General features: G+C 68.0%; 50 protein-coding genes and 6 pseudogenes (1 of these 56 only partly in view). 25 read left to right on the top strand and 31 right to left on the bottom strand.

The annotated features are described in order from the left end of the window. A protein-coding gene (locus NMK44_RS31140; RefSeq protein ID WP_254749440.1) for an ArsR/SmtB family transcription factor crosses the window boundary here: on the bottom strand, positions 1-960 show its 5' portion. Its footprint begins 12 nt before the window's first position; only the first 960 of its 972 coding nucleotides appear in the window; it begins with the start codon at positions 958-960; the stop codon falls past the left edge of the window. An 87-nt stretch (positions 961-1,047) separates the two neighbouring features. On the opposite strand from NMK44_RS31140, the gene NMK44_RS31135 reads away from it, so the two are divergent. From NMK44_RS31135 to NMK44_RS31115, 5 genes and pseudogenes are all read left to right on the top strand, one after another. Beyond that, the gene (locus tag NMK44_RS31135; protein ID WP_254749553.1) at positions 1,048-2,325 is read left to right on the top strand and encodes an MFS transporter; all 1,278 of its coding nucleotides are present in this window, start codon (positions 1,048-1,050) and stop codon (positions 2,323-2,325) included. A gap of 15 nt (positions 2,326-2,340) precedes the next feature. Further along, on the top strand, positions 2,341-3,171 hold the full coding sequence (locus NMK44_RS31130) for a transposase (protein WP_374215368.1): 831 nt from the start codon (positions 2,341-2,343) through the stop codon (positions 3,169-3,171). Further along, a complete protein-coding gene (locus tag NMK44_RS31125) occupies positions 3,168-3,737 on the top strand; it encodes an HNH endonuclease family protein (protein WP_254749436.1) in 570 nt (189 codons plus the stop codon). Before NMK44_RS31130 ends, NMK44_RS31125 begins: the two co-directional genes overlap by 4 nt. A gap of 54 nt (positions 3,738-3,791) precedes the next feature. Further along, positions 3,792-4,709: pseudogene (locus tag NMK44_RS31120) on the top strand (ISAzo13 family transposase); the annotation flags it as partial. Positions 4,710-4,754: 45 nt separating this feature from the next. Then, positions 4,755-5,629, top strand: a protein-coding gene (locus tag NMK44_RS31115; protein ID WP_374215367.1) for an IS5 family transposase whose coding sequence is annotated in 2 segments (ribosomal slippage) — positions 4,755-5,112 and positions 5,112-5,629 — 876 coding nt in all. Because the reading frame shifts where the segments join, the coding sequence is not laid out codon by codon here. Here the strand turns inward: NMK44_RS31115 and NMK44_RS31110 are convergent. Continuing rightward, positions 5,613-6,275 carry an HAD family hydrolase gene (locus NMK44_RS31110; RefSeq protein WP_254749432.1) on the bottom strand — a complete coding sequence of 221 codons (663 nt, stop codon included), beginning with the start codon at positions 6,273-6,275 and terminating at the stop codon, positions 5,613-5,615. The genes NMK44_RS31115 and NMK44_RS31110 overlap by 17 nt on opposite strands. 114 nt (positions 6,276-6,389) lie before the next feature. Here NMK44_RS31110 and NMK44_RS31105 point away from each other — a divergent pair. Continuing rightward, positions 6,390-6,692, top strand: a pseudogene (locus tag NMK44_RS31105) (helix-turn-helix domain-containing protein); the annotation flags it as partial. 163 nt (positions 6,693-6,855) lie between these two features. Here the strand turns inward: NMK44_RS31105 and NMK44_RS42795 are convergent. Continuing rightward, positions 6,856-7,026, bottom strand: a complete 171-nt coding sequence (locus tag NMK44_RS42795; RefSeq protein ID WP_374215369.1) for an HNH endonuclease — start codon at positions 7,024-7,026, stop codon at positions 6,856-6,858. Between the two features lie 81 nt (positions 7,027-7,107). Between NMK44_RS42795 and NMK44_RS42790 the strand changes: the two are divergent. The 4 genes and pseudogenes from NMK44_RS42790 (at position 7,108) to NMK44_RS31085 (ending at position 10,758) form a co-directional block, all read left to right on the top strand. Beyond that, a pseudogene (locus NMK44_RS42790) lies at positions 7,108-7,935 on the top strand (IS5 family transposase). A 219-nt stretch (positions 7,936-8,154) separates the two neighbouring features. Further along, positions 8,155-8,637, top strand: a pseudogene (locus tag NMK44_RS31095) (transposase family protein); the annotation flags it as partial. Positions 8,638-8,940: 303 nt separating this feature from the next. Continuing rightward, positions 8,941-10,074 (top strand): AraC-like ligand-binding domain-containing protein, encoded by a 1,134-nt coding sequence (locus NMK44_RS31090; protein ID WP_308358633.1) that lies wholly within the window; start codon positions 8,941-8,943, stop codon positions 10,072-10,074. A 180-nt stretch (positions 10,075-10,254) separates the two neighbouring features. Further along, complete coding sequence (locus NMK44_RS31085; protein WP_308358632.1) at positions 10,255-10,758, top strand: RICIN domain-containing protein; 504 nt, start codon at positions 10,255-10,257, stop codon at positions 10,756-10,758. 1,328 nt (positions 10,759-12,086) lie between these two features. Here NMK44_RS31085 and NMK44_RS31080 read toward each other — a convergent pair. Together NMK44_RS31080 and NMK44_RS31075 are read right to left on the bottom strand one after the other, a co-directional pair. Further along, a protein-coding gene (locus NMK44_RS31080; protein WP_254749424.1) for an IS5 family transposase occupies positions 12,087-12,895 on the bottom strand; the annotation gives its coding sequence in 2 pieces (ribosomal slippage) (positions 12,087-12,545 and positions 12,548-12,895; 807 coding nt in all). Between the two features lie 210 nt (positions 12,896-13,105). Then, entirely contained in the window at positions 13,106-13,576 is a 471-nt protein-coding gene (locus NMK44_RS31075; protein ID WP_254749422.1) for an ATP-binding protein, read from the bottom strand. 229 nt (positions 13,577-13,805) lie between these two features. Between NMK44_RS31075 and NMK44_RS31070 the strand changes: the two genes are divergently transcribed. Continuing rightward, on the top strand, positions 13,806-14,042 hold the full coding sequence (locus NMK44_RS31070; protein ID WP_254749550.1) for a DUF397 domain-containing protein: 237 nt from the start codon (positions 13,806-13,808) through the stop codon (positions 14,040-14,042). Positions 14,043-14,130: 88 nt separating this feature from the next. Further along, positions 14,131-15,057, top strand: a complete 927-nt coding sequence (locus NMK44_RS31065) for a helix-turn-helix domain-containing protein (protein WP_254749420.1) — start codon at positions 14,131-14,133, stop codon at positions 15,055-15,057. A 26-nt stretch (positions 15,058-15,083) separates the two neighbouring features. On the opposite strand, the gene NMK44_RS31060 is transcribed toward NMK44_RS31065, so the two are convergent. From NMK44_RS31060 to NMK44_RS31035, 6 genes are all read right to left on the bottom strand, one after another. Then, positions 15,084-15,899, bottom strand: a complete 816-nt coding sequence (locus tag NMK44_RS31060; RefSeq protein ID WP_254749418.1) for an SAM-dependent methyltransferase — start codon at positions 15,897-15,899, stop codon at positions 15,084-15,086. 158 nt (positions 15,900-16,057) lie between these two features. Continuing rightward, positions 16,058-16,504: a hypothetical protein gene (locus NMK44_RS31055; RefSeq protein ID WP_254749416.1), complete on the bottom strand. Its 447-nt coding sequence runs from the start codon at positions 16,502-16,504 to the stop codon at positions 16,058-16,060. Between the two features lie 80 nt (positions 16,505-16,584). Continuing rightward, a complete protein-coding gene (locus tag NMK44_RS31050; protein WP_254749414.1) occupies positions 16,585-17,505 on the bottom strand; it encodes a helix-turn-helix domain-containing protein in 921 nt (306 codons plus the stop codon). A 330-nt stretch (positions 17,506-17,835) separates the two neighbouring features. Next, entirely contained in the window at positions 17,836-18,102 is a 267-nt protein-coding gene (locus NMK44_RS31045) for a hypothetical protein (protein WP_254749412.1), read from the bottom strand. An 860-nt stretch (positions 18,103-18,962) separates the two neighbouring features. Further along, entirely contained in the window at positions 18,963-19,193 is a 231-nt protein-coding gene (locus NMK44_RS31040) for a DUF397 domain-containing protein (RefSeq protein ID WP_254749410.1), read from the bottom strand. After that, entirely contained in the window at positions 19,190-19,762 is a 573-nt protein-coding gene (locus NMK44_RS31035; protein WP_254749408.1) for a DUF5753 domain-containing protein, read from the bottom strand. Before NMK44_RS31035 ends, NMK44_RS31040 begins: the two co-directional genes overlap by 4 nt. Positions 19,763-19,833: 71 nt before the next feature. Between NMK44_RS31035 and fxlM the strand changes: the two genes are divergently transcribed. Next, positions 19,834-21,048 (top strand): methyltransferase, FxLD system, encoded by a 1,215-nt coding sequence (fxlM, locus tag NMK44_RS31030; protein ID WP_254749406.1) that lies wholly within the window; start codon positions 19,834-19,836, stop codon positions 21,046-21,048. Between the two features lie 706 nt (positions 21,049-21,754). On the opposite strand, the gene NMK44_RS31025 is transcribed toward fxlM, so the two are convergent. Beyond that, the gene (locus NMK44_RS31025) at positions 21,755-22,138 is read right to left on the bottom strand and encodes a DUF6415 family natural product biosynthesis protein (RefSeq protein WP_254749404.1); all 384 of its coding nucleotides are present in this window, start codon (positions 22,136-22,138) and stop codon (positions 21,755-21,757) included. Next, positions 22,135-22,584, bottom strand: coding sequence for an ATP-binding protein (locus NMK44_RS31020; RefSeq protein ID WP_254749402.1), 450 nt, complete (start codon positions 22,582-22,584; stop codon positions 22,135-22,137). The genes NMK44_RS31025 and NMK44_RS31020 overlap by 4 nt, the downstream gene beginning before the upstream one ends. A 373-nt stretch (positions 22,585-22,957) precedes the next feature. Here NMK44_RS31020 and NMK44_RS31015 point away from each other — a divergent pair, with 373 nt between their 5' ends. Both NMK44_RS31015 and NMK44_RS31010 read left to right on the top strand, forming a co-directional pair. Beyond that, positions 22,958-23,836, top strand: a complete 879-nt coding sequence (locus NMK44_RS31015) for a helix-turn-helix domain-containing protein (protein ID WP_302888838.1) — start codon at positions 22,958-22,960, stop codon at positions 23,834-23,836. 32 nt (positions 23,837-23,868) lie between these two features. Next, the gene (locus NMK44_RS31010) at positions 23,869-24,045 is read left to right on the top strand and encodes a DUF397 domain-containing protein (RefSeq protein WP_254749398.1); all 177 of its coding nucleotides are present in this window, start codon (positions 23,869-23,871) and stop codon (positions 24,043-24,045) included. Between the two features lie 332 nt (positions 24,046-24,377). Here the strand turns inward: NMK44_RS31010 and NMK44_RS31005 are convergent, their stop codons facing one another. The 11 genes and pseudogenes from NMK44_RS31005 to NMK44_RS30955 form a co-directional block, all read right to left on the bottom strand. After that, the gene (locus NMK44_RS31005) at positions 24,378-24,746 is read right to left on the bottom strand and encodes a glutamate ligase domain-containing protein (RefSeq protein ID WP_254749548.1); all 369 of its coding nucleotides are present in this window, start codon (positions 24,744-24,746) and stop codon (positions 24,378-24,380) included. A gap of 132 nt (positions 24,747-24,878) precedes the next feature. After that, a pseudogene (locus tag NMK44_RS31000) lies at positions 24,879-25,322 on the bottom strand (Mur ligase family protein); the annotation flags it as partial. A gap of 20 nt (positions 25,323-25,342) precedes the next feature. Then, on the bottom strand, positions 25,343-25,717 hold the full coding sequence (locus NMK44_RS30995) for a hypothetical protein (RefSeq protein WP_254749396.1): 375 nt from the start codon (positions 25,715-25,717) through the stop codon (positions 25,343-25,345). A 1,040-nt stretch (positions 25,718-26,757) separates the two neighbouring features. Further along, entirely contained in the window at positions 26,758-27,906 is a 1,149-nt protein-coding gene (locus tag NMK44_RS30990) for a GNAT family N-acetyltransferase (protein ID WP_254749394.1), read from the bottom strand. 38 nt (positions 27,907-27,944) lie between these two features. Next, positions 27,945-28,481 (bottom strand): MaoC family dehydratase, encoded by a 537-nt coding sequence (locus NMK44_RS30985; protein ID WP_254749392.1) that lies wholly within the window; start codon positions 28,479-28,481, stop codon positions 27,945-27,947. Beyond that, positions 28,478-29,338: an HpcH/HpaI aldolase/citrate lyase family protein gene (locus NMK44_RS30980; protein ID WP_254749390.1), complete on the bottom strand. Its 861-nt coding sequence runs from the start codon at positions 29,336-29,338 to the stop codon at positions 28,478-28,480. The genes NMK44_RS30985 and NMK44_RS30980 overlap by 4 nt, the downstream gene beginning before the upstream one ends. Then, positions 29,335-30,351: a 4-hydroxy-2-oxovalerate aldolase gene (gene dmpG / locus NMK44_RS30975; protein WP_254749388.1), complete on the bottom strand. Its 1,017-nt coding sequence runs from the start codon at positions 30,349-30,351 to the stop codon at positions 29,335-29,337. Before dmpG ends, NMK44_RS30980 begins: the two co-directional genes overlap by 4 nt. Then, a complete protein-coding gene (locus tag NMK44_RS30970; RefSeq protein WP_254749386.1) occupies positions 30,348-31,220 on the bottom strand; it encodes an acetylating acetaldehyde dehydrogenase in 873 nt (290 codons plus the stop codon). The genes dmpG and NMK44_RS30970 overlap by 4 nt, the downstream gene beginning before the upstream one ends. Next, a complete protein-coding gene (locus NMK44_RS30965; protein ID WP_254749384.1) occupies positions 31,214-32,068 on the bottom strand; it encodes a 2-keto-4-pentenoate hydratase in 855 nt (284 codons plus the stop codon). Before NMK44_RS30965 ends, NMK44_RS30970 begins: the two co-directional genes overlap by 7 nt. 3 nt (positions 32,069-32,071) lie before the next feature. After that, positions 32,072-32,836: an NUDIX hydrolase gene (locus NMK44_RS30960; protein ID WP_254749382.1), complete on the bottom strand. Its 765-nt coding sequence runs from the start codon at positions 32,834-32,836 to the stop codon at positions 32,072-32,074. A 576-nt stretch (positions 32,837-33,412) separates the two neighbouring features. Next, positions 33,413-33,688, bottom strand: coding sequence for a hypothetical protein (locus NMK44_RS30955; RefSeq protein WP_254749380.1), 276 nt, complete (start codon positions 33,686-33,688; stop codon positions 33,413-33,415). 602 nt (positions 33,689-34,290) lie between these two features. On the opposite strand from NMK44_RS30955, the gene NMK44_RS30950 reads away from it, so the two are divergent. Next, on the top strand, positions 34,291-35,709 hold the full coding sequence (locus tag NMK44_RS30950; RefSeq protein ID WP_254749378.1) for a helix-turn-helix domain-containing protein: 1,419 nt from the start codon (positions 34,291-34,293) through the stop codon (positions 35,707-35,709). Between the two features lie 14 nt (positions 35,710-35,723). After that, positions 35,724-36,350, top strand: coding sequence for a 2'-5' RNA ligase family protein (locus tag NMK44_RS30945; protein ID WP_254749376.1), 627 nt, complete (start codon positions 35,724-35,726; stop codon positions 36,348-36,350). A 95-nt stretch (positions 36,351-36,445) separates the two neighbouring features. On the opposite strand, the pseudogene NMK44_RS42785 reads toward NMK44_RS30945, so the two are convergent. Both NMK44_RS42785 and NMK44_RS30940 read right to left on the bottom strand, forming a co-directional pair. Then, positions 36,446-36,673: pseudogene (locus NMK44_RS42785) on the bottom strand (DUF6083 domain-containing protein); the annotation flags it as partial. 787 nt (positions 36,674-37,460) lie between these two features. Beyond that, complete coding sequence (locus NMK44_RS30940; protein ID WP_254749374.1) at positions 37,461-37,868, bottom strand: pentapeptide repeat-containing protein; 408 nt, start codon at positions 37,866-37,868, stop codon at positions 37,461-37,463. Between the two features lie 230 nt (positions 37,869-38,098). On the opposite strand from NMK44_RS30940, the gene NMK44_RS30935 reads away from it, so the two are divergent. The 5 genes from NMK44_RS30935 to istB all read left to right on the top strand — a co-directional run bounded on the left by NMK44_RS30935 (position 38,099) and on the right by istB (position 45,783). Then, a complete protein-coding gene (locus NMK44_RS30935; protein ID WP_254749372.1) occupies positions 38,099-39,265 on the top strand; it encodes a methyltransferase domain-containing protein in 1,167 nt (388 codons plus the stop codon). Further along, the gene (locus NMK44_RS30930) at positions 39,265-39,705 is read left to right on the top strand and encodes a hypothetical protein (protein WP_254749370.1); all 441 of its coding nucleotides are present in this window, start codon (positions 39,265-39,267) and stop codon (positions 39,703-39,705) included. Before NMK44_RS30935 ends, NMK44_RS30930 begins: the two co-directional genes overlap by 1 nt. A 684-nt stretch (positions 39,706-40,389) precedes the next feature. After that, positions 40,390-43,188, top strand: coding sequence for a serine/threonine-protein kinase (locus NMK44_RS30925; protein WP_254749368.1), 2,799 nt, complete (start codon positions 40,390-40,392; stop codon positions 43,186-43,188). Between the two features lie 163 nt (positions 43,189-43,351). Then, positions 43,352-44,992: an IS21 family transposase gene (istA, locus tag NMK44_RS30920; RefSeq protein ID WP_254749366.1), complete on the top strand. Its 1,641-nt coding sequence runs from the start codon at positions 43,352-43,354 to the stop codon at positions 44,990-44,992. Continuing rightward, a complete protein-coding gene (gene istB / locus NMK44_RS30915) occupies positions 44,989-45,783 on the top strand; it encodes an IS21-like element helper ATPase IstB (protein WP_254749364.1) in 795 nt (264 codons plus the stop codon). The genes istA and istB overlap by 4 nt, the downstream gene beginning before the upstream one ends. Before the next feature lie 20 nt (positions 45,784-45,803). On the opposite strand, the gene NMK44_RS30910 is transcribed toward istB, so the two are convergent. Beyond that, positions 45,804-46,382, bottom strand: coding sequence for a GNAT family N-acetyltransferase (locus tag NMK44_RS30910; protein ID WP_254749362.1), 579 nt, complete (start codon positions 46,380-46,382; stop codon positions 45,804-45,806). A gap of 275 nt (positions 46,383-46,657) precedes the next feature. Continuing rightward, on the bottom strand, positions 46,658-47,830 hold the full coding sequence (locus NMK44_RS30905) for an RICIN domain-containing protein (protein ID WP_254749360.1): 1,173 nt from the start codon (positions 47,828-47,830) through the stop codon (positions 46,658-46,660). A gap of 58 nt (positions 47,831-47,888) precedes the next feature. Between NMK44_RS30905 and NMK44_RS30900 the strand changes: the two genes are divergently transcribed. Then, a complete protein-coding gene (locus NMK44_RS30900; protein ID WP_254749358.1) occupies positions 47,889-49,598 on the top strand; it encodes an RICIN domain-containing protein in 1,710 nt (569 codons plus the stop codon). Between the two features lie 787 nt (positions 49,599-50,385). After that, positions 50,386-51,783 (top strand): replication-relaxation family protein, encoded by a 1,398-nt coding sequence (locus tag NMK44_RS30895; protein WP_254749356.1) that lies wholly within the window; start codon positions 50,386-50,388, stop codon positions 51,781-51,783. Between the two features lie 52 nt (positions 51,784-51,835). Here NMK44_RS30895 and NMK44_RS30890 read toward each other — a convergent pair whose 3' ends face one another. The 3 genes from NMK44_RS30890 to NMK44_RS30880 all read right to left on the bottom strand — a co-directional run bounded on the left by NMK44_RS30890 (position 51,836) and on the right by NMK44_RS30880 (position 56,100). Then, on the bottom strand, positions 51,836-52,054 hold the full coding sequence (locus tag NMK44_RS30890; RefSeq protein ID WP_254749354.1) for a hypothetical protein: 219 nt from the start codon (positions 52,052-52,054) through the stop codon (positions 51,836-51,838). A 505-nt stretch (positions 52,055-52,559) separates the two neighbouring features. Then, the gene (locus NMK44_RS30885) at positions 52,560-53,555 is read right to left on the bottom strand and encodes an abortive infection family protein (RefSeq protein ID WP_254749352.1); all 996 of its coding nucleotides are present in this window, start codon (positions 53,553-53,555) and stop codon (positions 52,560-52,562) included. 7 nt (positions 53,556-53,562) lie between these two features. Beyond that, positions 53,563-56,100: a DEAD/DEAH box helicase gene (locus tag NMK44_RS30880; RefSeq protein ID WP_254749350.1), complete on the bottom strand. Its 2,538-nt coding sequence runs from the start codon at positions 56,098-56,100 to the stop codon at positions 53,563-53,565. A 284-nt stretch (positions 56,101-56,384) separates the two neighbouring features. Here NMK44_RS30880 and NMK44_RS30875 point away from each other — a divergent pair, with 284 nt between their 5' ends. Next, the gene (locus NMK44_RS30875; RefSeq protein WP_254749348.1) at positions 56,385-56,642 is read left to right on the top strand and encodes a hypothetical protein; all 258 of its coding nucleotides are present in this window, start codon (positions 56,385-56,387) and stop codon (positions 56,640-56,642) included. Positions 56,643-57,195 lie beyond the last annotated feature (553 nt).

The following is a 57,195-nucleotide window of genomic DNA, read 5'->3' as shown; positions in this document are numbered from 1 at the left end:
TACGGGAGATCCCTGGCGCGCGGTGAGCCGCTCCCCGAGCTCACTGCGCGCATACAGCACCGTCCGCCCGGCCCGCGCCCGCGCGACCAGGCCACACGCTGCCAGCACCGACAGATGCTGCGACACGGCGCTGGGCGTGACCCCGAGCGCTCGAGCAAGTGACGCTGTCGTGTCAGGGGTGTCGAGAGCTGCGAGAAGGGTCGCTTTCGGCCGCCCGATCAGCGTGGCGAGCGAGTCCGCGGGCGGTGCTGCCACCGACTCCCACAGCGTGGCCACCCCTCGCGCCGGATAGTCCACGCGCGGCACCTCTCCGATGGGCGCTGTCGCCTTGCGCCCGAACAGCGTCGGGCACAGGGTCAGCCCGCCCCCGGCCGGTACCCGGCTATGGGTTCCCATCGGATGCAGCCGCAGAACCCCCGAATTCCACTGCACGTTGGGGTGCAAGTTGGCGAAGAGGGCGGCCGCGCCACCGTCGGCGAGCAACTGCGCCCGGTAGAGAATGTCGGCCTCCAGCACGGCCCGCATTCTGCGCCAGTGCGGTTCCAATGCAACATGCCAGTAAGCCTCCAGTGCGTGGGCGATCCGGTCCCGCAGGCTGGCCGGATCACCGCACAGCACGGACGGCTTGCACTGGTTGAGGTATGCCGTTTCGATGTCCCGGCATACGACGGCCGGATCCGTGGACCTGACGACCGCCAGCTCTTCGGCCATCTCCGGCACCCGCGACTGGGGGCGGGGTGTGATGAAGTCCGGCAGCCACCGTCGCTCGCTAACCAGTGCGAGCAGCAACTCGCCATCCAGTGCGGGCAGGCGATTCCGCACAAGGCGCATCCACCGCATGTGGAGCGGAAAGTCGCCGGGGTCGCGCAGTGCCCACAGACTGTGACACGTCTCCTGTAATGGCGAGATGGCGAACCGGACGCGTGCCAGGTCGTCCACGCCGAGCTCGATCTCGATCACGCCGCCCCCCAGGTGCCGCACCCCATGGATTTAGGCCCAGTCTAAATCTCTATCACACGCCCAGGCTCGACGGCTTGAGTGAACGCCATGAAATTCCCTTCACGCGGGCCATTGCGGGTTTACGCGACCCTGACCTTCTTTGATTCCCTGGTGCCCGGCATCATGCTCGCGGGTGGTGTCCTCTTCTTCACCAAGGTCGCCCACCTGGGTGCCGTGCAGGTCGGCAGCGGCCTGTCCCTCGCCGCGCTGGTCGGACTGGCCGTTGCCGTCCCTGCCGGTCGGCTCGGAGACCGACTCGGACACCGCCGCCTGCTCATCGGCATCAGCGTCCTGCGCGGCCTCATCCTCGCCGGGTATCAACTCGTGGACTCCTACCCGGTGTTCCTGGCCGTCGCCTGCCTCGCGGGCCTCGCCGAGAGTGCCGTCGCGCCCGTGCGCCAGGCCTACCTCGGCACCATCACCACGCCGGACAACCGGGTCGAGACACTCGCCTTCAACCGCGTTGTACGCAACATCGGCGCCACTCTCAGTACCCCTGCCCTCGGCGTCGCCCTCGCCCTGGACAGTCCCGCGGCGTTCCGCTCCCTGATCGGCGTGGGGGCGGTCAGCGTCCTGATCGTCGCACTCATCGCCATCCGCCTGCCCGACACCGCCACCCCCGCCGAGCCGATTCCCGACGCGCCCGGTCCGAGGAAAAGTAAGCAGATCGGAGTCCTCCGTGACCGCCCCTACCTTGCGCTCTCCCTCCTCAACGGCGTGCTCGTCATGCACATGGAACTCCTCGAAATAGGCATGCCGCTCTGGGCCATGAATCACACTCAGGCTCCCGCATGGACCACGTCCGCACTCCTATTCACCAACGTCCTGATGGCCATCGGCCTCCAGATGCGTGTCGGCCGCACCGTCGCCGACGTGGACTCGGCGGCTCGCGCCATGCGCCGCGGCGGCTACTGCCTCGTGTCCGCCTCTGCCGTCTTCGCCCTCACCGGAACCCTCAACCCTCTGCTGTGCGCGACCGCTCTCTTCGGTGCCGTCGTCCTGCTCACCCTTACCGAACTCCTCCAGTCGGCCGGATCATGGGGCCTGTCCTACGATCTGGCCGACGCCGCACGCCTCGGTGAGTACCAGGGGGCCTGGAGCGTGGGAACCCAACTCATTCGCTCCTGCGGTCCGTTCCTGGTGACGATGGTCCTCTCGACCCTAGAAGCTACCGGCTGGCTGGTGATCGGCCTGATCTACGCCGTGGCAGCGGCCTGCGCCGCGCCCCTGTCCCGCCGGGCGGAAGCCACCCGCCACCTGACCGCACCGCAAGCCGCCACATCCCAGCCGATGCCTACGGAACAGACGGCCCCGCAGAATGCCTGACCACGTCGGCCAAGGGTGCTGGCGCGGCACGGGGCCGGACAGGCAGACCCGGACCGCATCCACCGGATGCTGAATTGGATCGAATGGGACGCCGATGAGGTGCTCGACGACGTAAGCCCGTACGTGGTCGACACCCTCGGCGACCCGGATGCGGTCCTCGTCGTCCACCACACCGGTTTCCTGAAGACGGGAGTGCGCTCGGCCGGAGTGAAAAGGCAGTACTCCGGCACCACCGGGTCGCACGGAGAACTGCCAGGTCGGCGTCTTCCTCGCCTATGCCACCGCATGGCGGACCTTGATCGACCGCCGCGTATGTGCCCACGTCCTGGACGGAACCGGGAACGGTGCCGGAGGGCGGGCATCGACGACACCGTCGGCTTCGAGGCCAAGGTCCCCATCGCCAAGGCGGTGATCCGCCAGGCGATGGCTGACAGGATCCCGTTCCGGTGGCTGACCGCGGATGCCGCCTACGGCTTCAGCAAGGGCTGGCGCTCGGAACTGGAGCGGGCCGATATCTTCCATGTCATGGCCACCGTCCGCCATGACACCTTCGTCACGCGCTGGGAGATCGACCACCCTCGGACCTCTGGCGCTGGTCGACCTCTCGCCCAGCCAAGACTCCAGGCTCCCACGGCTCAATCTCACGAGGGCGATCAAGCGATCGTCAACCCGTTCTCGCAAGCTACTCCAGCGGGCTCCAGTAACTATCGCGCTGTACAGCCTGAAGAGAAGAGGCGACAGCCATGCGGATGCCCATCCGATCCACCGTCCTTGCGATTGCCGCGACCATCGCGTCTCTGGGCGCTACCGTCGCGCCTGCGTCAGCAGTACCCGAAGAGACGGTGACCACCACGCTCCGGGACGCGATCAGCGCACTGCCGGTGGCGGATGAGGACCGCACGGGATACCAGCGGAGCATGTTCAGGCATTGGGTCGACGAGGACACGAACGGCTGCAGCACCCGCCAGGAGGTGCTGCTCGCCGAGGCGATCGAACCGCCCACGGTGAGCGGGCGCTGTGTGATCAGTGGCGGTCTATGGCACTCGTACTACGACAACATGGACGTGGACAACGCCCGCGGGCTGGATATCGATCATGTGGTCCCGCTGGCCGAAGCGTGGGACAGCGGAGCATCCACCTGGTCGCCACAGGAGCGCCAGTCCTATGCCAACGACCTCGGCGACGCCAGGGCTTTGGCCGCGGTGACTGCCCGAGAGAATCGCTCGAAAGCTGACCAAGACCCCAACACGTGGCTTCCCACCGATGAAGGAGCCCACTGCCGGTACCTCGAGGAGTGGACCGTCGTGAAGTCACGCTGGAACCTGACCGTCGATCCGGCCGAAACGGCTGCCCTGGCAGGTCTCGCCAACGGCTGCCAGGACACCCGCATCACCTACACCCGGGCCCGCTAGGGGCGTGCAGATCATTAACCCGTGGCTTTCCGCTCGGTGGTTCGTTGGTCTGGCATGGGCGGGTTGGATGAGCAACGAGTGACACTGGCGGCAAAGTTCGCGGCGATCCTGCCGCATCTGGACGAGCGGCAGCGTCGCCTGCTGATAGGGGCGGAAGCCCGGTCGCTCGGTCGCGGTGGGATCAGGGCGGTTGCTCGTGCCGCTGGTGTCCGTGAGGGCACTGTGTCGCTCGGTGTGCGAGAACTTGATTCCGGTGAGGCCCCGTTGGGACGTGTCCGCCGGGCTGGTGGCGGCCGCAAGCGCCTGGTCGACCGCGAGCCGGCCCTGCGGGATGCACTTTTGGCTCTCGTCGAGCCTGATGTGCGCGGGGATCCCATGTCGCCGCTGCGCTGGACGTGTAAGTCCACCCGCAAACTCGCGGACGAGCTGACCCGTCAGGGATACCGGATCGGCCCGGACACGGTGGGCGACCTGCTGCGCGAGGAGGGCTTCAGCCTGCAGGGCAACGCCAAGATCCTGGAGGGCAAGCAGCATCCCGACCGTGATGCCCAGTTCCGCTATCTCAACGACCAGGCCCGCCATCATCAAGACGCCGGGCAACCGGTGATCAGCGTGGATACCAAGAAGAAGGAGCTGGTCGGCCCCTTCAAGAACCACGGCCGGGAGTGGGAGCCGAAGGGGCAGCCGGTGGCGGTGGACACCCACGACTTTCCCGACCGTGAGCTGGGCAAGGCGGTGCCTTATGGCATCTACGACATCGCTGCGGACACCGGCTGGGTCAACGTGGGCACCGACCACGACACCGCCGCGTTCGCCGTCGAGTCCATCCGCCGCTGGTGGAACGGTGCCGGACACAGCACCTATCCGGCAGCCGACCGACTGTTGATCACCGCCGACGTCGGCGGGTCCAACGGCTATCGCACCCGCACCTGGAAGACCGAGCTGGCCCAGTTGGCCACCGAGACCGGGCTAGGGCGTGTATCGAAAGTGGATCTTGAGGTGAGATGATCTTGCCTCGTGGCACGTGGAGATCTGACAGATGCGCAGTGGGCCCGCCTGGAGCCGTTGCTGCCCCGGGGCAAGATGCCGGGGCGCCCGCCGATATGGACCAGACGGCAGCTGATCGACGGCATACGGTTCCGCACCCGTACCGGCGTCCCCTGGCGGGACGTGCCGGAGCGGTACGGGCCCTGGGCACGGACGTATGACTTGTTCCGCCGCTGGCAGCGGGATGGCACCTGGCAGCGGATCTTCGCCGAATTGCAGGCCCAGGCCGACGCCGAGCGCCTGATCACCTGGGACCTCAACATCGACTCCACCGTCTGCCGGGCCCACCAGCACGCCGCCGGTGCGCGGAAAAAGGGGACCTGCAAAAGGAGCCGCCCGGCGGCGTCGCCATCGAGCCCGACGACCACGGACTCGGCCGCTCGCGCGGCGGCCTGACCACCAAGCTGCACCTGGCGGTCGAGCAGGGCCAGCGGCCGATGTCCCACGTGATCACGGCCGGACAGCGAGGCGACTCCCCGCAGTTCGAGCCTGTCCTGAAAAAGGTCCGCGTCGCCCGCCCGGGTTCGGGCCGTCCGCGGACCCGGCCCGACCGGGTCCGCGCCGACAAGGCGTACGCGTCTCGCAAGAACCGTGCCTATCTGCGCCGACGTGGCATCCGCTGCACCATCCCGGACAAGGCCGACCAGGCCCGCAACCGTAAGAAGCTCGGCTCACGCGGTGGCCGGCCACCCAAGTTCGAGGCTGAGGACTACAAGGCACGACACGCGGTCGAGTGCGGCATCAACCGTCTCAAAAGGCACAGAGCTGTGGCCACGAGATACGACAAGCTCGCGGTCCGCTACGAGATGACTGTCCTCATCGCGGCCATCAACGAGTGGCTGTGACCAGGCGGCTCAAGACCGGAAGCACCCTCCGCAGGTCGTCGTCGTCCACCGTGACGGTCGCCGCCTGGCGCGCTCCAGCCGAGGCATTGAACGCCACACTCAACCCGACGGATGCGAACAGCGGCAGATCGGAGCGGCTGTCCCCAACGGCCCCGCACGAGCAGGGAGCCAGCCCCAGCTCTCGCGCCTGCGCGAGCGCGAAATCCCGCTTGTCGTACTCGTCGAAGTGACGGGCGACCCGGCCCGTGAAGCGGCCGTCGGCAGTCTCCAGCCTAGGTCCGCTGAACCCATGGAAGCCGAAGCGGCAAGCCAGATAGCTGCCGACTGGCGACCATGCGAGGGTCGCCAGCACGGGCACCAAGCCGTTCTGCCAACACCAGGTCACGGTCTCCGTGATGCCCGAGACCAAGGGAAGCCCGTCGAGCCAGCCAGAAACCTGGTCCTCGCGAACCCCAGCCCAGCCCGCGGCATCCAGCTCGGAGACCTGTCGATTGTCCAGGGCACCGGAGGCGTATGCGTCTTCGGCCTTGGCCAACTCGTCCCGATGGCCAAGGAAGCCGGCCAGAAAGACCGACGAACTCGTGCGGGGGACGAGGGTGCCATCGACATCGAAGAACACGGCGCCCACATGATCGGATGAGAACACGGCCCAAGGATGCCACTACCTTGCGAAACGCCAGATCGGGGTGCGTCCGCAGGTACTTTCGATACACGCCCTAGCGATCACCGTCTGCCACTTTCCGCCCGGCACAGCGAAGTGGCCCGTCGCGGTCGCGAGCGCCTGGTGGCCGCCGGCACAGGTGCCAAAGCCAAGCTCACGCCGGCAGACCGGATCCTGGCCACCGTCCTCCACCTGCGCAAACTGGCCACCATGGACCTCTTGGGCCAGCTCTTCGGAGTCACTGCCATGACCATCAGCCGAGCGAGCCAGGAAGTCCGGCCTCTCCTGGAAGCACACGGTCACCACGTCAACGCTTCCACCGCTCGTTTCCGCACACCTGCCGACATCGCGGCCTTCCTCAGTCCAGACCTCACCCAAACCAAGATCAAAGAGACGGGTTAATGATCTGCACGCCCTAACAACGCCTAACACAATGAGCCGAGGGGGATGACCACAGTGCTGTGCATGGACGTGCGAGTCCTCCTGGAGGGCAGCTCGCCATCTCGCACATCCCGCTCGGCGGGGGTCTCGGCGACGCGCTCCAGCTGACCGTGTTGGCGCCTTCTCACTCCTCGACCGGGAAGTAGTCGCCCTTGCGGAGGTTGCAGATCCAGTGCGCAGGCCGCACGTTGTCTACTGTGTGGGTGCCAGCGGCGGTCAACGGGACCCGGTGGTCGGGCGTCGCGCACCACATGTCGGGCCAGTCCCGGTCGCGGTCGACAGGGGTACGGCAGATCTGGCAGATCCATCCGTCACGTATGTAGATGGCTAGAGCCTGTCGTCAATGTGATCTTGGTTGGTGGATCATGGTTGGGTGATACGTCGCCATGAACTGTCTGATGCCGAGTGGGACTTCGTGCGGCTGTTGCTGCCTCGGACCTCGATGGGGCGGCCCCGGCTGGACGACCGGACGATGCTCAACGGGATCGTGTGGAAGTCCTGGGCCGGGGTGGCCTGGCGGGATGTTCCCGAGCGGTACGGCTCCTGGGCGAGCCTGCCACCCGTTTCCGTCGCTGGGCTGCGGACGGCACCCTCGACCGGATGCTGCAGGCCGCGCAGGCCAAAGCGGACGCGGCGGGGGACATCGAGTGGCTGGTGTCGGTCGACTCCAGCATTGTCCGTGTCCACCAGCATGCGGTCGGTGCCCGAAAAGGGGGCACCGCAGCCCGGCGCTCGGGCGCTCCAGGGGCGGGCTGACCAGCAAAATCCATCTGGCCTGTGATGGCCTGGGGCGACCGCTCGCCCTGGTGCTCACGGGCGGCAACACCAACGACTGCACCCAGTTCACCGCCGTGATGGAGGCGATACGGGTACCCCGCCTCGGGTCGGGACGGCCGCGGGTGCGGCCCGCCCACGTCATAGGCGACAAGGGCTACAGCGCGAAGGCTATCCGCACCTGGCTGCGGCGCCGCAACATCCCCCACACCATCCCGGAGCGGGCTGACCAGGTCCGCAACCGTGCCCGGCGCGGCAGCCAGGGCGGCGCCCGCCAGCCTTCGACAAGCAGGTCTACAAGCGTCGCAACGTCGCGGAACGGTGCTTCAACCGCTTGAAGCAGTGGCGAGGCATCGCGACCCGGTACGACAAGACGGCCGAGTCCTACCAAGCAGCCGTCACCCTCGCATCGCTCCTGATGTGGGCGTGACACTTTGACGACAACTCCTAGGCTGGCGGTGTTGGAAGTGCGGATTAGGTGGGCGGCGGCGTACGGGCCGAGTGGTGCGTCGTTGGTGGCCAGGCTGGTGGTCGGGGCGGGGGCGGGCAGCGGCTGGCTCCGGTCCCTTCCCGCTGCTGGAGATGCTCGTGCCCTGCATCGCCGAAACCGCACGGCACTGGGCCAAGCGCCTGGGAGAACCGGTCAGTCCGGTCTGCTGATGCCGCGGATCGGCTGTGGATCGTGGACGGCACGCTGATCCCGGTCCGCGACCGGCAGGTCGGCGCTTCCAGCCGCAACTACCGATTTTCGGCGAACGTGCAGGTCATCACCGATGCCGACACCCGCCTGGTGGTCGCCACCTCCCGCCCCGCCCCGGGTAACCGGGCCGACGCCCACATCTGGAGGGACTCGGGCCTCGCCCGGACGTGCGAGGGCGTCACCGTGCTGGGCGACGGCGCCTACATCAACACCGGCCCGGTCGTGCCGCACCGCAAACAGCCCGGACGGCCCCTGCTGGCCGGAGAGGAAGCGGACAACGCGGAACACCGCAAAGTCCGCGCCCGCGTCGAGCACACCTTCGCACGGATGAAGAACTACAAGATCCTCCGCGACTGCCGGCAACGCGGCAACGGCCTCCACCACGCCGTCCAGGCCACCGCCCACATGCACAACCTCGCCCTCGCCACGTGATCAACAAGAGATGGCCCGGCAGCTCGACCTGTCCACTCACATCCTGCAACACGCTTTAGCTGCAGCGCTCCAGCACATCGCCAACGGCACCCCCTACAGCGAGTACGCCTGGCCTGAGTAGACCGCATTCGCTCGCTCTCCTGGCCGGCCAGGAGGAAGGGTCTCAGGCATGTGCCCATCCTGCCGATACCTCTACCACCGGCGAAGGGGAATCCGTAAGAGTCCGGGCTGAGTTTGACGAGGGTGGAGAGGCGTCCAGTTCAGCACCTGTTCCCAAAGATCGCCGGAAGTGGACGGAGGTGGATGGCGGCAGGCAGTTCAGCCATCTCCGGCGATAGCCCGGCCATTTCGCAGGTCGCGGATTGTGTCGCAGGAGCCAGCTGGCGAGGGTGGGCAGGCAACCGTGCGCTTCCAGATGGGGGTCCGATGGCGTTCACGGAGTTCGACACGGCGGAGCTTCCCAGGGAGCAGCGCTTCGACTGGTGGTGCGAGGTGGTCGGTCGGGGTGTGGCACCCACCCGGATCACCAGTGATGAGGCTTCGGACTTTGCCGGGAGCTTCGGCTCCCTGGGCATGGGACGGCTTCAGCTGACGACGATGGCCTTCCCCGGGTTGCGGTCGAAACGTACTGCGGAGCTCGTCCGCCGCGGGGACCCGGAGACCTACGAGCTCACTCTGGTGCTGAGCGGGGCCATGGAGGTGTCCCAGCTTCACAACGAAGCCCGACTGTCCGCTGGTGACTTTGCCTTCTGGACGTCTTCACGGCCCTATCGCGGTCGGGCTGTGAGTGAACCGGGGGCCGGTGGGCCACGGGCGATTATCCTGCATCTGCCTCGGGCCCTGGTTCCCGTGCCCGAGGCCAGGATGAACCAACTGCTGGCCTGTGCCGTGCCGGGGGGAACCGGGATGGGCCGGATCCTGGCCGACCATCTGACCTCGGTGGCCCGGGAGGCGCCCGGATTGGATGCCCTGGACGGCGAGCGGCTGGGAATGGTGACCCTGGACCTGGCCGTGGGAATGCTCGCTGCCAGGACCGGCACACAGGACCGGCTCCCTCCGGAGTCGCGGCACCAGATACTGCTCGCTCGCATCGACCTCTTCGTCCAGGACCACTTGACCGACCCCCAGCTCTGCCCCGCCGCCATCGCGGCCCGCCACCACATCTCCGTCCGGCTTCTGCACCAGCTCTTCCGCAGCCGGGGCGAGACAGTGTCCGCGGCGATTCGCCGGCGCCGTCTGGAGCGCTGCTACGCGGACCTCGCCGACCCCACCCTGCTGGCTGTCCCCGTGCACGCCATCGGCGCGCGGTGGGGCCTGTCGGGTCCGGACCGGTTCAGCCGTTCGTTCCGCGCCGCCTACGGCATCCCGCCTGGACAGCACCGCCGGATGGCGCTGTACGCGCGCGACAGGAAGAGCGTGTCGCCGGACGTCGGCTGACATCGGCCCCGGTTGCTCCTGGCCCGTGCGCACAGGAACAAGTCTTTCTGCGCTGAATGCCAATGACGGCGCACCGCTCGGCGAACAGACTGGTCAGGTGCCGACACCCGATAGGCCACCGGCCCGCCCGGCTGCGCTGCGGCGGCGCGGTTCCGGTACGCCACCAACTGAGGGAGATTCATGACCTTTCACGTTCGCCAGGGAGCCATGGTGCTGGCCGCCGGAATCGTCCTGCTCGTAGGCGGTGTGACCGCACCATCCGCCAGCGCCTCGGCGACGGCCTCGGCTTCGGGACCGTATAAGTGGGTGAACGCGAACTCTGGTAAGTGCCTGGAGATCTGGTCGTACTCCACCGCCAACGGCGCCGACGCCAACCAGTGGGACTGCTACGGAGGATCCACCCAGCAGTGGTACAGCTCCAACCTGAACGGCTGGGGCACTCTCGTCAATGCGAACTCGGGTAAGTGCCTGGAGATCCGGGGGGACTCCACCGCCAACGGCGCCCGCGCCAACCAGTGGGACTGCAACGGCTCCGCCACCCAGCAGTGGAACTGGACCCCCTCGGGCACTCTCGTCAATGCGAACTCGGGTAAGTGCCTGGAGATCCGGGGGGACTCCACCGCCAACGGCGCCCGCGCCAACCAGTGGGACTGCAACGGCTCCGCCACCCAGCAGTGGAGCTGAGCCAACTGCCCGCAGCACCGCCCCGAGGGGTTGGCACGCCGAGTCGGTGCTCTGGGTGGCCAGGGTAGGGGCGGCGGGAGTAGCGCTGGCCTCATACCAAGGGCGAGCGCCTCCGCCTGCAGGGCGTGGCGCTCCGGGCTGTGCCCGGGGCGCCACCGTGCGGGTCTCGCGTGCACGCCTGACAGGTTGACTGCTGCCCCGTTTGCTTGGCCTCGCGCAAGAAGGCGTTCCTTGCCTATTCTTCGCTGTTTCCAGCCAGGGTTGTATTTCGTCTTCCTGGCGACCTGCGATCGCCCGAGACTAGCCGTGTATCCCGCACGGAACAGGGAGAATGTGTTAATGCGTACACGCAAAACAGCTGTGGCTCTCGCTGCGGCACTGCTAGTCGGCCTGAGCGGCGGAGTCGCCACCGCAACCACACCCGCGACAACGCCGACCGTAGCCATCGAGGGACTGTACATCGACAGCTACTACCACTTCGGTGATAATTCCAGTAGCGGTGCCACGTATCAGGACGCCATGGCGCGCTGCGGCGCGCGTGTAGGATACGGAGCAGCGCTGGGATGGTGGACAAACGCATTCTGCCGGGATGCTGGCCCCTTCACAGTAGCCCTGTATTACTTCCGCTGAGCTGGGACGAAGCGTCGGAAGGCAAGGTGCGAGAACTGGAAGGGTCTCCGACCGTTTTCCCCATCTCTGGCTGGCCGGGTCCGCCTCTCAGCCCCTCTACCTCGGCGCAGACACCACAGATATGGCCATTTCCGGTTGGCGGATCATGTCACCGCCGGCCTTGACCGTGAGCACACCACGCATGCGGTTTCACCGGCCAGGGGATGGTGTGCTCCAACAGGTCGACGGCTCGGTGGACGGTGATCACTGAACCGTGTCTCTCCACCATGTCGCCTGGTTTGGGTGAGAAGCCCTGGACTTCGTAGGGGAAGGGGGATCCGGCCGCCAAGGTACGGAAGGCCTGTGCGGGCCGGTTCGGTTGAGGGTCGGGGGAGAACGCAGGGGGCTGGGTGATCTCACCACGCTCGGTACGCTGGTTCAGGCGCCGGTTGGGCGTCAGATTGCAGCGAGGCGAGCACACGTGCCGGTCGCGATGCTTCCAGTGCGCCCGGGCCGGCACCGGCTCCCCGCACACTCGGCACGGCTCCCCTCCGACCGCGCGTGCGTCGGCCTTGAGCTGCTCATCCCGCCAGTTCCCATAGGCGCTGTCATTGCCCATCTCCCGCCCCCTCTTCGGATCACCATAGGTCCGCGATGGCACCGGTGCCCGTGGTAACCGGGCCGAACCGTGGCTGTACCCGCCCGGTTAAGACGTCGTTTTAGTTGGTGAGTCGGCGGTAGCTGATGAGGGCTGCTGCTATGCCGACGAAAGCGAGGAAGTGCTCGGCCTTGCGTTCATAGCGACGGTGCAGGCGGCGGCATCCGGCGAGCCAGGAAACCGTCCTCTCGACGACCCAACGGTGACGGCCCAGCCGGGTGGAGGACTCGATGCCCTTGCGGGCGATGCGGTGACGGATGCCTCTCTTGCGCAGCCATCGGCGCAGGTGGCCGTAGTCGTATCCCTTGTCGGCGTGGAGCTTGGCCGGGCGTCGGCGGCGCGGTCCGCGGCGGGAGCGGATGGGCGGGATCCCGCGCACGAGGGGTTCCAGGCCGAGGCTGTCGTGCATGTTGGCTCCGGAGATGCCCAGTGACAGCGGCACGCCGTTTCGGTCGGTGATGAGGTGGATTTTCGATCCCGGCTTGCCGCGATCGGTCGGATTCGGTCCCGTCAGCGGCCCCCTTTTGCGGCCCGGACGCTGACGGAGTCGATCGCGCACCGCGACCAGTCCAGTTCTCCCCGGGCGCCGAGTTCATCGAGGATGGCCCGGTGCAGCCGGGCCCACACCCGGTCCCGACTCCATTGGGCGAAGCGCCGGTAGACGGTGGGCCAGGTCGGCCCGAACACCGGCGGCAGCTGCCGCCAGGTGCAGCCCGAGGTGGCCACGAAGATGATCGCCGCCAGGCATTCGCGGTCCCCGGCCCGACGGCGGCCGCCGCCCTGCGGGCGTATGACCTCTGACGGCGGGACCACCCGCCGAAACAGCGTCCACAACTCGTCCGGCCCCAACCGCTCCACCAGGTCCGTCATGCACGGCCCAACGAGCGATCACGCCATCAGAAACGACGTCTAAGGGCACACAACACGCTGGCTGAGCGCCTCCTCGCCGGTCTCGCAGCGGCCGCTGCAGAAGGCCCTGTGGCGCCGAGGCTTGCCCTCCTCGTCAGTGCGCCGACCGGCGTAGAGCCTGTCGGTCTGTCGGTGAATGGCTCCTTCACCGGCCGTCCTGCTGGTGGTGGTTCAGGTGGGGAGGAGTGCCCAGACTGTCTTTCCGGAGTCGCCGTGGAGTGCGTATCCCCAGTCCTGGCTGAGGACATTGATGATGAGTAGTCCGCGGCCTTTGGTGTCGTGGAGCGTTGCTGGGTGTGAGATGGGTCGGTCGTGGCTGGGGTCGTGTACGGCACAGATGATGGCGTCGGGGCGGTTCATCAGACCGAGCCATCCGTCGCCGTCGGGTCTGTCTTTGAGGGCGTGTCGCAGTGCGTTGGTGACGAGTTCGCTGGCGACGGCGGTGGTGTCCTCAGCGCATGAATGACGTCCCCAGAGTTTGAGTGTGCGGTGGGTGAAGCGGCGGACCTTGTACAGGCACTGGGGGTCTCCGGTGAAGCGGCAGGCGGAGAAGTGAGGGACTCCGAGTCCCATGGCCAGCCCCCAGTCGAAGGGAGCGGGTCTGGTCTGCGGGGAGCGGGGGGAGTCGCTGTGGGGGGCCACCGTGTCCTCTCAAGCGGTACTTAGCCAGTTTCCCTGGCCGTAACGTGAACACTCTTTCGGGGGACTTCGGAAAGGGGCTGGTGAGGCTAGTATTCCGAGCACCCCGCCCTCCGTGCAATTGCAGGTGAAATCTCACGCATGCGCGAGCGCTCGCGGATGACGGCATTTCGTCAGCTCTGGCACCGGCCCCGGAGGGCGATATTCGAACAGCATGGCGAAAGAGGTCACGATGGAACGCATCGTCAACGGCGTCCCGGCCAGCTCGATCACCTGCGTGAAGTGGATCAAGAGCCGGAAGAGCAATGCAGAAGGGGCCTGCGTAGAGGTGGCTGAACTTCCGGGCGGGGGTGTGGCCATGCGGAACTCCCGCCACCCGGAAGGGCCTGCGCTCATCTACACGCGCGCTGAGCTCGCCGCGTTTGTGGCCGGTGCAAAGAGCGGAGACTTCGATCATATGACGGCCTGAATCCGGGCCCGGGCAAAAGCGGTTGAGGCGGACAGGCGGGCTCCATCCTGGGATAGTGGTGGACGCCGCCAGCCCATCAGGAGCCCGCATGTCTGCCGACCACCCCGACAGAGGGGCGTTGACCGCCGCGGCGGTCCCCATGCCCCGCCGCGGCGAGAAGCCGGTCGCTGCCGGCAAGGTCCTGGGCGCCTATCTGCGCAGGCTCCGCAAGGAGCGGGGAATGGCCCTCAAGGACGCTGCACCGGTCATCCGGGCATCCGTTTCCAAGATCAGCCGCATGGAGCGCGGTGAGAATCCCCCTCGGGAACGGGATGTGCTCGACCTCCTCAACCACTACGGCGTCAAGGACGTCCAGCAGGTCCAGGCCATCCGTGATCTGCTCCGGCAGGCGACTGCCGCGGCGTGGTACGACGAGTACAGCGACGTGACTCCAGGCTGGCTCAAGCGTCTGATCGGACTCGAGGACTCTGCCACCGAGATCCGCACCTACGAAGTCAACGTCGTGCCAGGCCTGTTGCAGACCCCGAGCTATGCGAGGGCCGTTGTCAGGAGCGGGCGCCCGCACGACAGTGACACCGAGACCGAGCGGCGTGTCGCGCTCCGGATTGCCCGGCAGAAGCTGCTCGATGGCACCAGCAGTCTCCAGCTGGTGGCCCTGCTGGACGAGAGCATCCTCCGCCGGCCGGTGGGCGGCCGGGAGGTGATGGCCGAACAGCTCCAGTACCTGCTGCACGTGGCAGAGCGTAGCCGCGTCACCATCCGCATCGTGCGATTCACCGAAAGCGCCCAAATCGCTCCCACGACCCCGATAACGTATCTGAAATTTGCCCCAGGCGGCCCCACGGAGCTGATCTACCTGGAGAACGCCATCGGCGCGACATACGTCACCAACCACAGTGACGTCGAGCGGTATCGCCTCCTCCTGTCCGAGCTCTGGGGGGTGGCTGAGTCCCGGAAGGACACCATGCGGCTTCTCCGTGAAGCCCAAAAGGGCTACTCAGCTCACCCCTCCTAGCACTGCTGACACGACCCGTACGCAGGTCAGGAGAGCCGGGCCACCCCGCCGTACTCTTCCCACTCGAACGTCCGCTGCCGGGGAGCGACCTCGGAGTCCGGACGCCACGTAGAGACTTCGACGAGGTGCGGCCGGAGAAGCTCCATACCCTCGAAGTACTCCCGCACCTCGCTCTTCTCCCTGACCCTGCCCCACTTGTCGCCAGTGGCCCGCAGCATGAAGTCTGTTGCGGCATGCCGTGTGGCCGCATCATCACTGACGAGCTGGCAGATCACCATGAAGCTGCCGGGAGCCAGACGATCGGCCACTTCGCGCACCACACGCCCGGGCTGCTCTGAGTCGGGGAGGCAGTGCAGGACCGAGACGAACAGCGCGGCCACCGGCTGGTCGAAGTCGATGAAGCCGTCGACATCCGGGTGGCTGAAGATGCCGTCGGTGTCGGTCATCTCCGCCTGGATGAAGGCGGTCTCGTCGTTCTCGTCGAGGAGCGTGCGCCCGTGAGCCAGCACGATCGGATCGTTGTCGATGTAGACGACGCGCGAACTCCGGTCGACGGCCTGGGCAACCTGATGGACGTTGTTCTGTGTGGGGAGCCCAGAACCATGGTCGAGAAACTGCCGTACCCCGTAGTCCCGGGCCAGGACGCGCACCACGCGCTGAAGGAAAAGCCTGTTGTTCCGCGCCAGAGCACCAGTGCTCGGCGCGATCTCTAACAGCTCCTGACACGCCTTGCGATCCGAGGCGAAGTTGTCCGTGCCCCCCAGGTACCAGTCGTACATGCGGGCGACACTCGGTGTACTAACGTCGATAGCGTGAGCAATGGGATTCTCCCCGTGATCCATCCGACCCCCCTCGCCTCCCTCACCCGGGAGGCGCCTCAGCAGCAGGGAGGCCCATGCTAGAGAGGTCAACGGGGCAATGCCCAGGCATCCTGGGAAGGACCCCCGGACGGCTGACGCGAACTAGACGACCGGTGGAGAAATCACCCGCGCAGTATTCCTCACCTCCGCCCCCACAGCGTCCCCGCCTCGGGCGGACGCAGGACCGTGGAAAGCCACCGCGGCAGACTCCGCTCGGCCATCAGCAGATGGGCCGCCATGACCGATGAGCCGATCCCCATGAGGTCCGCACCCGCTGTCAGCGTCATCCCCAGCCGGTAGTGCAGCAACACCGCATCAGCCTGCTCGGCCGGCAGCGCACCGTACAGACCCTCCAGGCCCTCGTCCGCCGCACCCGTCGCCCGATCGGCTTCCGATACGCACCGGCTCAGCAGCCGCCACGAAAACGCCGCCGGGCACGCGCTCCTCAACACCTCAGGCCACCGGCACCCCAGGGAGTCAAACACGTCGCCCACCACAGCAGTTCCTCTGTCGCCGACCCGGACCCGGGCGTAGCGGAGGTAGCTGTCACGGTGCATCTGCCTGAAGGCGCAGTAGCCGAGCAGCACAGTCGCGGAACGTCCACCGCAGGCCACGACAGCCTCCCTCCCCAGACATCGACTCTTGACACTCCCGGCCACCACGCGGTTCACGAGCCTGCGGTCCCAGGGCGAGCGCTGCCCTCTGTGCCGGGCAGCCCGGAGCGAGGCAGCCCGCCCGCAGGAAAGACATCACGAGAGGCGAGAAATGCGTAATGCATGTCCTCCCACAAGGGACGGATGGCCGACGCCTCTCCGCCCAGGCGCACCACCAGGTCCTCGAGCGTAGGCCAGTCCGGGATGAGACCACCGCCGAACACCTCCTGGACCACCTCAGGAGTCAGGGCAGGCCCGCCGCCCTTGCACAGGCGCCGCAACTCGGGACTGCCCGCGGCCAGATACAGTCCACGCAGCGCGGCCTGCAGCTGCGATGCGGCACCGGTCACTGACCGCCGCACCGGGAAAGACACCCCTTGAGCCCGCTCCCACAGGAACCGCAGCTCCCCAGCCTGCCCTCCGAAGATCGTCGCCAGCATGTGCACGGTCGGCCAGGCCGGCAAACGGGCGCCGGCCAGCACACGCGACACCGAAGAGGGAGACAACGCCGCTTCCTGAGCCGCATCCTGAAGGGTCATCGAGCTCTGGCGCTGCAGGTGGGAGAGAGCAGCTGCCAGTTTCTGACGAGCCTGCTCAGCTCTTCCGCCATCACGTCCCGGCGGGGTCTCATCGTCCCCCTTGGCAGCAGCCCACTTCCCGACGGCTGGCTCCGGCGGTGCGGACCACTGCTGATCACGCCGGGCCAGCAGCCGCTTGACCTTGGGGTCACTCCACTTGGCCCGCGCCGTCTCCACACTCACCCCCGCGGCCTGCGCCACCACCCCCCAGCCCGTCCCGCCAGACCGTGCGTCCTGCACCGCCGCCGCCGTGTAACAGCCCACATTTCTCGCCAGCCGGTCGGCGTGTGACAGGAGGTCAGGCAGGGCTTCCTTCTTCCTCTCCGCCTCGGCCAGCCGTGCCGCCAGGACGAGCATGTCGTCCGCGACCTGCCGCCCCCAGTCAGACGGAGTTGTCTCCCCGCACGCTGCCGGCTCGCTGTCACGCAAACGCTGAGCCTGCCGTCGGCAGGACTTGTTGCAGTAGTCCCGCTTGCGGCCCGGCCCAGACCGTTGCTGGAACGAGCCTCCGCAGTGCGCGCACTGCGCATAGGAAGGCGCACTCATATGCCGTTTCTCCCCTCCCTCCGGGGCACTCTTCGTCCGCCCCGGAGCAGAAAATCCCCGACGAACCCGGCACTGAGCCGTCGGCGGAACCGGACGCCTGTTCCGGAGGGATACACCCTCCGGAACAGGCGCTCGGCCTCTCTAGAGGAAGCGAATCCGCAGGTGGCGGACGCTTGAACGGCCAGCAGCGGCCGTCAGCACCCCCAGCGGGATGACCCACGGAGGAAGGTGGCTGGATCCCGCCAGGGCAACCCAGATCACGATGACCACCCAGATGACGCTGCGCAGCCGCACCGTGACATCGCTGGCAATCAGCATGCGGTTTTGACGGGGCAGAAACGACGGCCTGCTAAGTTCGCTTTTCGCCGAGGTCGGCGTGAACGCCCCTCGCGTAATTCGGTCGAGCACCAGCTGAATCCCATGTTCGATCGGACAAGCCCCGGGGTGGGCGCAATCCACCCTGGGGCGACTTCATGCGGGGGGTATTCCCCGCTCAAGGCATCAACGTACAGCCGGTCGCACAACCCCTCGGGACCCGTGCAATCGGCGACATGTTTCAGGCCCTTAACTACTGCAGAGGGAACCTGATCGCCCGTCATCAAAAAACGACAAGGTGCTCCACGGTAGCGATCACTTGCGATCAACCTCATCCGCAAAAGATGAAATATCGCACAGGAATAGGTCTTCTGCTGGCGGCGCTACCGCCGATCAGGTATGCGATGGCGTAGTGACGCTAATTCACTCGTGTGGGTTAACTGCCTGCACGTGCAGGTGCAAAAATTCCGAAGCCTTCGAGCCGGGCACTCGCACTGAAGGGGGCCGAAAATTCACCCCAAACCGCCGCGTAAGCAGGGGAAGTGCCGCTCGCGTCGCTCCACCAGCATGCCAGGCGCCGCTCAAGCGAACCCGGCGAACTCCAACATGCCGGCATGTCGGACCACAGCACTCCGGACCTGAGGTCACGTCAGAACCCCCGGCGCTCCGAGCTGCCGATGGGTCGCTGCGCACCGAGGCGCTCCAGGAGTACCCGCGGCGGCACGGGTGTGGCGCGGCATGGGCTCAGGTGGAGTCTCGCTGGACGGTTCGCATCAGTTCCGCTGTCGTGCCGCCGCGGCCGCGCGTGACATGACGGTGAGGTGCCGTGAAGGAGACGCCCCGCCGCGCCCTGGGAAGGGCTGCTCGGCGGGGACGTGGGGGAGTGGTTCTGTGCTGAGATCGCCTCGGGTGTCTGACGCACGGTGGCCCGGTCGGCTCTTTGTGTGCTCGCTTCAGGACTGGATGAACTCGCCCTCGGCGGCACCGCGGACGAAGGCGGTCCATGCGTCGGTGGAGAAGAGCATCGCGGGCCTGCTGATGTCCTTGGAGTCGCGCAGGGCCACGATGCCGCCGGTGATGGCGATTTCGAGGCAGGCCCCGGTGCCGGAGCTGTAGCTGCTCTTACGCCAGGCAGCGCCGGTCAGATCGACCTCTGGGGCCGGTCGCCTGTGCTGGTTGGTCATGGCTGCTGCATCTCCTTCGCGAGGTTTTCCAGGATGCCCGGGGTCTCTTCGGGGTCGGGGCCGGCCGCGCGGACCATGTCGAAGGTCTGGGTGAACTTGCGTACGTCGCGCTCCTTCTCCAGGTACACATTCCCGGCGATGGAGTCGACGTGGACGACGCTTGGGGTGGTGGGCTCGAAGTCCAGCAGGGCGAACGTCCCGGCCATGGCCATATGGGCGCCCTTGGCGTTCGGCATGACCTGCACGGTGACGTTCGGCAGCGCGGATGCCTGGATGAGCTGGTTGATCTGTGCGGCCATCGCTTCCTTGCCGCCTACCGGGCGCCGCAGTGCGGACTCCTCGATGACTGCCCACAGCTCCAGCGGGTGGGAGCTGCGAGTCAGCAGCTTTTGACGCTCCATGCGGAAGCGGACCAGTCGTTCGACCTCGTGGGGCTCATTGGGGCGGACCGCGGCGATGACGGCACGGGCGTCCTCGCTGGCATCCAGCTGGCCCGCACCACCACGACGGTCGCTTGGGACACCTGTCTGCTGTTGGCCGGATGACGGCCAGCCGCACCACACGGACACGCTCCACTCACTAGCATCTGCTCTCCGCTTGGCCCGGCGGGCACCGCACGGAAGGACATCTCCCCACGCCGATGAACACCACCACCCCGGCCTCACCCGAGGCCCTGCGCGCAGCAATGGTCGACCAGCTCGCCGCCGAAGGCACACTCACCTCCGGGCGCGTCGAGCGGGCGATGCGCGAGGTACCCCGTCATGCGTTCGTGCCGAACGCCAGCCTTGATCAGGCCTATGACCCGGACCTGGCCGTCATCACCAAGCGGGCTCAGGACGGCGCCGCCCTGTCGTGCGCGTCGGTGCCCTCGGTCGTGGCCATGATGCTCCAGCAGCTCGATGTCCGCCCCGGCCAGCGCGTCCTGGAGATCGGCGCGGGTACCGGCTACAACGGCGCCCTGCTGGCACACCTGACCGGTGACGAGGGCCGGGTCACCACCGTGGACATCGACCCGGAGGTCACCGACCAGGCGGCCAAGGCTCTTCAGACCACCGGCTATGGCCACGTCCACGTCGCCACCCGCGACGGCGCCCTCGGTGACGAGGACGACGCCCCCTACGACCGGCTTATCCTCACCGTCGGCGCCTGGGACCTCCCCCCAGCCTGGTGGGATCAGTTGTCGGTCGGCGGACGGCTCGTGGTTCCGCTGCGCTGGCGCGGCCAGACCCGCTCCGTCGCTTTCGTCCGCGAGTCCGACCACCTGCGCTCAGAGGACGTCGAGCTGTGCGGCTTCGTGCCCATGGTCGGCCAGGACGGCGAACACCAGGGCACCCTCGACCCCGGCGGCCACGTCGCTCTGCACTGGGACGCCGACCAGGCCATCGACCCGGCTACGCTCTCCGGCGTTCTCGGCCAGCCGAAGGCGGAAGTCTGGTCCGGTGCGAGTGTCGGCCTGTACGACTCCTTTGACGGCGTCTGGCTCCGCATGACCGCCACCGAACCCGGCACATGCCGGATCGCCGCCGACCCCACCGCAGTCCAGACCGGCTTGTGCACGCCCGCCATCCCCACCCGCAGCCCCGCCCTGGTCGAAGGGGACTCACTCGCGTACTTCACCGTGCGCCGCCTCGAAGCCGCCGAGGGCACCGAACGCCGCTCGGAACTCGGCGCCATCGGCCACGGGCCCACCGGTCACCAGCTTGCCGACCGGCTGTGCGAACAGATCCGCTCCTGGGATCACGACCGCACCGCCCAGCCCACCATCACTGCCCACCCCTTCAGGACCCCTGCTGCTGAACTCACCGCAGGGCAGGTAATCGACAAGATCGCAGCCCGCCTGGTGATCACTTTCTGACCCGCTGTACGTCGGAGGCCGGCACCGTACGACACGGGCGACGGGCCTCTGCCCCACCTGCCTGCCCGTGAACCCCACTCCCGGCTGCCAAGCACGAGGACGGGCCGTTGGGGTCAACGCGCGACGCCAGCCCGGTGGTCCGCAGTAATTCGTGGCCGGTAGGAGTATGTGTCTCTCCGACAGAGCTGTCGGCACCGTCACCCGGACGGATGAATGAGCTGCCGCATCGGCAAGCCGGCTGTACCGGCGGGCTGTAGCGGCGGCACGCTGCTGGGCGGCCTCTTATCGGTGGGCCAGCATCCGCAGGGCGCTCTCCGGCCAGACGCTCCGATGTCTTACGGCGGATGCGAAGGAGCCGGGCCCCGGCCCGACGCTGCACAACGCAACTTGTTCGCGCCTACCTGTGTGTACCGGGGCCAGACGGTCCGCAGTTCAGGAACGCTGATGAGTCGCGGAGAGCTCCTCACGCAGAAGGCCCGCTACCGCTCTCGATGCACTGGCATCGGGCACCAGGCCGGCCTCCAGCACCTCCAAGCCCTCCAGGGGCAAGACCCGGTACCGGCCGCCAGCCACTCAGCGTCTGGACACGATCGAGCGTGTCCCCGGTAGGTCCCCGGGGCAGGGGCTTTCGGGCCCACGGGGGACCGTGGCACGCCCGAACGGCCGCGATGGCCTCGCCAGCGATCTGTCACTGCCAGGCGTAGGTTCACGCGGCCACTCTCACCTTGCGCGTCGCGACCAGTTGGTCCAGCAACTCGCTGACGGTCCACCCTAGGCGCCTCATGTGGCCGAGCGCGTGCCGCCGGTCACTAGGCACCGGAGTGGCGAGCAGAGTGTAGGCAGCGGTGATCAAGTCGGCCGTTTGCCGGTCCGGGTCCGTGTCGTCTTGTTCAACCGCAATCCGTTTGAGCTGCACGAGGTGGCCTTGGAGACGCCGCGTCAGTCCACTCACGTCCTGGGGAGCGAGGTCGTCGAGTGCTGCCGAGGCGTCGTCCAGGAGCAGGCCGCCGTCAGGGGGCTCCCATTCACGGAGACAGCTCAGTCGGCGCGCGAGGACTTCAGCGTCATGCACCCCGGCGTGCGGGTTCATCGCTCGCCCGCCCTCAGTACGCGGAGGACGCACCATGTAGTACGGCCGTCCTCGCTGACGCCCCATGAGCCGCTGTGTGCCGCGGCGATCTTCTGGACAATGAAGAGTCCCCGTCCACGGACGTCCTCAGGGCCCGCGGATTGCTGTCGAGCAGGCTCTGGGTTGTCATCAGCGACGTCGATGCGCAGCGTGTCATCGGAGTACCGGATCCGCAGACTGACTAATCCGAAACCGTGCTCGACAGCATTCGATACCAGCTCTGATACGACGATCACTGCCTCCTCCTCCATGGAGAGAGGCAAGGACCACAGCCGCACGAACGCGGCGGTGATACGCCGCGTGTCAGAAACGCGGGCGGGATCCGGGGCTATGGCCACCTCGAACGCGCCGGAGATCGTCGGCCGCAGACTCGCTGCGGCAGGCGCGATGACTGTTCCAGGGCTCATCGAGGGCCTCCAAGGTGGGCGATGTAGGGGAACACCACGCACGGCATCCGTGATCTCCAGCCTCCGAGGTCAGACAGTTCTCACAGAGGCGCGGGCCACACACGATTGCCGGGGCGCATGGCCCCATGGCTGACGCGATGCCGCTCGCGATCAGCTAGCCCAGTAACTGTCTTGCATGGGAGAGTTGACGTGCAATATAGCGTGCAAGTTTCATGGAAAGTGTCATATGCAGCCGTCAGGACTCGTGCCTGTGCAGGCAGAACTCTGGGTGGCACACTCGAGACTCGCGGGCCACCCAAGCGGACTCTGGCGCGGTTGACCGAGACTCAGACGCCACAGTGTCTGACTCGGGGAGAGATGGGGAGGACTTCACTTGGCAGCGCCCAAAGGACCTACGAGTCGGCGCAAGCACCTCGGCAACGTACTGGAGAAGATGCGAACCGACCGCGCGGAATCCCGTGAAGACGTGGCCACCGCACTGGGCTTCTCGCCCGAGAAGCTGTGGCGGCTGGAGAAGGGCCGAACCGGACTGCCGAACACTGGCGATCTGAAGGCGCTTCTGGAGCACTACGAAGTCTTTGACGAAGAAACCGTGGACGAGCTACTGAAGATCCACCGTGAGTCGCTCACCCAAGGGTGGTGGGTGCCCTACAACCCCCACCTGCAGAAGGGGATGCGGGACTACGTCGGCTTGGAGACCGATGCTGCGTCCATCAGCGCATGGCAGCCCACCCTCGTCTTCGGGCTGCTTCAGACCACGAGCTACACGCGTGCACTCCTGGAGAGCGCCAAGGCCGTCGATGAGAAGACAACCGAGTTCATCGACTCGAACGTCGAGCTGCGGATGAGCCGGAAGAAGCTGGTCACGGAAGACGAACCGCGTCCACTGTGGGTGATCATGGCTGAGGACGCAATCCGCAGCACCATCGGCAGCCCAGCCATCATGATCGAGCAGTACGAGGAGATCCAGCGCCTCGCCTCCCTCGACCACATCACGGTTCAGATACTGCCTGGGTCGTCAACCGGCTACCGAGCCAGTCAGAACTTTGCCCTGCTGGAGCAGCACGACCCGTTGCCCAAGATGGTCCAGGCGGACCACGTGAACGGCCAGTGCTGGGTGACTGACAAGAAGCCCGAGGTCGGCCAGTTCTCCCGCAGATTCGAAGCGCTGCGGGCGGCGGCTCTCGCACCTCACGAGACGCCGCGAATCCTCATGAATGCACAGAAATTCCAGGAAGAACGGAAGTCGTAGCCATCAACACGCCAGCAAGCAAGTCAACCTGTGTGGCGCCCGAGAGCGCCTGGTTCAAGTCGTCCTACAGCAGCGGCGCTGAAGGCAACTGCGTCGAGGTCGCCGACCTCGACACTCAAATCGCCGTCCGCGATTCAAAGAGGAAGGACGGGCCAGCCCTGAGGCTTCCCCGCACCGCCTTCTCCAACTTCATCGACAGCCTCAAGTAAGGCCCGGTGGGTGCCGGGCTGGTGAGCTGATCACACATACCAGATCTGCGCTGTGGTCCTCCCCATGGGGTTTGGGGAGGACCACACCACATTCTGTGCTCATCACGTTGCCCGGTCACCTACCCCCGGGCGGATCACGTCAGAATCCGGTGGTCCAGCTGGCCCGGCCGGGCGACATGGTGGTGCTGATTGGGGCGGGTGACCTGGCTGGTCGCAGCGCCGCCACAGCCGCCGTGGCGCGCCGGGTGACGTACTGGTCGCGGCCTATGCCTCAGGGGCTGGCTGCAGTAGCGCTTCGGCGAGCTGTTGCAGCTGGACCGCCCGGCTCGCCTTCACCAGCACCACGTCCCCGGCGTCAGGGCGCGCTGCAGGTGGTCGAGCGTGCTGTCCTGGTCGGGCATGTACGCAGCTGAGCGGGCCCCGGCCCTTTCGGCCGCCTGCTGCATCCAGCGTGCCTCCTCTCCGCCGACGGCCACCAACTGGTCCAGCCTGAGCTCGGCGGCCATCCGATCCACCTCTTCGTGGGCGGCCCGTGAGTCGTCCCCGAGCTCATCCATACGGCCCAGCACAGCGATGGAGCGCTGGTCTTGGCCGCGGGCCATCGCCGCCAGGGCCCGCATCGACTTGGTCATGGAGTCCGGGTTGGTGTTCCAGGCGTCGTTGACGATCGTGACGCCGTCGGCGCGCGTGCGGGCCTCCATCCGCCACTGGGACTGGATGGTCGCGGCGCTCAGCAGTGCAGCGATCTGGCCGAGCGGCAGGCCGGCCTCCCGGGCGACAGCGGCGGCGGCCAGAGCGTTGGATGCCCGGTACTCGCCCAGGAGCTGCAATGACACGCGGGCCTGCCCTTCCGGGGTGTGGAGCACAAACCGGGGCCTGCCGTGGTCGTCGAGTGCGACATCGCTGGCGCGCACGGTGGCGTCCGAGGAGAGTCCGTAGGTGACGGTCCGGGCCGAGGTGCGCTTGGCCATTGCCAGGACCCGTTCATCGTCGGCGTTGAGCACTGCCACGCCGTGGTCGGGGAGGGCTTCAACGAGCTCGCCCTTGGCCTTGGCGATCTGGTCCCGGCCGCCGAACTCTCCGACATGGGCTGTACCGACGTTGGTGATCACGGCGATGGAGGGTGGAGCGATGCGGGTCAGGTCGCGGATGTGGCCCGCGTGCCGGGCTCCCATCTCCAGGACGAGTTACTGGGTGGCGGAGTCGGCCCGGGAGACCGTCACTGGCAGACCGATCACGTTGTTGAAGGATTGCTGAGTGGCCACGGTGGTGCCCACCGCGGGCAGCAGGGCGGCGATCAGGTCTTTGGTCGAGGTCTTGCCCGCCGAGCCGGTGATCCCCACAATCGTGGTCCGTTCGAGCCCTGCGTGGTGAGCTTGGCATCGCCCACGCCCGCCTCGAGAAGCTCGAGAAGCGGTTTGCTGCCCAGCTTGCCGCCCAGGTCCGCCGCCGCGGCGACCTGCCGTCCAACGCGCATACCGAGCATCAGATCATCGCCCGCGACTTCCAGACCCTTGTGGAGTACCGTCTCGCGTCCCTGGCCCGAGCCGCCGCTGCGATCAGTCTCCGCCAGACCGGCTACAAAACCGCCCACCTGTGGTTCCTCGGCGAACTCACCCAAGCACTCTTTCTGGATCCTCCGGAGGCCGAGCAGCTTGAGGCGGTACTCCACCTGGACCAAGCCGGACGGAACAGCCTCGCCACCCGCATGGAGCGAGCCGTAACAGACGCCAAAGCTCTATGGCAACGCTCCGAGCACACAGGGCTACCGTTCCGCTGGGACTTCGACCTGCTGCCCAGAGCCGACATCGATTCCACCCGGCAAGCAGCATGGCCATCCTGTGACCCCACGCTTCCAGCCCAGCACGTGATCGCCCCCAGCTACGTGGTCGAGAGCCGGGTGTACTCCGTACAGCGCGTTCTGACCGGTCCCTCATATCAGGAATGACAGAGCACCACAGGAGCCTGGTGAAGCATGACGAGAGCCCCTTGGAAGGCTCCGGGGGCCACTGCCACCATGCGGTGGAGGATCCAGTTGCCTGGTTCCGACCTTCTCCCGGCAGCCCGCCAAGAGGCTCTCGCTGCATCAGACGTCGTACCCCAGCCGCCGCCCGCGGCCGGGTCCGGACGTCTTTGATGGCCACCGTCACGGGTTGCAGTGCATCGTCCTGGTCAGCGCTGTGTAGCGGCTTCTCACAGGTTCCGCAGGGGGCTGAGTTGTGACGGCTTTTCGTAGCCGTTGGGCTCTGCGGGCCCGGTAGGCGGTCTGGCGGCACGCGGCCCGGTCGTAGATCGCGTCCCGGCGGTGGCCGTGGCCGGGAATGAACCGACGCCCGCACGCGGGGCAGCGCACCGACACCGCATCGCCGACTTCGTACCCGAGCTCGACCTCTTCGGCGAAGCGGCGGCGCCACCGGCACTCCTCCTGGGCGCACGCCTTCGAGTAGAACTTCGCGTCGCTGCGGGCGGTCGCCTTCAGCGGCTTGCGGCAGTGCTGGCAGCGGCGCGGTGGCCTGGCCTTACCCTCACGGTACGCCCCCTGGCGTCCGGCGGCGGCAGCATTGCCGTCACCGCCATCCGCAAGATCGGAGGCATCACCGAACATCCGACTCGACTGCCGTCGAACCCCTGCTGCCGTTCCCCCGCGACACCGCAGGCGGCTTCACCCCCCCATACCGCTGCCGTCCTCGGCTGTGGTTTTGGGCGCAGGCGTCAGATGTGGTCCGGCAGCCATGGCTCCATGTCTGTGGTGGCTCGGATCAGTTGGGTCAGGGCGTACCTTGACTTGGCGGCGACGCCGACGAGTTCCGCTGCGGCCGCTGTTTGGTAGCCGCCCGCGTACCAGACGGCCAGCTGTCCGCGGGTGAGGCGGACGTCGCCGTGTCCGGGGGTTGCGGATATCTGTCCGGTGCCGTCTTTCACTTCCAGTAGGTACGACTGCCAGGTGTCGCCGGTCTCGCTTTCGATCTCCAGGGGCACGGAGACGTTCAGACCAGTTGGCCAGCCGCGTAGCCGGATGGCTTCGGGGAGGTCGAGGATGCGGAGCATCCAGGGGTGCCACGCTTCCGCCGTTAGCCGGTATCGGTGCAGGTGGTGCAGGAGGGTGGGGTACGGGGGGAGGGCGGAGCGCCGGAAGTGGATGGCGGGGGCCCGGGTGTGGTGGCTGCCGAGGAAGGCCATCATCTCGTTGACGGTCTGCGTGTCGGCAGCCCAGAAGTCGTGCACGGTCAGCTCCATGCCGTGCCGCGGGTGCCGTTTCATGGCGAGGGACAGCAGCCCGGTTGGTGTCTGTGGCGGCCCGAACCGGTAGGTGGTCAGTTCACGTTTGTCGTCCAGCCAGCCCGGCCACCAGTCCGGGCGGAGGATGGGTCCGTTCCACTGCTGGGCCAGGCGGCGCTGCAGTTCCTCGCCTTCCTGTGCCCGGCCGTGTTCGATGTCCATGCGGGATCGGGTGAAGGTGCGCTTGAGGTCTTCGGTGGCGATCGACCACGCGAAGACGGGGACCGGGGCCTGCCAGCCGAGTCGGCGCAGGTGGCCGTTCGAGGTTGTCCAGACGGTGGAGATCACGGCGCCGTTTTCGCGCAGTGGGCGGAGTCGTTCGGTGAGAAGGCGGCTGGCAATGCGGTCGCCGCGCTCCTCTGGGGCGACGGCTCCAGCGCTGATGATGGCCGACGGCACGGGGGCGCCGCCGAAGAACTGGTGGAGAAGGAGGCTGAGGCCGCCGGCGATGACGCGGCCGTCGCGGACCGCGACGCGGATGTCGGCGTGGTCGCGCAGGCGGGTGATGTCTCCCACGGGATGGCCGTAGGAGCGGGTGGCGAGTTCGTTGTACTCCTGCCACAGGGGCTCGTCGGCTTCCATGATCCGGACGGGATCGGTCATGCGGTGTCCCCTTCCGTTTAGTAGTTGGTGTGGCCGCGGATGGTGTCGGCGTCGACGGGGACGAAGAAGCTGCGGGTGAAGGTGATGACGGTGTTGCCGTCCTGGTTGTGGCCAGTGGTGCGGCAGGTGACGATCCCGGTGTCCGGTCTGCTCTCGGATCGGCGGCGGCCGGTGATCTCCGTGGACGCGTAGAGGGTGTCGCCCACGAACACCGGGTCGCGGAAGCGAACTTCCTCGAAGCCGAGGTTGCCGGTGGTGAGGCCGCTGGTGCTGCGGACGGTCATCCCGCCGAGGAGGTGGAGGGTGATACTGCTGCACACCAGGGGTCTGCGCCACGCGGTGTGGCTGCTGTAGTGGGCGTCGGTGTGGATCGGGGCGGTGTTGCCGCCGAGCAGGGTCAGCCAGGTGTTGTCGGCTTCGATGACGGTGCGTCCGGGCCGGTGCTCGATGATCAGGCCCACCGTCAGCTCGTCGTAGCCGAGCCCGACGACTTCCCGGTAGCGGCCGTCGGCGATCCGCCGGTACCCCGCGGGCATGGGGATGCTGGCTGTCATACGGGTGTCTCGCTCGGAGTGCGGGTCTCTTCTCGGGCCAGCAGGGCCCGGGCGGCGGCAACCATGGGCGGGCCGGTCATGCGCCCGTCGACCCGGACGATGCTCCCGCCGGCGTTCTCGGCGGCCGCAACGATGGCGCGGGCCGCAGCGATCTCCTCCTGGGCGGGCCGGAACACCTTGTCGATGACCGGGAGATGCGCCGGGTGGACGCAGCTTTTGCCGGTGAAGCCGAGGGCCTTGACCCTTTCGGCTTCCTGCTGCAGTCCGTCGAGGTCGTCCAGGTCGAAGAACGGCGAGTCGATGGCGGGGATGCCCGCTGCGGCGGCGCTGGTGACCAGCGCGGCCCTGGCGTGCAGGAGGGGTTCCCAGGTACGGCTGCACCGTGTGGCGGTCGCGTAGTCGGCGGTGCCGAACAGGACTCCGGCGATGCGGTCGGCCCGCATGATCGAGGGCAGTGCCTCCAGCGCTCGGGGGGTTTCGATCAGCGCATACAGCAGCGGCGCGTAGTCATGGGTGTCGAGGGCCCCGGCGACGATCTCGAAGTCGCGGGCGGACTCGACCTTGGGGATGAGGACGACCTGAGGCTTGACCGGATAGCCGTGGAGGGCGGCGAGGTCGCGGATACCGTCGCGGGTGGTGGGTGAGCTGATTCGCACCCCGAGCAAGGGACGGGTGGGCGGGTTGGTGAAGAAGGCGCGCGCGGTCTGGCGGGCTTCTGGCTTGGCCGCGTCCGGCACGGAGTCTTCCAGGTCGACCAGGGCGACGTCCGCACGGCAGCTGTGCGCGGCCGGGAACCGGGCGCCCATGTGGCCGGGGGTGATGATCCAGGTTCCGGCCGGGGCAGGCTTCTGGATCATCGCAGACCCCCGTGTGCTGCCAGTTCGCGGGCGGCGTCGGGGATCATGTCCTCCTGGCCGGCGGTGACCCGGAGCCTGCCCAGCTCGACGAACAGGTCCCAGGCGTGCACGCCCGTCTGCTCGGCGGCCGCCAGCACGGGCTTTTTGAACCCGGAGAACACCCCGGCCAGACCGGAGACCAGGCTGATGGAGTCGATCGTCGGTGGGGCTGGCATCAGGGTCCGTTCCGCGAGTTCGGCGGCGTCGGCCAGCAGCCGCAGGTCGATGCCGGTGTGGTGGCCCAGGCGCTCCAGCACGGCCACCAAGACCTCCAGCTGTGTGTTGCCCGCCCCCGCGCCGAATCCCCGGGCACACGCGTCGATCACCCGGGCTCCGGCCTCGATGGCTGCGATCGAGTTCGCCACGGCCAACCCGAGATTGTTGTGTCCGTGGAAGGCGACCGGCACGTCCACGGCCGCGGTGATGGCCGCGACTCGGACGGTCACGTCCTGGGGCAGGTAGTGGCCGGCGCTGTCGAAAATGCAGACTGCCTGGGCACCGTAGCCGACCATCAGGGCGCACTGCTCGGCGAGTTCCTCCGGCGTGGCCATGTGGCTCATCAGCAGGACGCCCTGGGCTTCGGCTCCCAGTTCTCGGATCACGTCCAGGTGGCGTTCGGTGACGGTGGCCTCGGTGCAGTGCGCGGCGACGCGGACCACATCCACGCCGTGGCGCACGGCGTTGCGCAGGTCTTTGCTGGTGGCCCAGCCGGGCAGCATCAGGGTGGCCATTTTGCTGTGAGGGAGGGCCTGGCGGGCGGTGGCGAGCATCTCGTCGTCGCTGAGTCGGCTATGGCCGACCTGGTGGGAGGAGGCGCCCAGCCCATTGCCGTGCCCGATCTCGACCACGGGGACGCCGGCGGTGTCGGCTGCGGCGGCGTAGCTGCGGATCTGCTTGACGTCGAGCTGGTGGCGGACGGCGTGCTGGCCGTCGCGCAGAGTGGGGTCGTGCACGATCACGGTCGGCTTGGTCATCGGGCCAGCTCCTTGCGTATGGAGGTCGCGGCGTGCTGTTCGGCGGCGTGGATGGCGGCGGCGCTGATCACTTCGAGGTTTCCGGCGTGCACCGGGATCCGGCTGCGGGTCGCGGCCACCTCCACGATCACGCGCACCTTTGTGCCGGTGACAGTGCACGAGGTGACCCGGTAGCCGGGGACGACGGCCTGCATGGCCACCTCGGCGGCTTCCACCAGCGCACCAACCGGGCCCTGCTTGACGTCGTCGGCTGCCACCAGAGTCATGGCGATGCGGAACGGCGGCGCCGGCCGGGCGGCGGAGATGTTCAAGATGGCCTTGGTCTCCTCGGCGCCGGTGAACTGGCCGATCGCGGCCTGGGTCGTGGAGACGTACTCGTCGAGGTTGAGCCGGCTTGCCCGGCCCACGCTGGCGGTCGCGGCCGTGGCCACCATCTCCACGTACGAGGGCCGGTAGTGCTGCGCGAGGGCGTGCAGGATGGGGATCGATGCCTGGCCGCCGCAGGAGACGAGTCCGATGTGCCGGTGGGTGGCGGCCTGGTGGCCGTTGACGGTCGGGACGATCAGGGCCCCGGCGCTGGTCGGTGTGAGGTCGACCAGCACCGCCCCGGTGTCGGCGAGTTTTCTGGAGTGCTCGGGGTGGTGGAAGGCGTTGGTCGCGTCGAAGACGACGTCGAAGTGGCCCGTGTCCAGCAGGGCGTCGATGCCGCCCGTCGCGGTGGTGCAGCCGAGCTCGGCAGCCTGGGTCAGCCCGCGGCTGCCCGGCGTGCGGCCGACAACGAGCCCGCACGTCAGGGTCGGCGAGTTCTGTATCCGCTCGATCAGGTCCAGACCGAGGAGTCCGGTCCCCAGGACGGCAGTGGTCAGCATGAGCGCTCCGATCCAAAGTCAGCGGGTAAGACCCGCAGGTGGATGCCGGGAAGGCGGGTGCCGGTGGCGCGGAAGTGCGTGCCCGGGGTCAGGGGCACGCTGGCGTGTACCGATCCGGCCAGGACGATGTCTCCGGCCCGCAGTCGCCCACCGAGCCCGGACAGGCGGCGCGTCAGCCAGACGAGGGCCTGGAGCGGATCGCCGAGGATGTCGCGGCCCTGCCCCGCCCCGGCGAGGGTCCCGTCGGCCCTCGCCGTGATCTGCTCGGCGGCCAGGTCCCAGGCCGGGTCAAACGGGACGGGCCTGCCGATGATCACGCCCGCGCAGGCGGCATTGTCGGCGACGCTGTCGATCAGCGCGATGTCCCAGCCGGTGAAGCAGGTATCGAGGATCTCGAAGGCGAGAAACACCTCTGCCACCGCTGCCCGTACGGCCTCCAGGCTGGCGGGCCCGGGCAGGTCCCGCCCGAGCCGGAAGGCGATCTCGGTCTCGATTCTGGGGTTCATGAAGTCGCTCGCGTGCAGGCTGCTCCCGCTGGCCGCGACCATGTGGTCCAGCACGACGCCGGAGTCGGGCTCGTGGATGCCCATCTGCTCCTGCATCGCGGCCGAGGTCAGCCCGACCTTGTGGCCGACGATCCGGGCCCCGGCCCGCAGACGGCGCCCCATGCTGATCTGCTGGATGCGGTAGGCGTCCGTCAGGGTCAGCTTCGGGAAGCGCCTCGACAGCAGTGGGGCGGGGATACGGGTCCGTGCTGACTGAGCCAGTTCCTCGGCCAGCCGGACGAGGACCTCTTCGCTTTCGCCCGGGGCGGTCGGGTGTTCGGCGGCGGCGTGGCTCGCGTGCATCGGCTACCTCCCGCCGGTGGGCCGAGCGGCCGCCTTGGTGTGCAGGGCGGCGAGCACCGGCAGGAAGTCGGCCGTGGGACCGCCGAGCCCGGCGATGTCGGCCTCTGAGCGGATGAAGCCGATCCGGTCCAGTTCGGGGATGCGGCCCTGTTCGATCTCACGGGAGGCGAGTGCCGCGTGGGCGTCCTTGAGCGTGTCGGCCGCTTGGACGGGTGCCCGGAAGTGAAAGCCGATGTTGCCCCAGTTCCCGCGGGTCACCGCCCACAGTTCCAGGTCGCGGTGCGGCAGGTCCAGGCCGATCTCCTCGGCGAGTTCCCGGGCGGCATGTCGGGCCAGCGCGTCCGCGTCCAACCCGCCGTCGCCCGTAGGCGGCTCGATCGTGCCGCCGGGCAGCTGCCAGCGTCCCGAGCCGACGGTCGATGCCGCCATGCGCCCCACCAGCAAGCGCCCGTCTCTTGTGGGTTGAGCAACAGAGACGAAAACCGAGGGCGCCGGCACAGCGTGGTCGGGGTCCAGGCGCAGTACGAGGAGCCGGTACGTGGCGCGGCACCACGACAGGACCATCGTCTCCGAGTCCTTCCACTCCAGGCCGGTGCACACCACCACCGGCCCGTCGAAGAGCGTGGGGTTGGCCGAGGTCATCTCCTCCCACCTGCGGTTCATCGCAGCCCTCTGGGCGTCCGTGAGCTCCGGCGGTGCAGTCTCCACCAAGTGGAGGCGGCGGACACCGAAGAGATCGACGGCGGGGGTGGATGGGCTGTCAGTCAACGTGACCTCCAGTTCGGGCCCGCAGGCGCGGGCTGTTCGATCGATCGTCATAGGGACCGCGGCCGATGAGGTGCGGAGCCCGGAAGCTACCGCTCCAGCGACGCGGGACGGGGCAGGCACGAAGGCCGGGGCAGAGGGAAACCGCTCGCGCGCTGCAGGGGCCCGTGCCGATGGAGTCGTTTACCAGCCTCTGCGTCGCCCAGCCGTACGGGTCCGCTCCGCAGACCTGCTAGTCGCCGAGCAGCACGCCGCGGTCGGCGGGCCTGACCTCCTTGGGCTCAGTGGCCTTCCACGACGCGCGCAGCCCGATCGCAGATAGCGCGGCCCGCTTCGGAGTCAGCTCGCGCCGGAGCGCCGCGATGACGCGGACCGGTCACGGCGTGATCCTCGACTCACCGAACCTGTCGTCCAATTCCGCGTCCGCGGGGGCGTCAGCAGCGTCCGGCCAGCAGACCGGAGCAGGGGCAGCGTCCGCTCGGTCGGCCAGGACAACGGCCGGACCCGCCACGCCGAGAAGGCCCAAGAAGACAGCGGCCAGCCCGGGGCGTGAGGGCCGCTCCCTCGAGTGCACGCCGCTCACGGCTGCCTCCAGCTGCCGCGACGGGCGACCACCTGCAACTTCACCGCGCTAGCCCGGCCCACCCGACGGTGCTGGCTATCCGTCGCGCCCCCGCCGTACAGCGGGCGCAGGACCCAGGCCGGTCTCTGCTGCTCGATGTCGTGGATCACGAACTTCACGCGGTCGATCTCCACGACGTCGCCCTCCTCGGGCACGCCCGCAACGTGGAACCGACCGCGGGGAGCAACGGGACGGGATAGCGCGCGGATGCGGTGTCCGAACACCAGCAGCACGGCGTGCCCCCCGTCTGTCACGGGCTCAACGCCTCCAGCACGAGCGCGAGCGCCTGTGCGAGGGCCCACGACTCCAACACCCACCCGCGCCCAGGCGACCTCGTCCGGCAGCGCTATACGCAAAGCGCCCGAGACTGCCTGCCAGCAGTGGCCGCCGCGGATCCGCCGGACCAGCACGGGCGAGGGAAGTCCGCCGAGCTGGCCAGCGGACTCGATGGAGCCGAACGCAAGACTGTCGGCTGCGACGTCGCGCACGAAGTCGCCTGCGCGCGGCCGGTACACCGGTTCCGTAATGCTGCGGGCCAGTGAGGGGCGGGGTGTGCATGGGCTGCGCTGGATCATCTCGCATCGCCCTCCGGGCATGGGGAGTTGGGCGCTGTCGAACCGTCGCTGCTCACGCTGCGACGGCGCGTTCCGGCGGCAGGTCGTCCCGGGGAGACGGTGAGACCCCTCTTGCCGCCGGCGGCTCACCTTCGCAGCTCGACACCGGCCCGTCACGGGCACCGGCGACCAACTATTTTGGACACCGGTGCCCATGCGCGCCGCGCGCCATCACCCCTACGGTTGAGGCCCGACCCCCTTCTCCGGCGTGGAGGTGCGTAATGGGCCCGTGCCCGTCGAAAGCAGGCCGGGACCGGCTCCGGCAGACGCTGACCGCGCTGGGCGCCATCCCCAGGGAGATCGCCCAGGAGATGCGCGCACGGCTGTCGCTGCGCCCCCGAGAAGCGTGGCGCCACGCGCACGGCCTGACCCTCCAGCAGGCCGCCGACAAGGTGAACGATCTCGGTGCGCGGCGCCCCGGCGAGGCGGTGGCGGCGGACGCCTCGCTGGTGAGCAAGTGGGAGCGCTGGCCGGCCGCCTCCGGCCGACGGCCCACCCCCGCGACCCTGCTGGCCCTCGCCGCGGTGTACGAGTGCGAGGTCGAGGAACTGCTGGACCTGGAGGACCGGCAGGCGATGCCTCCAGGTGAGCTGAGGCTCCTCCAGCGCCCCCACGACCTGGCCGTACCCGTCACCAGCGAGGCGCTGGTCCGCTCGGCTGCCGAGGAATCAGCCGACTGGGCCCGATGGGCGGAAGCATCGAACTGCGGCGAGACCACCGTCGAGCAGCTGGTGGCCACCAGCCGCTCTCTCGCCCGGGACTACCTCACGCACGCCGAGCCGATCCGGCAGTTCCACCATGCCCGCCAACTCCGCGACACCGCCTTCAGCCTGCTCAAGGGGCACCAGCATCCGAAGCAGACGACCGACCTGTACACCGTCGCCGGATACCTGTGCACCCTGCTGGCCTGGATGACCTCCGACCTCGGACAGATGGACGATGCCGACACCCAAAGCCGCACCGCCTGGGTCTGCGCCCAACGAGCCGACTCCGACGACCTGCGCGCATGGGTGCTGTCCACCAGAGCCAAGACCGCTTTCTGGAGCGGTCACCTCCACGCCGCCGTCGACCACGCCCAGCACGGCCTGGCCTACCGCACTCGCGGCACGGTCAGCACCCTCCTCGCCTGCCAGGAAGCCGACGCCCTGGCCCAACTCGGCGCCGCCGCCCAGGCCAGCACCGCCATCGACAGGGCGGCCCGTCAACACGACGCCCTGACCGGCACCGACACCATCGGTGGACTGCTCTCCTGCCCAGAAGCCCGGCGCGCCAACTACGCCGCCGGCGTCCACCTGCGCACCCACCAACCCGAACAGGCCCTCCACGCAGCACAGACCGCGCTGCGCGAACCACCCCATGCCTACGGCACCACCGCACAGCTCCACATCTGTGCCGCTTCCGCCCACCTCGCGCTCGGCGCGCCGGACGCCGCCGTCGAAGCCTTAACCTCGGTGCTGGACCTCCCGCCGGAGCATCGGATGGAGCCGGTCACCCGCCGACTGCGTGAACTCGCCGCAACAATCGTGCGCACCACAATCGCTGAGAGCTGCCCAGGCCGGGAGCTGCGGGGGCGCATTGAGGCGTTCTGCCGACACTCCGCGCCGCGGCTCGCCCTCTCGCCAGACACCCTCAGCTCCTGATTGGATCCCACGGCATGACGACGACGCAGCACACCTCGATGGCGAATCACTGGTGGTGGCGGCCTGGCTGGAGCGTCGGCCGACGCTTCTACACCTGGCACCTCACCGTCGGCGACCAGCCCGACGTCCAGCGGTACGCAGCCGTCTACCGCGACGCGCTGGCCCACCTGCCCGGCCTCGACCCCATCCCAGACCAGTGGCTGCACCTGACGATGCAGGGACTCGGGTTCATCAACGAGGTCGACGAGCACGAGGTCCAGGCCATCACCGCCGCCGCACAGTCGCGCCTTGCGGACCTGCCGCCCCTGGAGCTCAACCTGACGGACGTGACCGTCACACCCGAAGCGGTCCTGGCCCCCGCCCAGCCCGCCGATGCCGTCACCGCGGTCCGCAACACCATCCGCGCGGCCATCGCCGACGTCTGGCCATCCATCCCCGAGGCTCCGGACGGATTCCGCCCGCACGTCTCGATCGCCTACAGCAACGCCCAAGCGCCCGCCGAACCGGTCTACCAGGCACTGAGCACTGTCAACACCGCCCCGGCCACTGCTGCCCGGATCGCCGCCGCCGACCTCATCGTCATCCACCGCGACCGGCGGATGTACGAATGGGAGACATACGCGCAAGCCCCCATCGGATGACGCGTCAACGGGCGCACGCCGCATGGCACCACCATCGAGGCCCGCCGAGCTCGCGCTGGTGGGACGCCTTGCGGAACTGCACGATCGGCGCCCGCGTGCAGGGGCTGGGCGTGGTGCCGCTTGATGATCCAGCGGTGCGCTTCAGGTATATCGCGGGCCTGCAGCGGAGCGGCAGGGTCGTTGCTCTCGAGCAAGATCTGGCCGCCGCCCTGGGTGGTCCACAGCTCACCTGGCAGCCCGCACGACGGGCACACTGATGCCGCCAGAACGGGATGTTCTGGGGCGATGACATGCTGGCATGCGCCATCCAAGGGGTTGGTCATTTCGTTCCTCCGTAGGTCAGGGAGCGTGAAGGTGATCGGGCTGGTGGCCGGCGTGCAGGCGCTGAGCGGGTTTTCAGGTGGTCCTCTGCCGAATGCGGGCACAAAGGAGCCCCCGTCGCTTGCGGCGGGGGCGAATAGGGGGATTGCGCGGGCGCGTGTCTGGCTCGCCGGTCTGGGCTAGGAGAGGGGAGAGCACCACTCGGGCGAATTTCGAGAGCTGAACCGCGATGATCTGGCCCGAGGCCGAGCCTTCCAGCACACGCGATGTCGCTTGTGGTTTGAGGACGCCGTACGCAATTGCAGTGGGCTGGTCCGCTGGCTCCGAGGCGTGCTGCGGATGGTGATGCAGCGGTCGATGCTGCTGCTACGAACCCCGGGGTGTTGAAGACGGGGCTGATGCCGCGCCTTCAGTGGTGGAGCGAATCCGGGCATTCGAAAGCCCCGTCCAGATGTGAACGGGGCCTTCAGAGTGTCGGATTGGCGAGACCCTGCCGGGACGGCAGGGCAACAAAGAAGGCGAAGATCACCAGACCTCCGCCTCACAGCAACGCGTGTTCCGAACCCGGGCACGCGAGACTTGGCCTCATTGTGAGCCGCTACTACGGCGAAATCAAGTCGGTCGCGTGCAGTCTGACGGGTGTGCCACGACGAAGAGCCATCGCTCTATAGCAATGGCCCGGTGGTGCGCGGCCAGCGCAGCGAAGATACTCGCCACGTGTCCAGAGCTAACGACCTTGGGAGCGATATCAGCCCCCGGATCTGCCTGGCGGCCTGGGCCCCTGCGCAATCAGGACGCCGCTGAGGAGGAGTGACGCCGGTCAGGCGGATCACGGTCGCCGCAGTCTTGCCGGCGCGTCTTGGTCAGGGAGCGGATCGCAGCGGCGGCCTGCCACGTCATCCATGGCGGCTGAAGTAGGGGCGAGGGCTCGGGGCCGGGGTCATCGGTGTCGACGACTCCGGCGGCCATGCGGTCGAAGTCGGCGGGCCAGCGGGTGTGCTCGCTGGCCAGGGCGCCAGTCAGACGTGCTTCGACAAGGTTGGCGGTGCTCAAGTCGGTGCCACGCAAGTCGGCCATGCGGAGGTCGGCGCGGTGGAAGACCGCGCACAGCATGACGACGTGGAGGAGCAGCCGGAGTGAGCCGGGCAGTCGGAGCTGGACTTGGCGAAACGGGTTGGGCTTTGCCCCCACCGCCACGCCAAGGCAACGTCTCCGTCGCAGCGTCCTGTTGGCGTAGATGTGCCCTATCGCCGGACCAGGTCCAGGCGCCACACTGGCCGCTTGACCAACCATGAGGGAGGCCACACGTTGGACGGAACGCACGGAAAGCCGCCAGCTCCCAATCCTCAGCCCCAACAGCCTGCGCCGCGCGACCAGGACGGACAGCACCCGGACGTGTCCAAGCCCGGGGATGGGACGCACCGTAAGTGACCGACTTGGAGGAGCTGCGGGCCAGTGCGGCTGCACGGCTCTCTTTCGCTGAGCCCTGGATGCGACAGGCGTTCATGGCCGTGCCGCGGGAGCAGTTCGTCCCCGAGACGGTTTGGGTGGTGGAGGGCGGCGCCTACCGCCCGTTCCACCGGCAGTCCGATCCCCTGCGGTGGGCCCGGATGGTGTACGACCCCGTGCAGTCCATCGCCACCCAGGTCGACGACGGGACCCCCGCCGCCACCGGAGGCGATGTGCCGACCAGCTCGATCTCCGAGCCGCGCGCGGTGATGAGCATGCTCGCCGAGCTGGACCTGCACCCAGGGCACCAGGTTCTGGAGATCGGCGCAGGTACCGGCTACAACGCGGCACTGATGGCCGAACGCACCGGCCCCGGGCTCGTGACCACCCTCGAGATCGACCCCCAGGTGGCCCGCGGCGCACGGACTGCGCTGCACCAGACCGGGCACCACGGGGTGACAGTGGTTGAGGCCGACGGCGAGCAAGGCTGGCCCCAGGGCGCGCCCTACGACCGGTTGGTGGCCACAGCCTCGGTGACCTCTGTCCCGTGGACCTGGGTGGAGCAGGTGCGCCCCGGCGGACTGATCCTGGCCCCGTTCCGGACCACGTTCTGCTCTCACGGGCTCGTGAGGCTGACCGTCTCGGGTGACCGGGCGGAGGGCCGGTTCGCGGGGGCGTTGACGTTCATGGCCCTGCGGGGTCAGCGCACGCGTCCTCGTATCGACGCGCTGTTCTCCGCGAGATCATGGGAGGAGAGCCGGGAGAGCAGGGCCGCTGTGGACCTCTCGGCGCTCGCCAATCCGCATGCTGAGTTCGCGGTGGGGCTGCGGTTGTCGGATGTGGCGCACTGGTCGCAGGATGGTGGCCACTGGTGGTGTAGCCAGGACTCCTGGGCGTACATCACAGAGGGCACCGCATACCAGTGGGGGCCGCGGGATCTCGCCAGGGAGACGGGGGCGGCTGTCCAGTGGTGGGAAGACGCCGGACGTCCGGCGCTGTTCGACTTCGGGCTGACGGTCGCGGCCGATGGACACCGGGTGTGGCTGGGCGACCCCTCGGAGATGTGGCCCCCGGCGGCCGACCAGGTGGGCGACACCCCCAGAACCTTGACGGCCCCCGCTCCGGGAACGGGCATGCTGGCCTGATGACCGTCCTTTTCGGCGACTTCGAGGACTTCTCCCACCTCGACCTGCATCTGCTGGCCGCAGCCGACGCCCACGAACGAGCCCAGATACGCCTCGACCGCGCCCGCATCTCCGCCCGCACCCAGGGCACACTGCCCGACCAGCAACCCGACGACATCGCTGCTGCCCGCTCGGGCTCCTGGCGCGCACTGCGCCGCGACGAGCTCGGCGACGAGCAGCCTGAAAGGCTCGGGGGGGGGCGGCTGTACCTGCTGGCTTTCGAGGGAATCGTCCGCTACATCAAGGTCGGCATGGTCGAGGGGCGGACCATGGCCGCGCTGCGGGTGCACCAGGAGTACTTCTACGGCATCCCTTTTGGCCTGGCGATGACCGCGATCGAGCTCGAACGCCCTGAGGTGGAGGGTACCCCCCGGCATCCCGGTGTCGTTTACCAGGAGTAGACAGCATGCGGCGCGTTTCTGCCGTACTGCGGCCGGCCCCTAGTAGGGCCCGTGCGGAGTTCGCGGAACGCATCGCGGTCTTTTCGTCGAGTCCGAACACCTCGGTGAGATGGAGCGGATCGGGCCCGTGGGTCAGGGCCTCTTCGAGTGCCGGTCGACGCGGAGCTGCCCCAGTGTCGCGTCTTGATCGCGCATCGAGGCACTGACCCAGTGGTTGCTAGCCCGGTGTAGTTCCGGGCGGTGGGGGGGCGCACTTCCGCCAGCTCGCCGCCCCAGCCCGTGTAGAAGGTGTTGAACAGCGGGCGCGTTGAGGACCAGGCCGAGGGGCCGATCTGGTCCCTCCATGCCGCCCTGTCCTGCGCGCCTTGGCTCGACCTGGCTCCCAGGTCGCCACCTGGTTCCGTACGGAATTTCCCGGGAGCCGTCCGCAGGAAGTGGTTTCTCTAGAATTGGAATAACCCATTCTGAAATTCATGACTGTGGCTGATCGACAGAACGGGCGGGAGGTCTCATTCGATCTGACGAGAGTGCGGCTGATCCTCGGCGCTTGATGAGTCCTTCGCACTACGGTGTGAGCCGATCAGGGTGTACTTCGGGCCCCATCGGCGGCCCGTCAGCCAGTCGCTGTCCAGCCGCGAGGTGGCTGAAGTGAGAGCACTTGTGCCGAAGAGTGAAGCGGGGGCCATGAACGAGATTCGGGAACTGCTGGCTGACTATGGACAGTGGCGACGCAACGAAGCGGCTTCAGACCACAACCGCACTACACATCTCGCCCGCATCGTGGTGGCTCTGCTGCGCCGCTCCGTGCCCCACGACTCCGTACACCTCCACTCGGACGGCCATGCCACTGCGGTGGAATTTGAGTTCGAGGGGTGGGGCTACGTCCTCCGACTCGTGGGGAAGGCACGCTGGCCCGAGTCACATGACCTGCTGGCCCCGCGCTCCGTGGAGCCTGGCGCGCGGTGGGCAGGTCTCTGGTTCGAAGAAGAGGAGATCAGCGACGAGCTCGTTGACCGCGTCAGCAAGTTCAGGGCAGCACTTCTTGCCCGAGAACACCTGGAGGCCGCAGTCGCCGGAGTACGCCCGCTGGCTGACCTGATCCGTGACGCCTTCCGGCGGCGGCACCCGTACCAGCCGCTCGCCGTCCTGCTCGCCGCAGGCGAACCCAACCCGGCGGCCTGGGCGATGACCCCCATGGCCCAGTTGACCTCGCCCCCGGTCGTAGAGATCCGAACCTGGGCCGGTACCGGAGCCGAGGTCCTGCTCGCCGGGCCCGCCCTGGAATCCCCACCGACGGGAGTGGCGGTCCTGCCGGACCGCAGAGCCCTGGTCACCGTTCCCGAGGGCCTTCTGGCGCTCGACACCACCCGCGGTCATGCCCACTGGCACCTGGTCCTGCCCGGCTGCCACGGCCCTGCGCTGGTGGGCGACGACGGCGCGGTCATGGTGATGTGCGGGTCTGCCCTGGTTCGCTGGTATCAGGGGCAGTTGAGCGTCGTCGCCGGAGGGTTCGAAGAGGGCGCGGCCCTGCTTCCCGGCCCGGGCCGGGAGCCGTGGGTGCTCTCCGGCTATGGGGTCACATTCGGCGCCGGCCATGGAACTCTGGCGCTGACCCGCGCCGGTGACCGAACCGGTGACCAGATGCGCTATCCGATCACCTTCAACGCCGCCGTGCTCTCGGCCGTGTGGCTGGGTGGACGGCGCTTCTTCCTGGCTGGCAGCGGATCCAGTGCCGTGGTCGACCTGACCAGCACCACCCACGCTGGGCAACGGGAGGACTGGATCACCACCCCTGTCCACTTCCCAGACCACGCCCTGCCCGGCGGCGCGGACACCGTCCTGCTCGCCTCGCCAGACGGGAGCGGCAACCGCATATCCCTCCACCGCACCGATTCCACCACCAGGACCAGTGAGCCCCTCGTCGAGGCACAGCTGGGCAAGGTATTGGGCCTGACCGAAGACAACGAAGGGGCAGCCCTCCTGCTCGCCTCACTGCCCGACAACGACATGACGCACACGCGCCCCGCTCTCCTCCGGATCACCGGCCACCGCGCCCGCCCCTCCCGAGCTCCCGCCGCTCCCGCCCCTGCGGCTGTACCAGCCGATCACTACGACACGGTCCGACTGGCGGCCCGCGGCGAGCGACGGGACTACCGGCTTGACCCTCGCCCCATTGCCTCGACTGGTGGGCAGGGAGTGGTCTTCCGGGCCACCCACAAGCCATCCGGGACGTTGGTGGCCTTCAAAAAGCGCCGTGGCAACAGCGAGCCGGACGCGCGGCGCATGAGACGCGAGGTGCTTGCCGCCCAGACGTTCGGCGGCAACCCCCACGTCATGCCGGTACTCGACTTCAGCCCTACGCACGACTGGTTCGTCATGCCCCTCGCCGAAGCCACCGTCGAGGGCAAACGAAGCGAACTCCAGGACCCCGACCGACTTCGTGCCCTTGTGGAAGCCCTCGCCAAGGGCTTGACCGAGGGGCACCGTGCGGGATGGATCCATCGCGATATCAAGCCAGCCAACGTCCTCCTGCTCCATGACCGCTGGGTGGTCGCGGACTGGGGACTCGTACGCCGCCCCCGCGGAGAGACCAGCACCGCCGGCCCGCTCACCGGCGCCGGAATCGGCACCGAGGGATTCGCCGCGCCGGAACTATCCGAGGATGGGCACGACATCGCTCCGGCCAGCGACATCTACAGCATCGGCCAGCTCATCGGATGGATCCTCACTGGGAAGTGGCCCAAGCCCAACGTGGCACTTCTCCCAGGCCACGGACCCTGGCACGGCATCGTGCGTCAGGCCACCCAGCCGGATCCGGCCCACCGGCCCCAGGACATGACCGACTTCCTCGACTTGGTGGAGCGCGAGACTGCCCCGCACGCGGAGCTGCCCATTCTCCGAGCCCAGCACTGGCTGGCGGCCGTCAACAACGAAGGCGACACCACGGCGGCCGCGCAGCTGCTGGCCCTGGCCGCGGACCTGCCCGGCAACTATGAGCTGTACCTGGACGCCATCGTCGGATTGAGCCTCGATGCTGCCTCCGGCGCACTGCTGGCCAACACGCACCAGGCAACTGTCGTGGTACGCGCCCTGACCGACCACGCCCGCGGTGACGAGAGCGGCACCTGGCCTTCCTGGGACGAAGCCGACCGGGCCGTGTGCTGGCTGCTCGGCGTAGCACGCCTTGCAGCACGCGAAGAGCAGTGGGAGCTGCTCGACGCCGCCGTCCAGGGCACATCCGAGTGGGACGGCCGCCATGACCGCTGGGCACCTCGGAATGAGATCGAGGCTTGGATGAGGGGCCTGTCCGGACAGGCCGCGAACGTCGTCGCATCCGCCCTACGGACTCAACCGCACGGAGCCTTCTACCTGCACGAGCTCGCCGACGACCGGCAGGTCGCCATAGCTATCCGCAGCGCAATCCACCGAGCGACCGCTGCCCGGAACTCAAACGGGATTCCGCGCGCTCCCGAGCTCGGTTAGACGACGAGCTGGCTCTATTCAGGAGTCGTGACGTCAGTTGTTCACGAGTTTGGGAGGCACCCCGATCCACGGTCGGGTGATGTTCACGAGTTTTGACAGCACCGGGGTACTTGCCAGGGCAGCATCGGGGTGCTCCTGGTGAAAGGCCCTGGTCATGCCGCAGATGTCGAAGGTTGAGCTGTACGCCGCGATCCGGCGTGACCACCGCGGCGGCATGAAGCTCCGGGAGATCGAACGTAAGTACAACGTGTCGTGGCGGACGGTCAGGAAGGCCGTCGACTCGGTCTGGCCCGAACCGCGGAAGAAACTGCCCCCGCGGGCAACCACGCTGGACCCGTACAAGCCGATCATCGACGGCGTCCTGTTGGCGGACCTGGACGCGCCGCGCAAGCAGCGCCACACCGTCACACGGATCTTCCACCGCTTGGTCGAGGAACACGGTGCTGACGTCTCCTACCAGCAGGTTCGGCGTTACGTCGCGGACCGGAAGCCACAGATCCTGGTGGAGTCGGGCAAAGCCCCGCTGGAGGCATTCGTCCCGCAGACCCACCACCCCGGCATGGAGGCCGAAGTCGACTTCGGCGACGTCACCGTGCGGCTCGCAGGCGAGCTGGTGACCTGCTACCTGTTCTCCTTCCGCCTCTCCTATTCGGGCAAGGCTGTCCATCGTGTGTTCGCCTCCTGCGGTCAGGAAGCCTTCTTCGAAGGGCACGTGCACGCGTTGCAGACGCTGGGCGGCGTCCCGCGGAGCAAGGTCCGCTACGACAACCTGAAGGCCGCCGTCGCCCAGGTGCTGGGCTTGAGCCGAGCGAGGGTGGAGACCGACCGGTGGATTGCCTTCAAGTCGCACTTCGCCATCGAGAGCTTCTACTGCCGCCCCGGCATCGAGGGCGCTCACGAGAAGGGCGGAGTCGAGGGCCAGATCGGCTACTTCCGCCGCAACCACTTCACTCCCGTCCCCGAGGTCGAGTCGCTGGCGGAGCTGAATGAGCTGGTCGAACAGTGGGACCGGCACGACGGCCGCCGCCGGATCGGCTCGCGGGCCCGGACCATCGATGAGTACTTCGAGGACGAGCGTCCGCTGCTGATGCCGCTGCCCGAAGAGCGGTTCGAGACGGGACGGGTGTTCACGCCGCGGGTCGACCGCTACAGCCAGATCACGATCCGCACCAACCGCTACTCGGTTCCCGTCCGGCTGATCGGCAAGCGGGTCAGAGTGATGCTGCACGCCTCTCACCTGGTGGTTTACGACAAGAACGCGGAAGTGGCCCGACACGAAAGACTGATCGCCAAGAGCAGCTGCCGCCTGGATCTGGATCACTATCTCGAAGCCCTGGTCCGCAAGCCGGGCGCCTTCCCCGGCGCGACCGCTCTGGAGCAGGCCCGATCCGCAGGAAAGTTCACCCCGGTCCACGACGCCTGGTGGACCGCGGCGGTCAGGGCCCACGGCGACACCGAAGGCACCCGGGCCCTGATCGAGGTGCTGCTGCTGGGTCGACACATCATGCACGAACACCTCGTCGCCGGCCTCGCCACCGCCCTGCGGGCCGGGGCACTGACCGCGGACGCTGTCGCCCTGGAGGCCCGCAAAGCCGCCCAGACCGAGGACGAACCGGCAGCCGATATCCCGTTGCCCCGGGCGGCCGCCGGCTCGGGCTCGGCGACCGTGACGTTCCTGCACGAGTGGAAGCTGCACCACCTTCCGCCGGACACCAGGCCGCTGCCCTCGGTGACGCCCTATGACCAGTTGCTCCGATGCCGCCGCATCAGCGGCGGTGACCACCAAGAGGGAGAAGCACAGTGACCCTGCCCCGCCAGCGAGGCTTGACCGAGCAGGCCGCCACCACGGCCATCGACACCGCCTGCCGTCTGTTGCGGCTTCCGTCGATCCGCAGCGAGTTCGCCGACATCGCCGACCGGGCCGCCAAGGACCAGATGACCTACCGCGGCTTCCTCGCCGAACTGCTGATGGCCGAGTGCGACGACCGGGCCCGCCGCCGCTCGGAACGGCGGATCAAGGCAGCCGGCTTTCCTCGCGAAAAGTCACTGCGCACCTTCGACTTCGACGCCAACCCCAACATCGACCCGGCCACCATCAACACCCTCGCCAGCTGCGAGTGGATCAAGAAGAGCCAGCCGCTCTGCCTGATCGGCGACTCCGGCACCGGAAAGTCCCACATGCTCATCGCACTGGGCACCGAGGCCGCCATGAAGGGCTACCGCGTCCGCTACACCCTCGCCACCAAACTCGTGAACGAGCTGGTCGAGGCCGCCGACGAGAAGCAACTGAACAAGACCATCGCCCGCTACGGCCGCGTCGACCTCCTCTGCATCGACGAGCTGGGCTATATGGAGCTGGACCGGCACGGCGCTGAGCTGCTGTTCCAGGTTCTGACCGAGCGCGAGGAGAAGAACAGCGTCGCCATCGCCTCCAACGAGTCGTTTGGCGGCTGGACCAAGACCTTCACTGACCCCCGCCTTTGCGCAGCCATCGTGGACCGCCTCACCTTCAACGGCACCATCATCGAAACCGGCACCGACTCCTACCGGCTTGCCAGCACCCGGGCACGTGCTGAACATGCCGAGGCGGGCTGAAGGCGATGCGTCCCAGCCGCTCAAGCCGAAAGGGAATCTGCTCCGCCATTCTGATAACACCAGGTAAGCAATGTCACCTGGCGGCCCTTGGCCTCGCGCGTGATGGGCTCGTCGTCTGTGAGTTGGAAGCCAGTTGCGCGAGCAACAGCCACGCTCGGGGAGTTCCCCGTTTCAATGCGCAGCAGCACACGTCTTGCGTCCAGCTGGCGACAGGCGTAGTCAGCCATCAACTTGACAGCTCGTGAGGCCAGACCCTGCCGCCGATGTTGGCTACCGATGCCATAAGCGAGCTCGACATCCCGCGCGTCGAGCTCGCTGCGAAAGAGGAGCACTTCACCGCGCGGCTGCTCACCGTCGGTAGTGATCACTAATTGGGCATTCTTGCGTCCTTCCTCGCGGCCTTCGCGAGCCTTGGTCAGGTACTCACGCGCCGCTGTGGAGTCGAACGGAGAGGGCACCGGAGTCCATCGGTCGATCTCGGGATCGTCATAGAGCTCAACCAGCGCGGACAGGTCGGACTCGGCCCACTCTCTCAGCAGTATCCCGTCTCCTGACAACCGAATGCTTGGCGGCAGAACGATCTCACGTTGGTTGGACATGTGCCCGATCTTGCCCTGCCAGGGAGTCGACATCCAGAGCCAGAAAGCTCCCTGGCTCAGTTTCGCCGTCTACGCCTCAACTGCGTCAGACCGCGCACGGGCACTCTGGCTACCGGCAAACGACAGCGTCCATGCCGTCAAAACTCGTGAACAACACGGGATCGACGATCACCTAACCGCTGTCCAAACTCGTCGATAAACGCTGCCACTAGAAGTGAACGAAGCCATGCTGCCCGGTGCCGAATGGCACGGGGCTGCTGCGTTTGGGCGAGGGTTCAGAGCCAGGTCTGGGCGGGTGATCCGTCGCAGTTGCGCTGGTAGGCCACGGCGCCGTTGCCGGGGGTGGCCGTGCTGATCTCCAGGCACTTGCCGGAGTTGGCGTTGACGAGGTTCCAGCCGCCGCCCTGGGCGGGCTGCTGTCGCCAGCTCTGGGTGGCGGATCCGTTGCATTCCCACTGGTTGGCGTTGGCGCCGTTGTGGACGGCGTCCGCCCTCACTTCCAGGCAGAGCCCGGAGTTGGCGTTGGTGAGGATGCCGGTCCCGCCGGGCCGGGAGCTGGTCCACTGCTGGGTGGCGGATGTGTTGCACTCCCATTGGCTGGCGAGGTCGCCGTCGTGGGTGGTGTCGCCCCGGATCTCCAGGCACTTCTTGGAGATCGCGTTCACCCACGTCCTGGGCGCGCCTGGGGTGCGGCCGTCGTCGGGGACCGGCGCCGTGGCGAGGGGGCCGCGCTCGGAGCGGGCTCGGCCCGGTGCTGCCTTCGCGGTCTTCTCGCCCGGGGAGGCCGGGGCGGGGCTCGTGCTGTCGGCGATGTTCTGGTAGCGCAGGGCGGTGTAGGAGCTGGTGGGGTGTCCGGCGAGGGTGGGGGAGTGGATGCTGCCCTCGGCCTTGTTGGTGGGGCGGGAGCGGCTGCTCTGCTGGTAGTAGCTGAAGGTGCCCTTGGTCTGATCGGTCCAGCCGCCGAAGATCACCGCGTGCTGGCTGGAGTTGAGGACGTCCCCCGGTTTGAGGTCCGGCACGTCGATTCGGGTGGCGACGGAGGGCAGGGAGTGGGTGCTCAGGCTGGACTTCAGCTGCCAGGCCATTGAGACGAATCCCGAGCAGTCCTGGCGGTAGCGGCCACCGGTGGCGTCATCAGCCCACCAGCTGAAGGGGGGCCCGAGCCCATTGCCGCTGTAAGGGACCTCGGCGTCGACCCAGGCCTGCGCCCGCTTGATCACCTGGTCGCGGGTGACGCTCTCTCCCGGCGCGGCGCCGGCGCCGAGGGTGCCGGTGGAGGTGACCGGGGCGCTGTCGGACTGGGTGCTGGCGGCGTGGGCAGGCAGCACGGCGAGGACGGTCACCGCAAGCGCGCCGGCCAGCAGTACGCCGACGCGCCGCAGCAGGATCGGGCTTCGGCTGACGGGGTGCGGGGACCGGTCACGGTCCCGCAAGGGAGGTCGAGTCACGGGATGCTCCAGGGTTTGTCTGGTAAGCGCTGGAGACCCACGATGTGACCTGGTCTGATTGTCCATCAATGACGAAAGTGCGCCGCCGCAGCTCCTGGGCGTGCTGGTGGCGGACAACGCGGACAACTCTCGGGGGTGTATCAGGGTGGCAAAGGCCGGCCGGCCGCAAGGCGGCTTCAAGGGGCGGACCGAGCAGGCCAATGAGCTGGCGGCATTTCTGCGCGATCTGACCCGGAACTCCACGATCCGCGAGCTCGCCGAGCGCTACCGCATCAGCAAGACCAGCTGGGGCGAATACCGCTCAGGCAGCAAGATCCTTCCCTGGCATCTGCTGGAGCGCACCGTCCTGGACCGGGTACACGATTCCCGCGGCCGGGCCGAACTCCTGGCCAAAGCCCGCCGCCTGTACACCGCCGCCCTCGAGGCAGAGCAGGTACAACGGCCCGCACCCGCCGCGGCGGCGGCCCGGGCCCAGCGGCAGGCGGAAGAGGACCTTGCACACGCCGAACGCCTCACCCAGGCACTCCTGCAGATCGTCGCCGTGCTGCAGAACCCCCCACCGCCGCACCCGAAATCCGCATCCGCCGCCGGTGATGCCTCAAGCCCGGATGCCAGCCCGGCCGACCCGGTCGCCAGGCAGCACCTCGGGCAGGCGCAGGTGCACCTCGGACGCCTTCGGCAGATCCAGGACGCGGCCCAGCAGGCGCAGGCTGCCGCTCAAACCCAGTACGTCCAGGCCTTCCAGGAGCAGACCCCGCCGGAGAGCACCGCCGCAGCCTGTCCCGAGGGCACCGCTACGGCGTACCTGCCGGCGGTGCGTGCCGCTGACGTACAGGCCCAGGTCGCCCGGGTCCACAGTGATGTCGAAGAGGCTCACGGGCAAGTCGCCATGTTGTGGGGACAGGTCAGAGGGGAGCCGATGGCGTCGCTTGTTGTCCGCGGAGAGGTCCTGACCCGCGCGGACAATGACCTGACCAGCCGCCCTTCCGATGGCAGGCCCGCCAGACGCCGTCCGCGCTGGCTGGGTACGGGCTTCGCCGCGCTGGCCACGGTCGTGGCCGCGGCCGGCGCCACAGCGGCCACGTTGCTCTACCTTCGCCCGGCCCCGCCCGCCCAAGCCGCACCCCCGTCCGCGCAGGCTCCGGTGCAACCCAGCCTCTCCGCCACCACCCCGCCCTCGAGCACGCCCGGCCCTTCGCCCTCGGGCAGTACTCCACCGCCCAGCTCAGACCCGAACATCAGGGAAACGCGTGATCCCGGTCAGGCATCGCCCCCCGCACCGACCCCGGACGCACCCATCCCCCATACCAGTGCCACCCCGCCCGCGGAGAAACAGCCCGCTCCGCAGCAGCCGGTGCAACCGGGCCCACGCCCGTGGTCCAACAAGAACTCCGGCAAATGCCTGGAAATCCGCCGCGACTCGACCGAGAACGGCGCCACCGCCAACCAGTGGACCTGCAACAACTCACCCACTCAGCAGTGGAAGACCACCAACCCCACTGGTTGGGGCACGATCGTCAACGCCAACTCGGGCCTGTGCCTGGAGATCCGGCGTGATGCCACCGGCAACGGCGCCACCGCCAACCAATGGGAGTGCAACGGCTCGGCCACCCAGAACTGGCACTGGAAACCCTCACCCGGCGGAGGCTGGAACCTCGTCAACGCCAACTCGGGGAAATGTCTGGAGATCACCGCCGGATCCGCCGACAACGGAGCCCTCGCCATCCAGCAGGACTGCAACAGCTCCCCCGCGCAGAAATGGACCTGAGGCCGTCTCTTCGCCCATCTGCAAGGTGAGGAGGTAGTCGAAAGCGTGGTCGACTTCCTATGGGGAGCGGGGTGGCGGGCTGGGATCAGGGTACGGCATGGAGGTCTCCTCAACTGTCGGCCGCCCTGGGCATCACGGCGACCCCCTGAGGCTGAAGGAATCCGCCCGTGGACAGCGGCCGGACATTTCTCCTCCCCTCGGAAACGGGCAAACCCTGCGGTCAAGGGGCCTTACCGGACCCCCTTGATCAGCACCCCACTCGCCGCTGGCTTCGCCCGCTGCCCCCTTGACCATGTCGACCGCACGGTCGGGAACGCCGCATCGCCCCTTGACCTGCTCTGCGACGGGCGACCGTTAGACGGCGGACGAGGGGGTCTCCTGCACGCTGCTCCCTCGAGTCCCCGCTCACCAGGGCGGCCCGAAGCGAAGGAGCCACCGTGATGACCACCCGCCGACCCCCGGCAGGAGCCCGGCGCGCCCGCCCCGACCACGGGCCCGACCAGTACCGGGCAAGCCGTCCCGGCCTCCTGCGGTGCGTACTTGGGACTCCGCTGTGGAAGCCACTTTGGTGCCCGACACCCAGCCGGACGGAGAAAGCCCAGTTCATCACGCAGATACGGCTGCTCGCCGCGTTGTCACGACCCTCTTCTCTCCTCCTGAACTTGAAGGAAATGTCCGTGGGGGACGAGAGCATCGGGTCCGGCCCCCGGACGCCCTCTGCGGCCGGGCGCGGCCGGCGCTCGGCCAGTGGCCGAGCGCGCCAGTCGACGGGGAGGGAGCGCAGCTGATGGCGGGGAAGCGTGAGGAGAACCCGGCAGGGTCATCGAACAACCTGCGCGGTGACGTGCTGCGCGTGCTCGGAGTGCTGAAAGTTGCGACGGTCGAACAGATCCAGCAGATCTCAGCCCCGCACCTGAGCTACCGCCACACCGACAAGCCGACCCCGTCGAAGCGGAAGCAGGCCCGCACCGCCTCGCACACCGGGGCGCTCTCCGATCTGCGCAAGCACGGCCTGGCGGAGAACGGCGGGCAGCTCCCGGGCGGGGACACGCTGCGCAACCTGACGCCCATGGGCCTGAAAGCCGCCGCGCGCGAGCTGGGGCGGCCAGCGGGGGAGATGGGCAACCCCGCCCGCGGCGCAGGCCGCACGGGCGCCTCCCACCCGATGACGGTCAACGAGGCCGTGCTCGCCCTGCTGCGCCCGAAGCCGGACCTCGCCCAGCTCGCCAGCGAGCCGGCCGACGTCCTCGCCGCCGCCCAGGCCGCCTTCGACGCACCCGCCGGGCTGGGCACCATCACCTCCTACGCGACCGAGGTGGCGCTGCCCGCGACGGGCACCTGGTCCAACCCCGGCAAGGGCGGCGCCCAGGCGGACATCGTCATCACCGCGCCCGAGGACGGGGTGCCGCTGCTGTTCGCGGAGATCGACAACTGCTTCGAGTCCGCTCAGGTCCTCACCGCGAAGATCGACAAGTACATGCGGTTCTGCCAGCGCAAGGTGAAGGACGTCGACGGCAAGGAGCGGCCCATGTGGCGCACCCGCTGGTGGGTGCCCGACGGCCGCCACGGCGACCAGCCGCACCCGCCGCTGCTGCTCGTCTTCAACCGGATCGGCCCGCGCAACCCCAACACCGTCATCGCGCAGCTGGCCGAGCTGACCGAGCGGCACTGGAAAGGCACCGCGTACGAGAGCGGCTTCCACATGTACGACGGCAAGCTGCCCATCGTCGTCACCGGCATGAAGCACCTAAAGGAGCACGGCCCGGCCGGAGCGATCTTCCGGCGCTTCGGCCGACCGCGTAACCAGACCCTCCTCGAGGCGATCGGCAACCCGCGCCGCGAAGCCCACGACGCCCGCCAGCAAGCCGAGTACGCCGCCCACCAGCGGGAGCACCAGGAGGAGCTGCGCCGCATCGCCGCACAGCACAAGGCCGAGCGAGAGGCCGGCCGTCCCGTGTGTGCCGACTGCGGCACCCGGTTCACCGACGCACGGTGGAAGACCATCGAGCCCTCCGGGTGGAGCGCCCCACGCGAGACCCACCCGCACCTGTGCGACGACTGCAAGCAGCAAGCCGTCACCGCCGAACGCCAAGCCGAGCAGGCCGAGCCCGAGCACCAGGAGCACGACCAGGCCGTGCCCGAGCAGAAGGCCGGCGGCACCTGGCTCTCCCGCTTCCGTAGCTGACGTCCGAGCGGAGACCACGGGCGGGCAGGACCGTTCTGTCCGGCCGTGGCGGCTACTCCCAGGGCTTCGGTAGCGCGTGCCACAGGGCTCTGAGCCAGTCGGGCGGGTTCGTGAGGAACTTGTCCACCAGCCGGTCGGTGATGGAGCGAGCGGCGCCCTGAAGGGCGCCCTGGCCTATCGCGGCGGTCATGCTGGCACCCACGGCAGGCTGCTGCGGGGCGGGCGCGGGGTCGGGCGGCTGGACAGGCGCGGGAACGTTGTCCCGGGTCATGATGCTGCTCCCTTGAGCAGAGGGATCCAGGACAGCGGACACCTGTGGTGGTGTCGTCCGCGTGGGGATGGTGCGCGCCTCGCGGTCGGCGGTCCTGCTGCGGCTCTCTGCCTGAGAGCGTCCCTGGGGGGCTTCGGCCCGGCCCAGGGTGGGCGTGTTCAGCGTAGCGGCGATCGGCGCGGGTGTTGCTTTGGGTGTCTGGCGGCTGGTCACCGGTACTGCCTCCGGCGTGAGTTCGACAAGTCGGGCGGGACAGTGACAGGGCTCGGGTGCTCGCGTCTCGTCCTGCCGGGCACGGCTCTTTCACCCCGTAAGGCCGCAAGCCCGGCCCCGGACAGCAGCGGCTGGGAAGAAAGATTCCGGGGCACGACGAAGGCCCGGACGCCTGGTCCGGGCCTTCGTCATGCCCAAATGATCTCTAGTGAGTCGAACGCTGGTGACGCTGCGGGGCATAGTCGGACACGATCACTCGCTTCACAGGAGGGCGGCTATTCCTTGACCGGCCTCATCGCGGCCCAAAGGGCGCGCGGGCCTCCAGATCATTGATGAAGTCGGTCCACGGCTGTTGTCCCGAGTCCGGCAGGCGCGGGAGTTCCTCACGCATGGCGGTGATTACGGCGGGGTGCTCCTGTTGGAAGATCACTGACCAAGATGCCGAACCGAGGACGTCTTGCAGTTCGGTAAGGACCTGTTCAGGCGCTGAGTGATGCCGCAGCACGTCGGCAGCACAATCTGAACTGATGCTGGGCCGTGCTTCTACCTGGCCGTCTTCATTGAGGAACAGGCCCTCCACGACTCCTTGCCGGTAGGCGTCTGGCCAGCGCTCTGGGTTGTCTGCGCATGCTCGGATGCCATCGATGCGTACGACGAATGTCTCGCGGGCCGACCGTTGGCCCACGGCCACTCCGAGGCGCCGCTGCTCTGGTTCCTCAAGGCCGGGGATATTCGCAGCATCCAGTCGAGCAGCCAGGTCTCCTCTGGAGAAGATGCCCTCGCGTAGGTCATGTACCAAGGGTTCAACAGCGCCTAGGAGCACGGTCTGAAGTCTCGCTAGGGCCCACCGCACCCACACCAGGGCGCCGTGTACGCACGCCTCGACTACCTCGGCGGTGATCTCGTGTACAACGGGGCGGCCGTGACCGGTCCCGAAGCGGTTGCGCAGTTCACGAAGCTGCGACGCCATCTTCTTGGCGGCGTTCGGGATCTGTCGTAGGGGGTCGTTCGGCGGCAGACCGTTTACAGCGGCGTGTTCGACGACGGCGTGTGCGTGACCGAGGACCTTGTCGTATTCATCTTTGTCCCCTGTCACACGTCCGTGCGACACGAGGACGACGCGTGCGACACACTCGACAAGCTCCTTCGCCGAACCTACGACCAAGGGACGATCGTTTGCCGCGATGGCTGCCCCAAGGCGTCCGTAGTGGTCAGAGATTGCCTGCCACGACTCCTCCTGGAGCCACTCGGTCCGCGGCAACGCTTCCTGCACCAAAATACTGATCACGGGATCATCATCCTCCCGATGCCGACGTCCACCGCATGCCGATCGCGGACAGCAGCTCCATCCGCTCCGGCGTTAGCGTCGCCGCCCGGCTGCGCTGGTTCCCGATCCAGGCGCCCAGCTTGTGCTGCCGCTCCTCTTGGTCCTCGCCGACGATCCGCTCAACCCACTTCCTGGGGACCTGGAGGTGCCCCTCGCGCTCGTAGAACTGCTTGGCGGCCTGGTAGTTGAGGGCCCACTTGTCGGCTTGCGTGCGGCGCGGCTTCGGCTTCTTGTCCTCGGCGGCGGGCTCGATCCCGAGGACCTGCTCGCACATCCACTGCTGGACGGTGGTGAGGTTGTCCCAGCCGAGCCGCTGCGCCCGCACCCATCGGCCGAGGTCTTCGCCCTGGTGCACGACGTCGCCCGCCTCGGTGGGCAGCGCCTCACCGGCGTCCAGGTGCATCCGGATCAGGTGGAAGCACCGCTGCCACGTCACCGGCCAGCTCGGGCACCACGACGGGTCGATGTCCTCCAGCTGCTCGCGCCGCTCGTCCGACAGTGCCCCGGCCGACGACTCCACCGGCAGGCCCTCGGCACGCCGCTGCTCGATCTCCGCAGCCTTCCGGGCGGCGGCCCGCGCGTTCTTCAAGAAGATGCCCACCCGGTACCCCTGGAAGGTGGCGTCCAGCGGGGCCAGGAGGTGCCCGTGCTCGGCAGCCCACCCCCGCGCGGCGGACAGGCCCTCCTCCCACGCGACGTCGAAGTGCGACCAGATCATGCCGAGCTTCTCCAGCTGCGCGACGCGGTCCTCGTCCATGTCGCCGCGGGCGTAGAACCGGCGCCCGTCGGCGATCCACTGCCCCAGCGGGAACCCGGCGAGCGAGGCCGGCCACCCCGCGCCTTCCGCCTCCTGGCCGTCGACGGCAGGCACCCGGAACGTGAACGGCACCTTCAAGTCGCCGTGCTCGCGGGCGTAGATCACGGCCGCCTCCACCCCGCGCCGCCAGTGCTCGTGCTCGGGGTTGAGGACCCGCAGGTTGATGAACGCCGCCAGGGCAGCCGGATCGCGGGGCGTGGAGAACTTCAGCAACGCCTTGGCCGGGGCGCTGACGCCCCCGGAGCCCTCACCGCTCCCACCCGTGCTCTTCCCGCTCTCGTCCTTGGCTACGGGCTTGTAGCGGCTCGGGGCCTGCTGCTCCGCGAGCCTCTCCACGATCCTGGCGTCGTGCGCCCGCAACGCCTCCAGCAGCTTGGCGAGCCCGCCGAACGCCCTGGAGGTGAGCATGTTGTCCGCCGTCTCCCCGGGCCCGAGCAGCACCGGCACCACGAGCGAGGCGACCTTGCCTTCGCCGGGCTGCATCCGCAGCGCGCGGCCGACGGCCTGGACGAGGTCGGGCATGGAGCCGCGGACGTCGGCCCAGTAGACGGAGTCGCAGGTTTTGGTGTCGACGCCTTCGCCCAGCACCTTCACCGAGCTCAGGAAGCCCTTCTCCACGACCGTGCCGTCCCTGGAGATCCCGGACGCGAACTCCCCGAGGACCCGGCGCCGGTGGTTGGGCTTGTGCTCGCCGCACAGCCAGTCCGCCCAGATCGTCTTGGGGTACAGCTCGGGGTCGCTGGCGTGCAGCTGTGTGGCGACGTCGGGGAGGCCGACCGAGAAGGCTTCGGCTTCCTTGACGACGTGGTGGAAGACGAGTGTGCGGCGGAAGCCTTCCTCCGAGGATGCTTTGAGCAGGGCGGTCTGGAGCGCCGCGAGCCGTGCCCCGCGCACCTCGGCTGAGCGGCTCTCCGCGCCCAGGAGCTGCGCGGCCTGGAGCGCGGTGTCGGTCACGTCGACGCATACGACCTGGTAGGGGGCACAGATTCCCCGGTCGATGGCGGCCGAGAGGGTCAGGGTGAAGCAGCGGCTGCCGAAGGGGCCCTCCGGGTCGTCTTCCATGCTCGCGACCAGCTCGCCCGGTGCGCCGGTCTCTTCCTCGTCTCCGAGCTGCCACAGCCGCGGCGTGGCCGTCATGTACAGGCGGCGTAGGGAGGGGATCTTCTGGTTGTCGTGGATGACCGCCCACGGCTTCCCGATCCGGCCCGAAACGCGGTGGGCCTCGTCCACGATGATCAGGTCCCAAGCCGCCAAACCCGCAGCGTGAGCCCGCTCCAGAGTCCCCAGACCGAGGCTGGCGTACGTGGCGTACACGGTCACTTTGTCCAGGCCCCGCGTCCACTCCACCAGCTCGTCCACGTCTGTGGTGTTGGGGAAGGACACCTCCTCGCCCCGAAGCGAGGACACCCCGATCATCGGGCCCCGGCGCCCTCCCTCGCGCCATGCGGCCTCGGTCTGCGCCAAGAGGTCCAGCGACGGCACGAGCACCAGCACACGGCCCGCGTGGAGCTCCTCCGCGCTGCGGACCGCCACCCGGGTCTTCCCGGACCCGGTCGCCATGATCACCTGCGTCCGAAGCCCCCGTTCGGGCACAAGAGATCTTGCAGGCAATTCAAGGGTACGCACGACCGCGTCAATGGCTTCTCGCTGGGCTGCCTCACGCTGATCAGCGCGGTCTGTGCTTGACATATCCGCTCTGCTTTCCCTTGCCTGCCAGCAGGGCTGAGTGAGCATCAGCCCACGTGAAGCCTGCCTGCATACGTACAGTTGGCCGCAGTGGTGAACTCTCTGAGAGGGTTTCCCTATATTCGTGCCACAGAAAGTCCGGGATGCTCCACGCGGCCTGAAGTTCCCTACCTATCAGTATGATGGATATGATTCCAGAGTCTATCCGTAATCTATTTTGATGCAACCAGCCCACGAAAGCCCACCAGAACCTGACAGCCCGGTAGGCTCATGGGTATGGTCAGACCGTGAAGAACCGGATGTCGAAGCCTGATACGGACAATGGCATAGAAGACGTCTCCCTGCTCATCTTGGAGTGGCTCGGTGAACAGGGCGTCAGTGCTCTCATCAGGTTCGATGCGGAACGCCCCCGCAATCAGTGGACCTTCGCAGCATCGGGTGAGGCTCTGCCTGAGCCCGTCCGGAATGATGCGATGTCAGCTGCCGAGTGTTTGAGCAATGGACTCGTCCTTATCCGTAGGCAGGGCATGGATGTCCCGTTCTGACCACCGGTAGAGAGTCGGCCCTGCCCGCGGGCTTGAAGGCTGGAACCATGTTGCAGCACTGCGCTGAACCCTGACACGAGCGAGCGACCACAGGCCGGGGCAGACTGGCAGCCATGAAGAGATGCAGCGCACACCAGACATTGGTGGTCGACGGGGAGAGGTTTAACGTCACCAAACGCCCCGGCCAGCCGGGCACGTACGATTTTATCTGGCTGACAGGACCCAACCCTGGATATGGCTTCACTTCTGCAGGGCACCCGGCCAGAGCCCTGAGCACTCCGGAACTGGAAGAGTCAGCCCGGGATTTCCTAAGGCAGATCGATCCGACCACCGGACACATCGAATAGCTCCTCCGCCCCCGGAGCCCTCGCAGCCCGTCCGCGTGAGCGGACATCAGGCCCTGAAGGCGAAGCCGGAGGGACCCCGGGGTGGGGTAGCGAAGCGAACCCACCCCACCCACCGTCACATCAGCTCAGAACAACCCGACCTGACCACCCACCAGGACTGGCCCCTGGAGCGCAGCGGAAGGGGGCTGGCCCGGCTCAGCCGGGCT

The organism is Streptomyces cucumeris (genome assembly GCF_024295805.1).
In the GTDB taxonomy this organism is placed as follows: Bacteria; Actinomycetota; Actinomycetes; order Streptomycetales; family Streptomycetaceae; genus Streptomyces; species Streptomyces cucumeris.
This window is presented reverse-complemented; position numbering and strand designations above follow the sequence as displayed.

What these genes read in the sequence shown, in the direction of transcription:
- NMK44_RS31090 (WP_308358633.1), top strand. Translation starts at nt 8,941, where the DNA reads ATGGCGGCAGGCAGTTCAGCCATCTCCGGCGATAGCCCGGCCATTTCG.
- NMK44_RS31050 (WP_254749414.1), bottom strand. Translation starts at nt 17,505, where the DNA reads ATGCTCGTCCTGGCGGCACGGCTGGCCGAGGCGGAGAGGAAGAAGGAA.
- NMK44_RS31070 (WP_254749550.1), top strand. Translation starts at nt 13,806, where the DNA reads ATGGAACGCATCGTCAACGGCGTCCCGGCCAGCTCGATCACCTGCGTG.
- NMK44_RS31060 (WP_254749418.1), bottom strand. Translation starts at nt 15,899, where the DNA reads ATGGATCACGGGGAGAATCCCATTGCTCACGCTATCGACGTTAGTACA.
- NMK44_RS30925 (WP_254749368.1), top strand. Translation starts at nt 40,390, where the DNA reads ATGAACGAGATTCGGGAACTGCTGGCTGACTATGGACAGTGGCGACGC.
- NMK44_RS31040 (WP_254749410.1), bottom strand. Translation starts at nt 19,193, where the DNA reads ATGACCAACCAGCACAGGCGACCGGCCCCAGAGGTCGATCTGACCGGC.
- NMK44_RS30965 (WP_254749384.1), bottom strand. Translation starts at nt 32,068, where the DNA reads ATGCACGCGAGCCACGCCGCCGCCGAACACCCGACCGCCCCGGGCGAA.
- NMK44_RS31085 (WP_308358632.1), top strand. Translation starts at nt 10,255, where the DNA reads ATGACCTTTCACGTTCGCCAGGGAGCCATGGTGCTGGCCGCCGGAATC.
- NMK44_RS31065 (WP_254749420.1), top strand. Translation starts at nt 14,131, where the DNA reads ATGTCTGCCGACCACCCCGACAGAGGGGCGTTGACCGCCGCGGCGGTC.
- NMK44_RS30930 (WP_254749370.1), top strand. Translation starts at nt 39,265, where the DNA reads ATGACCGTCCTTTTCGGCGACTTCGAGGACTTCTCCCACCTCGACCTG.
- NMK44_RS31025 (WP_254749404.1), bottom strand. Translation starts at nt 22,138, where the DNA reads ATGAACCCGCACGCCGGGGTGCATGACGCTGAAGTCCTCGCGCGCCGA.
- NMK44_RS31005 (WP_254749548.1), bottom strand. Translation starts at nt 24,746, where the DNA reads ATGGAGGCCCGCACGCGCGCCGACGGCGTCACGATCGTCAACGACGCC.
- NMK44_RS31135 (WP_254749553.1), top strand. Translation starts at nt 1,048, where the DNA reads ATGAAATTCCCTTCACGCGGGCCATTGCGGGTTTACGCGACCCTGACC.
- NMK44_RS30880 (WP_254749350.1), bottom strand. Translation starts at nt 56,100, where the DNA reads ATGTCAAGCACAGACCGCGCTGATCAGCGTGAGGCAGCCCAGCGAGAA.
- NMK44_RS31020 (WP_254749402.1), bottom strand. Translation starts at nt 22,584, where the DNA reads ATGAGCCCTGGAACAGTCATCGCGCCTGCCGCAGCGAGTCTGCGGCCG.
- NMK44_RS30945 (WP_254749376.1), top strand. Translation starts at nt 35,724, where the DNA reads ATGACGACGACGCAGCACACCTCGATGGCGAATCACTGGTGGTGGCGG.
- NMK44_RS30950 (WP_254749378.1), top strand. Translation starts at nt 34,291, where the DNA reads ATGGGCCCGTGCCCGTCGAAAGCAGGCCGGGACCGGCTCCGGCAGACG.
- NMK44_RS30910 (WP_254749362.1), bottom strand. Translation starts at nt 46,382, where the DNA reads ATGTCCAACCAACGTGAGATCGTTCTGCCGCCAAGCATTCGGTTGTCA.
- NMK44_RS30980 (WP_254749390.1), bottom strand. Translation starts at nt 29,338, where the DNA reads ATGATCCAGAAGCCTGCCCCGGCCGGAACCTGGATCATCACCCCCGGC.
- NMK44_RS30895 (WP_254749356.1), top strand. Translation starts at nt 50,386, where the DNA reads ATGGCGGGGAAGCGTGAGGAGAACCCGGCAGGGTCATCGAACAACCTG.
- fxlM (WP_254749406.1), top strand. Translation starts at nt 19,834, where the DNA reads ATGAACACCACCACCCCGGCCTCACCCGAGGCCCTGCGCGCAGCAATG.
- NMK44_RS30970 (WP_254749386.1), bottom strand. Translation starts at nt 31,220, where the DNA reads ATGCTGACCACTGCCGTCCTGGGGACCGGACTCCTCGGTCTGGACCTG.
- dmpG (WP_254749388.1), bottom strand. Translation starts at nt 30,351, where the DNA reads ATGACCAAGCCGACCGTGATCGTGCACGACCCCACTCTGCGCGACGGC.
- istA (WP_254749366.1), top strand. Translation starts at nt 43,352, where the DNA reads ATGTCGAAGGTTGAGCTGTACGCCGCGATCCGGCGTGACCACCGCGGC.
- NMK44_RS30890 (WP_254749354.1), bottom strand. Translation starts at nt 52,054, where the DNA reads ATGACCCGGGACAACGTTCCCGCGCCTGTCCAGCCGCCCGACCCCGCG.
- NMK44_RS30985 (WP_254749392.1), bottom strand. Translation starts at nt 28,481, where the DNA reads ATGACAGCCAGCATCCCCATGCCCGCGGGGTACCGGCGGATCGCCGAC.
- NMK44_RS30990 (WP_254749394.1), bottom strand. Translation starts at nt 27,906, where the DNA reads ATGGAAGCCGACGAGCCCCTGTGGCAGGAGTACAACGAACTCGCCACC.